General features: G+C 59.8%; 52 protein-coding genes (2 of these 52 cut by a window edge). 26 read left to right on the top strand and 26 right to left on the bottom strand.

The annotated features are described in order from the left end of the window. The 3 genes from alr to ACP0KA_RS26365 form a co-directional block, all read right to left on the bottom strand. Window positions 1-1,120, bottom strand: partial view of an alanine racemase gene (gene alr, locus ACP0KA_RS26375; RefSeq protein WP_424631914.1) — the 5' portion only. It extends 62 nt beyond the left edge of the window; 1,120 of the gene's 1,182 nt are visible here — the first part of the coding sequence; its start codon is at window positions 1,118-1,120; its stop codon lies off the left edge, out of view. Window positions 1,121-1,236: 116 nt separating this feature from the next. Beyond that, entirely contained in the window at window positions 1,237-2,733 is a 1,497-nt protein-coding gene (locus tag ACP0KA_RS26370) for a replicative DNA helicase (protein WP_424631913.1), read from the bottom strand. Window positions 2,734-2,916: 183 nt separating this feature from the next. Further along, window positions 2,917-4,167, bottom strand: coding sequence for a class I SAM-dependent methyltransferase (locus ACP0KA_RS26365; RefSeq protein ID WP_424631973.1), 1,251 nt, complete (start codon window positions 4,165-4,167; stop codon window positions 2,917-2,919). Between the two features lie 281 nt (window positions 4,168-4,448). Between ACP0KA_RS26365 and ACP0KA_RS26360 the strand changes: the two genes are divergently transcribed. After that, window positions 4,449-5,393, top strand: coding sequence for a hypothetical protein (locus ACP0KA_RS26360; protein WP_424631912.1), 945 nt, complete (start codon window positions 4,449-4,451; stop codon window positions 5,391-5,393). Between the two features lie 102 nt (window positions 5,394-5,495). Here ACP0KA_RS26360 and rplI read toward each other — a convergent pair whose 3' ends face one another. From rplI to rpsF, 4 genes are all read right to left on the bottom strand, one after another. Further along, entirely contained in the window at window positions 5,496-6,098 is a 603-nt protein-coding gene (gene rplI / locus ACP0KA_RS26355; protein ID WP_424631911.1) for a 50S ribosomal protein L9, read from the bottom strand. Between the two features lie 43 nt (window positions 6,099-6,141). Further along, window positions 6,142-7,101, bottom strand: coding sequence for a DUF2232 domain-containing protein (locus ACP0KA_RS26350; RefSeq protein WP_424631910.1), 960 nt, complete (start codon window positions 7,099-7,101; stop codon window positions 6,142-6,144). Window positions 7,102-7,249: 148 nt separating this feature from the next. Continuing rightward, entirely contained in the window at window positions 7,250-7,489 is a 240-nt protein-coding gene (gene rpsR / locus ACP0KA_RS26345; RefSeq protein WP_002711478.1) for a 30S ribosomal protein S18, read from the bottom strand. A 5-nt stretch (window positions 7,490-7,494) separates the two neighbouring features. Beyond that, a complete protein-coding gene (gene rpsF, locus ACP0KA_RS26340; protein WP_424631909.1) occupies window positions 7,495-7,944 on the bottom strand; it encodes a 30S ribosomal protein S6 in 450 nt (149 codons plus the stop codon). A 414-nt stretch (window positions 7,945-8,358) separates the two neighbouring features. On the opposite strand from rpsF, the gene fabD reads away from it, so the two are divergent. From fabD to gmk, 7 genes are all read left to right on the top strand, one after another. Further along, entirely contained in the window at window positions 8,359-9,315 is a 957-nt protein-coding gene (fabD, locus tag ACP0KA_RS26335; RefSeq protein WP_424631908.1) for an ACP S-malonyltransferase, read from the top strand. A gap of 177 nt (window positions 9,316-9,492) precedes the next feature. After that, window positions 9,493-10,230 carry a 3-oxoacyl-[acyl-carrier-protein] reductase gene (gene fabG, locus ACP0KA_RS26330; RefSeq protein WP_424631907.1) on the top strand — a complete coding sequence of 246 codons (738 nt, stop codon included), beginning with the start codon at window positions 9,493-9,495 and terminating at the stop codon, window positions 10,228-10,230. 406 nt (window positions 10,231-10,636) lie between these two features. Continuing rightward, the gene (locus tag ACP0KA_RS26325; protein ID WP_006610957.1) at window positions 10,637-10,876 is read left to right on the top strand and encodes an acyl carrier protein; all 240 of its coding nucleotides are present in this window, start codon (window positions 10,637-10,639) and stop codon (window positions 10,874-10,876) included. Window positions 10,877-10,973: 97 nt separating this feature from the next. Continuing rightward, window positions 10,974-12,239, top strand: a complete 1,266-nt coding sequence (gene fabF / locus ACP0KA_RS26320; RefSeq protein ID WP_424631906.1) for a beta-ketoacyl-ACP synthase II — start codon at window positions 10,974-10,976, stop codon at window positions 12,237-12,239. Window positions 12,240-12,582: 343 nt separating this feature from the next. Beyond that, on the top strand, window positions 12,583-13,881 hold the full coding sequence (gene mltG / locus ACP0KA_RS26315) for an endolytic transglycosylase MltG (RefSeq protein ID WP_424631905.1): 1,299 nt from the start codon (window positions 12,583-12,585) through the stop codon (window positions 13,879-13,881). Between the two features lie 185 nt (window positions 13,882-14,066). Further along, entirely contained in the window at window positions 14,067-14,954 is an 888-nt protein-coding gene (locus ACP0KA_RS26310) for a YicC/YloC family endoribonuclease (protein ID WP_424631904.1), read from the top strand. A 3-nt stretch (window positions 14,955-14,957) separates the two neighbouring features. Continuing rightward, window positions 14,958-15,614 carry a guanylate kinase gene (gene gmk / locus ACP0KA_RS26305; RefSeq protein WP_424631903.1) on the top strand — a complete coding sequence of 219 codons (657 nt, stop codon included), beginning with the start codon at window positions 14,958-14,960 and terminating at the stop codon, window positions 15,612-15,614. Between the two features lie 2 nt (window positions 15,615-15,616). On the opposite strand, the gene ACP0KA_RS26300 is transcribed toward gmk, so the two are convergent. From ACP0KA_RS26300 to lptG, 7 genes are all read right to left on the bottom strand, one after another. After that, window positions 15,617-16,606 carry a hypothetical protein gene (locus tag ACP0KA_RS26300; RefSeq protein WP_424631902.1) on the bottom strand — a complete coding sequence of 330 codons (990 nt, stop codon included), beginning with the start codon at window positions 16,604-16,606 and terminating at the stop codon, window positions 15,617-15,619. 189 nt (window positions 16,607-16,795) lie between these two features. Then, window positions 16,796-17,854 (bottom strand): alcohol dehydrogenase, encoded by a 1,059-nt coding sequence (locus ACP0KA_RS26295; RefSeq protein WP_424631901.1) that lies wholly within the window; start codon window positions 17,852-17,854, stop codon window positions 16,796-16,798. Window positions 17,855-17,867: 13 nt separating this feature from the next. After that, on the bottom strand, window positions 17,868-18,734 hold the full coding sequence (rsmA, locus tag ACP0KA_RS26290) for a 16S rRNA (adenine(1518)-N(6)/adenine(1519)-N(6))-dimethyltransferase RsmA (protein WP_424631900.1): 867 nt from the start codon (window positions 18,732-18,734) through the stop codon (window positions 17,868-17,870). After that, window positions 18,731-19,750, bottom strand: coding sequence for a 4-hydroxythreonine-4-phosphate dehydrogenase PdxA (pdxA, locus tag ACP0KA_RS26285; RefSeq protein WP_424631899.1), 1,020 nt, complete (start codon window positions 19,748-19,750; stop codon window positions 18,731-18,733). Before pdxA ends, rsmA begins: the two co-directional genes overlap by 4 nt. Before the next feature lie 24 nt (window positions 19,751-19,774). After that, complete coding sequence (locus ACP0KA_RS26280; RefSeq protein ID WP_424631898.1) at window positions 19,775-20,713, bottom strand: SurA N-terminal domain-containing protein; 939 nt, start codon at window positions 20,711-20,713, stop codon at window positions 19,775-19,777. 166 nt (window positions 20,714-20,879) lie between these two features. Further along, window positions 20,880-23,384 (bottom strand): LPS-assembly protein LptD, encoded by a 2,505-nt coding sequence (locus ACP0KA_RS26275; RefSeq protein WP_424631897.1) that lies wholly within the window; start codon window positions 23,382-23,384, stop codon window positions 20,880-20,882. A 1-nt stretch (window position 23,385) separates the two neighbouring features. Then, a complete protein-coding gene (gene lptG, locus ACP0KA_RS26270) occupies window positions 23,386-24,468 on the bottom strand; it encodes an LPS export ABC transporter permease LptG (RefSeq protein ID WP_424631896.1) in 1,083 nt (360 codons plus the stop codon). Between the two features lie 467 nt (window positions 24,469-24,935). Between lptG and ACP0KA_RS26265 the strand changes: the two genes are divergently transcribed. The 3 genes from ACP0KA_RS26265 to ACP0KA_RS26255 all read left to right on the top strand — a co-directional run bounded on the left by ACP0KA_RS26265 (window position 24,936) and on the right by ACP0KA_RS26255 (window position 27,961). Next, a complete protein-coding gene (locus ACP0KA_RS26265; protein WP_424631895.1) occupies window positions 24,936-26,441 on the top strand; it encodes a leucyl aminopeptidase in 1,506 nt (501 codons plus the stop codon). Between the two features lie 115 nt (window positions 26,442-26,556). After that, the gene (locus tag ACP0KA_RS26260) at window positions 26,557-27,009 is read left to right on the top strand and encodes a DNA polymerase III subunit chi (RefSeq protein WP_424631894.1); all 453 of its coding nucleotides are present in this window, start codon (window positions 26,557-26,559) and stop codon (window positions 27,007-27,009) included. Between the two features lie 418 nt (window positions 27,010-27,427). After that, entirely contained in the window at window positions 27,428-27,961 is a 534-nt protein-coding gene (locus tag ACP0KA_RS26255; protein ID WP_424631893.1) for a hypothetical protein, read from the top strand. A gap of 23 nt (window positions 27,962-27,984) precedes the next feature. On the opposite strand, the gene ACP0KA_RS26250 is transcribed toward ACP0KA_RS26255, so the two are convergent. The 3 genes from ACP0KA_RS26250 to ACP0KA_RS26240 form a co-directional block, all read right to left on the bottom strand. Then, window positions 27,985-29,847: an ABC-F family ATP-binding cassette domain-containing protein gene (locus tag ACP0KA_RS26250; RefSeq protein ID WP_424631892.1), complete on the bottom strand. Its 1,863-nt coding sequence runs from the start codon at window positions 29,845-29,847 to the stop codon at window positions 27,985-27,987. A 40-nt stretch (window positions 29,848-29,887) separates the two neighbouring features. Then, window positions 29,888-30,112, bottom strand: coding sequence for a hypothetical protein (locus ACP0KA_RS26245; protein WP_424631891.1), 225 nt, complete (start codon window positions 30,110-30,112; stop codon window positions 29,888-29,890). Window positions 30,113-30,314: 202 nt separating this feature from the next. After that, entirely contained in the window at window positions 30,315-30,557 is a 243-nt protein-coding gene (locus ACP0KA_RS26240; RefSeq protein WP_424631890.1) for a hypothetical protein, read from the bottom strand. A 598-nt stretch (window positions 30,558-31,155) separates the two neighbouring features. Between ACP0KA_RS26240 and ndk the strand changes: the two genes are divergently transcribed. Together ndk and ACP0KA_RS26230 are read left to right on the top strand one after the other, a co-directional pair. Beyond that, window positions 31,156-31,578 carry a nucleoside-diphosphate kinase gene (gene ndk / locus ACP0KA_RS26235; RefSeq protein WP_424631889.1) on the top strand — a complete coding sequence of 141 codons (423 nt, stop codon included), beginning with the start codon at window positions 31,156-31,158 and terminating at the stop codon, window positions 31,576-31,578. Between the two features lie 35 nt (window positions 31,579-31,613). Further along, window positions 31,614-32,459: a YjbE family putative metal transport protein gene (locus ACP0KA_RS26230; RefSeq protein WP_424631888.1), complete on the top strand. Its 846-nt coding sequence runs from the start codon at window positions 31,614-31,616 to the stop codon at window positions 32,457-32,459. Between the two features lie 40 nt (window positions 32,460-32,499). Here ACP0KA_RS26230 and ACP0KA_RS26225 read toward each other — a convergent pair whose 3' ends face one another. Continuing rightward, window positions 32,500-33,438, bottom strand: coding sequence for an autotransporter outer membrane beta-barrel domain-containing protein (locus ACP0KA_RS26225; protein ID WP_424631887.1), 939 nt, complete (start codon window positions 33,436-33,438; stop codon window positions 32,500-32,502). A 557-nt stretch (window positions 33,439-33,995) separates the two neighbouring features. On the opposite strand from ACP0KA_RS26225, the gene ACP0KA_RS26220 reads away from it, so the two are divergent. Next, window positions 33,996-34,199 carry a cold-shock protein gene (locus ACP0KA_RS26220; RefSeq protein WP_424631886.1) on the top strand — a complete coding sequence of 68 codons (204 nt, stop codon included), beginning with the start codon at window positions 33,996-33,998 and terminating at the stop codon, window positions 34,197-34,199. 235 nt (window positions 34,200-34,434) lie between these two features. Here ACP0KA_RS26220 and purN read toward each other — a convergent pair whose 3' ends face one another. Together purN and purM are read right to left on the bottom strand one after the other, a co-directional pair. Further along, complete coding sequence (purN, locus tag ACP0KA_RS26215) at window positions 34,435-35,091, bottom strand: phosphoribosylglycinamide formyltransferase (protein WP_424631885.1); 657 nt, start codon at window positions 35,089-35,091, stop codon at window positions 34,435-34,437. Between the two features lies 1 nt (window position 35,092). Then, a complete protein-coding gene (gene purM / locus ACP0KA_RS26210; protein ID WP_424631884.1) occupies window positions 35,093-36,166 on the bottom strand; it encodes a phosphoribosylformylglycinamidine cyclo-ligase in 1,074 nt (357 codons plus the stop codon). A 334-nt stretch (window positions 36,167-36,500) separates the two neighbouring features. On the opposite strand from purM, the gene ACP0KA_RS26205 reads away from it, so the two are divergent. From ACP0KA_RS26205 to alkB, 6 genes are all read left to right on the top strand, one after another. Then, window positions 36,501-37,046, top strand: a complete 546-nt coding sequence (locus ACP0KA_RS26205) for a CDP-alcohol phosphatidyltransferase family protein (RefSeq protein ID WP_424631883.1) — start codon at window positions 36,501-36,503, stop codon at window positions 37,044-37,046. Between the two features lie 53 nt (window positions 37,047-37,099). Continuing rightward, entirely contained in the window at window positions 37,100-37,783 is a 684-nt protein-coding gene (locus tag ACP0KA_RS26200) for a chromosomal replication initiator DnaA (protein ID WP_424631882.1), read from the top strand. 128 nt (window positions 37,784-37,911) lie between these two features. Continuing rightward, window positions 37,912-40,098 carry an RNA degradosome polyphosphate kinase gene (locus ACP0KA_RS26195; RefSeq protein ID WP_424631881.1) on the top strand — a complete coding sequence of 729 codons (2,187 nt, stop codon included), beginning with the start codon at window positions 37,912-37,914 and terminating at the stop codon, window positions 40,096-40,098. Window positions 40,099-40,129: 31 nt separating this feature from the next. Further along, window positions 40,130-41,662, top strand: a complete 1,533-nt coding sequence (gene ppx / locus ACP0KA_RS26190) for an exopolyphosphatase (RefSeq protein WP_424631880.1) — start codon at window positions 40,130-40,132, stop codon at window positions 41,660-41,662. 79 nt (window positions 41,663-41,741) lie between these two features. Next, complete coding sequence (locus ACP0KA_RS26185; protein ID WP_424631879.1) at window positions 41,742-42,488, top strand: 2OG-Fe(II) oxygenase; 747 nt, start codon at window positions 41,742-41,744, stop codon at window positions 42,486-42,488. Beyond that, window positions 42,488-43,141: a DNA oxidative demethylase AlkB gene (alkB, locus tag ACP0KA_RS26180; RefSeq protein WP_424631878.1), complete on the top strand. Its 654-nt coding sequence runs from the start codon at window positions 42,488-42,490 to the stop codon at window positions 43,139-43,141. The genes ACP0KA_RS26185 and alkB overlap by 1 nt, the downstream gene beginning before the upstream one ends. A gap of 9 nt (window positions 43,142-43,150) precedes the next feature. Here the strand turns inward: alkB and rnd are convergent, their stop codons facing one another. Next, complete coding sequence (rnd, locus tag ACP0KA_RS26175; protein ID WP_424631877.1) at window positions 43,151-44,299, bottom strand: ribonuclease D; 1,149 nt, start codon at window positions 44,297-44,299, stop codon at window positions 43,151-43,153. Window positions 44,300-44,645: 346 nt separating this feature from the next. Between rnd and ACP0KA_RS26170 the strand changes: the two genes are divergently transcribed. From ACP0KA_RS26170 to ACP0KA_RS26145, 6 genes are all read left to right on the top strand, one after another. After that, a complete protein-coding gene (locus tag ACP0KA_RS26170) occupies window positions 44,646-44,873 on the top strand; it encodes a hypothetical protein (RefSeq protein WP_424631876.1) in 228 nt (75 codons plus the stop codon). A gap of 90 nt (window positions 44,874-44,963) precedes the next feature. After that, a complete protein-coding gene (locus ACP0KA_RS26165) occupies window positions 44,964-45,809 on the top strand; it encodes a VOC family protein (protein WP_424631972.1) in 846 nt (281 codons plus the stop codon). A gap of 372 nt (window positions 45,810-46,181) precedes the next feature. Continuing rightward, entirely contained in the window at window positions 46,182-47,954 is a 1,773-nt protein-coding gene (gene aspS / locus ACP0KA_RS26160) for an aspartate--tRNA ligase (protein ID WP_424631875.1), read from the top strand. A 56-nt stretch (window positions 47,955-48,010) separates the two neighbouring features. Beyond that, the gene (locus ACP0KA_RS26155) at window positions 48,011-50,320 is read left to right on the top strand and encodes an NADP-dependent malic enzyme (protein ID WP_424631874.1); all 2,310 of its coding nucleotides are present in this window, start codon (window positions 48,011-48,013) and stop codon (window positions 50,318-50,320) included. A 49-nt stretch (window positions 50,321-50,369) separates the two neighbouring features. After that, window positions 50,370-50,840, top strand: a complete 471-nt coding sequence (locus ACP0KA_RS26150; protein WP_424631873.1) for a DoxX family protein — start codon at window positions 50,370-50,372, stop codon at window positions 50,838-50,840. Window positions 50,841-50,991: 151 nt separating this feature from the next. Beyond that, the gene (locus tag ACP0KA_RS26145; RefSeq protein ID WP_424631872.1) at window positions 50,992-53,085 is read left to right on the top strand and encodes a methyl-accepting chemotaxis protein; all 2,094 of its coding nucleotides are present in this window, start codon (window positions 50,992-50,994) and stop codon (window positions 53,083-53,085) included. Window positions 53,086-53,095: 10 nt separating this feature from the next. Here ACP0KA_RS26145 and ACP0KA_RS26140 read toward each other — a convergent pair whose 3' ends face one another. From ACP0KA_RS26140 to ACP0KA_RS26120, 5 genes are all read right to left on the bottom strand, one after another. Further along, window positions 53,096-53,641 (bottom strand): dihydrofolate reductase, encoded by a 546-nt coding sequence (locus tag ACP0KA_RS26140; RefSeq protein ID WP_424631871.1) that lies wholly within the window; start codon window positions 53,639-53,641, stop codon window positions 53,096-53,098. A 43-nt stretch (window positions 53,642-53,684) separates the two neighbouring features. Beyond that, window positions 53,685-54,644, bottom strand: a complete 960-nt coding sequence (locus ACP0KA_RS26135) for a polysaccharide deacetylase family protein (RefSeq protein WP_424631870.1) — start codon at window positions 54,642-54,644, stop codon at window positions 53,685-53,687. 144 nt (window positions 54,645-54,788) lie between these two features. Beyond that, the gene (locus ACP0KA_RS26130) at window positions 54,789-55,361 is read right to left on the bottom strand and encodes a glutathione peroxidase (RefSeq protein WP_424631869.1); all 573 of its coding nucleotides are present in this window, start codon (window positions 55,359-55,361) and stop codon (window positions 54,789-54,791) included. Window positions 55,362-55,431: 70 nt separating this feature from the next. Then, window positions 55,432-57,087, bottom strand: a complete 1,656-nt coding sequence (locus tag ACP0KA_RS26125; RefSeq protein ID WP_424631868.1) for a hypothetical protein — start codon at window positions 57,085-57,087, stop codon at window positions 55,432-55,434. Window positions 57,088-57,152: 65 nt separating this feature from the next. Continuing rightward, on the bottom strand, window positions 57,153-57,435 hold the 3' portion of the coding sequence (locus ACP0KA_RS26120) for a L,D-transpeptidase (protein WP_424631867.1). 1,244 nt of this gene lie beyond the right edge of the window; only the last 283 of its 1,527 coding nucleotides appear in the window; the start codon falls outside the window, past its right edge — the gene reads right to left on this strand; its stop codon occupies window positions 57,153-57,155.

Below are 57,435 nucleotides of genomic sequence, written 5' to 3'. Positions count from 1 at the left end.
AGCCGATGGTGCCGGCATGATGCGCGAGATGGTCGACAGTGATGCCGTCGCCAATCAGCGTGGCCATGTGACCACGCCGGACGGCATGAGGCGGAACGTCGGTAATATCGATCGCGAGCAGGTCCATGGAAATGCGACCGGCGATAGGACAACGCTTGCCGGCGACGACGGCTTCTGCTCCGCGCCGGTTATCGACGCTCCCCGCGGCACGGAAATAGCCGTCGGCGTAGCCGGCGGTCACGATGGCGAGCCGCGTCGGCCGCCGGGCTGTCCATGTCGCGCCATAGCCGACGGTTTGCCCGCGCTCGATTTGCCGGATCTGCGCAATCCTCGCCTTCAAATTCACGACAGGCAGCATCGGCGTGTCGGCTTCCGGCGTCGGATTGACGCCGTAAAGCGCCGCACCCGGACGCAGCACGTCGAAATGGAATTGTGATCCGAGAAAGATGCCGGATGAATTGGAGAGGGAGGCCGCCACGCCCGAGAAGCGCGACGCGATATCCCTGAATGCTGCGACCTGCCGCCCGTTCATGGGGTCGCCAAGAAGCTCGGCATTGGCCAGATGACTCATCACCAGTGTGATGCCGTGGTTACCTGCGTGAATGCGCGGCAACAGGGCCTCAGCTTCGGCAATTGAGAAACCGAGCCGATTCATTCCCGTATCGATGTGAATAGCGGCTGCGTTCTGCCGGCCGGTGATCTTTCGCAGAGATTCCCACTCGGCGAATTCCGTCGCATCGCCAATGACAGGGCGGCAGTCGATTTCTGCGAATGTCGGGCCGGAGTTCGGAAAGAAGCCATCCAGCACGTAGATGACGGCGGTGCGCGCGACGTCGCGAACGGCACGCGCCTCGTCGAGCGTTGCGACGAAGAAGGTTCTGCAACCCGCCTTCCAAAGCGCGCGAGTGACCGGCGTGATCCCGCAACCGTAAGCGTCAGCCTTGACCACAGCTGCACATTCCGCCGGGACGCCTTGGCTCTTGAGCCTGGTCCAGTTGGCGACGATGGCGTCGAGATCGATGGTGAGGATGCCCGTGGTCGTCGTCATCGTCACCGGATCAACTGCGAGCGTCGCGGCTGAATTGGCGGCTGTCTGTGGCGTGTCGGAAAGGCGGTCCATGGCTTTGAAATTTTGGCTCGAATTCCTGCGCGCAAAACAGCGCGCGCCGTCTCCGCTCATCAATTGAACCGCACAATACGCGGGCCCCTCGGGCGGTTCAATCTGTATTGGCTAGGCTAGCGCTGATGCGGCAACTGGGCATCCTGGGCCAAATCGCCGAAGCGCGTCACGCTTGCGTCGAACTGCAGGTCAATCGTGCCCGTCGGGCCGTGACGCTGCTTGCCGATGATGACTTCGGCCTTGCCGTGAACCAGTGACATGTCGAGCTGCCACTTCTCGTGCTCCGGCGTCCCCGGACGTGGTTCCTTGCTCTGCAGGTAATATTCTTCGCGGTACACGAACAGCACGACGTCGGCGTCCTGCTCGATCGATCCGGATTCGCGAAGGTCTGCAAGTTGGGGACGCTTGTCCTCGCGATTTTCAACCTGACGCGACAACTGGGACAGTGCGATAATTGGAACGGCCAATTCCTTCGCGAGCGCCTTGAGGCCGGTGGTGATTTCGGTGATTTCCTGCACGCGGTTGTCGGATCGTTTGCCCGAGCCGGACAGCAGCTGGATGTAGTCGATGATCAGAAGATCGAGACCCTTCTGCCGCTTCAGCCGTCGGGCGCGCGCGGTAAGCTGCGAAATCGACAGACCGCCCGTGTCGTCGACATAGAAGGGCAGGTTCTGCAGTTCGATCGAGTGTTCGCGGATCGTATCGAAATCGGCCTCGCTGATGCCGCCGCGGCGGATCATGCTCGATGAAATCCCGGTTCGCTCCGCCAAAATACGTGTGGCCAGCTGTTCTGCCGACATTTCGAGCGAGAAGAAGCCGATGATCCCGCCATTGACGGATTTCATCGTGCCGTCAGCCTGGATCTCGCCCTGCCAGTTCTTGGCGACGTTGTAGGCGATGTTGGTTGCCAGCGCGGTTTTACCCATAGCCGGACGGCCGGCGAGAACAATCAAGTCGGAAGACTGCAGTCCGCCCATCTTGGCGTCCATGTCGCGCAAACCGGACGCCAGCCCCGACAGATTGCCGTCGCGGCTATACGCGTTCGCAGCCATGTCGACGGCGACGGCGAGGGCCTGCGAGAATTTCTGGAACCCGCCATCATATCGGCCTGACTCCGCGAGATCATAGAGTTTGCGCTCGGCGTCTTCGATCTGTGCGCGTGGTGCGAAGTCAACTGGCGCATCGAAAGCGACATTGACCATGTCTTCGCCGATGCGGATCAGGTCGCGCCGCTGCGACAGGTCGTAAACCGTACGTCCGTAGTCTTGTGCGTTGATGATCGTCGTTGCTTCAGCCGCGAGCCGCGCAAGATACTGAGCCACCGTCATGCCGCCGATGTCGGTCTCGGCGGGAACGAACGTTTTCAGCGTGACGGGCGTGGCCACCTTGCCGGCGCGAATGAGGCTGGCTGCGGTTTCAAAGATCAACTGATGGATCGGCTCGAAGAAATGCTTCGGCTCGAGGAAGTCCGATACGCGATAAAACGCGTCATTGTTGACCAGCATCGCTCCGAGAAGGCCTTGCTCAGCCTCAATATTATGGGGAGCTGTCCGATAGGCCGGGGCGCCGGCATCGGGGGTGAGCTTCACAATGTTCGAATCAGGAGAAGCCATCGCGATGAAGTATACTTTCTTTCCGGCGGATGCTGGGCGGCGGCATCTATCTCGCACTGCAGCTTGGCCGGGAGAAAGCGCTCCCCGGTCTTATGCACGATTCACACAAGCAATAAAGCGGTCAAAATCTCTTTATCGCCGGGCTTGACGAAGCCCGCCGCGCGCAGCAGCCTTAATACGGAACTACTCTCCAGCCAGACGCAGGATCGGACCTTTCGAAGCCTCGACGGCCCTGAGGCGAGCTTCCTCGCGGATCATATAGTCGCGCGTGATGGGAACCACGCCCTGACGTTTGCTGAGTTGAATCTGCATCACCATAACGTTCTGTTTGCGGAACGACATTTCAGAACAGGCGAGATAGAATTCCCACATCCGCACAAAACGCTCGTCGTAAAGTTTGGCGGCTTCCTCGCGGCGGGCAAGGAAGCGCTCACGCCAGGCTTTAAGCGTTTCGGCATAGTGCAGCCGGAGAATTTCGATATCGTCAACCAGCAATCCCGCGCGCTCGACAGCAGGTAACACTTCCGAGACCGCCGGAATGTAGCCGCCGGGGAAAATGTATTTCGCGATCCACGGATTTGTGATGCCCGGTCCTTCGGAACGTCCGATGGAGTGAAGCACCATGACGCCGTCGTCTTTGAGGAGTTCGGCGCATCGCTTGAAGTAAGTGTCGTAATAGTCGACGCCGACATGTTCGAACATACCCACCGAAACGATACGGTCGAACTGTCCCGGGGTGTCGCGATAATCCTGCAGGCGGAATTTTGCCCGGTCGCTAAGCCCAAGTTCACTTGAGCGCGCATTTGCGACGCCCAATTGTTCTTCCGATAGGGTAACACCGGTGACATCCGCACCGGTCATGTCTGCCAGATAGAGGCCAAGTCCGCCCCAGCCGCAGCCGATATCAAGGATGCGGTGGTGGGGCTGGACCAAAAGCTTCGCTGCGAGATGCCGCTTCTTGGCAAGCTGTGCGTCATCGAGCGTTGCGTCCGGTGTCTCGAAATAGGCGCAGCTGTACTGCATGTCCGCATCGAGGAAGAGGCGATAGAGCCGCCCGTCCAGATCGTAATGCGATGCCACGTTCCGCTTTGAGCGTGAGGGTGGATTGAATTGCTGCCAGTGCCTGATCAGGTAGCGCAGCCACCATTGTGCTTTGGACCATCGCGGCAGCATGTCGGGCTGGTCCAGTACAATCGCCAGGACATCCGCGATCGAGCCCTGTTCGACGATGAAGTCGCCGTCCATGTAGATCTCGCCGAGCGCGAGTTCCGGATCGAGCAGCAGGTGCCGTTCGGCGGCTGCTGTCGTGAACCTCACGGCCACCGGCCGGCCAGTCCCGTCGCCACAGGTAAACTTGGTTCCTGTCGACGTTGTGAAGGTAACGGAGCCCCTTCGGATGAATTGGCCCAAGAAGAACTTCAGCAAATGATCCATCGAACGCATGTCCAATGATCCAAGCAGTCGCCCCCAGCACTCCTATGGTGGGTATTTTTTGGAACAGTTTCAATCGCAATTTCAGACCAAGTGGTCCGATGGAGGGCTGATCTGCGTTTTCACCATGGTCGGGAAACCGATTGGCAACACTCAAATCGAATATCGGGTGAACAAAAAATGGACTTACACTGGGCGCTTCCATTCGCGGCACAATCCGCTAAAGGTGACCACATGCGGGGTGGGCAGTTGAGTCCAACGCGATTTGTATCTGGAGATTTGGAATGTTGAGCCGAGCGCTCATTTTGGCGGCGGTGACTGTTGTGCTCGGTTATTTCGCGGCAATTCCTGCAGAGGCGCAAAACCTCGAAGCCGGAAAATCTCCCGGCCAGATTTTCTCCAGCACCTGTTCCTTGTGCCATAAAAGCCCGCGAGGGCTGTTGAAGTCCGTAGGGCCGGGGTCTCTGCCGGGTTTCTTGCGACAGCACTACACGACGAGCACGGACATGGCGTCCGCCATGAGTGCCTACGTATTGTCCAATGGGGCTGCCAACGCGCCTGTGGGCGGGGGGAATTTGACCCGGCAAGGCCAGGAAGCCAAAAGCGGACCGAGGCCCTCTGCAGAACCCGGCCCGGAGCGGGCGGTTCAGGAGCGGGAGCGTGCTGCCAAGGGACGCAAGCCGCATACGCGGGAGACGACCAGGCCGGCCGATGCGGAAGGTCCGCAGGAAGGGGCGGGCGCTCCACCTGATGGGGCAGCTGAGGCTCCTCCGCCAGAGCACCCCTCCGCGCGACACAAAGGCAAGCAAAAGGCCACCAAGGGCCGGCCGGCGAAGGATGAGCCGCCCAAGATCGATGCACGGCATGAGGCGCCCAAGGAAGAGCCTCCGAAGGCCGAGCCACCGAAGGCCGAGCCTGAAAAGAGCGAGAGCGCCAAAGGCGCGCCTTCAGCCACGGAAGCGCCAAAGCGGGAGGAGGCTGCACCTTCGGTTGAAGCAAAGCCTGATCCTGCACCGGCTGTGACGCCGGCTGCTCCAAAGGAGCCTGAGAAAGGCCCTGACGCTGCAACTGTGGCACCGCCGGCTGTGGCACCGCCAGCAGCAGCACCGCCACCAAAGCCGGTGGAAGACAATCCCAATCGGCCTCTGACCATTGACATGGGGTCGGTGCCAACACCGCCGCCGGCCGCCGTGCCCTCGGGCGATCCGACCCCTCCCGCGTCTAAGTGATGGGGCGGTTGGCGTAGCGTCTGAAGCGACATCTCAAAGGAAAAGGCCCGGTCTCGCATGAGACCGGGCCTTTCTTTCTGTGCAAGTGGCTCGCGCCTGATCTTATTTCTCGTCGGCCGGAGCTTCTTCCTGCTCGCCCTGATTGTCGGCAGCTTCCGGATCGAAGAACTCGCCGGCGGCGGCGATCGCCTCAGCGGCGGCATCGCGATCTTCCTGGCGGCTGTTGACGTCTTCGCCGCGGTTGATGCGCTCGGCTTCCGCTTCGCTGCGGGCCACGGTGACGGACACGTTCACCTCGACTTCCGGATGCACAGCGATGGTGATGGTGTGCTGGCCGATCGTCTTGATCGGTGCGTCGAGCAGAACCTGCTGACGGCTGATCGAGACGCCGTCGGCTTCGAACGCGGCCATGATGTCGCGCACCGACACCGAACCGTAGAGCTGACCGGTTTCCGATGCCTGACGCAGGACGACGACGTTGCGGCCATCGATCTTCTCGGCAACCTTGGTGGCTTCGCCCTTGGCCTGAATGTTCTTGGCCTCGAGGTCGGCCTTCATGCCGTCGTACTTCTCGCGATTTTCCTTGGTGGCGCGCAGCGCCTTGTTGCGCTTCAGCAGGTAGTTACGGGCAAACCCGTCCTTGACCTTTACCACTTCGCCCATCTGGCCAAGCTTGGCGACGCGCTCCAGCAAAATGACTTCCATTTCAGTTCTCCGTTGATGTGTTGGTTGAAGTTGATGTTGAACGTCAGGACGTCGGCGCGGGTGGCCCGTGCTTGGTCCAATAAGCTCGTCGGATTCCGAACACCGCGTCCGCAAGACCAAGGCTGATCATGGCGATCAGGGGCCAGCCGATGAACAGTGTTGCGGCATAAGCGGCGCCGAGCACGAATGCGCGGCCCGAAAACGTTTGAGTGAGGGTGTGAAGCACCGCAAAGCCGGTCATGGCGTAAGCCATCAGCAGTGCCGAGCTTGCGATCTGCGCGCCCATTGCGACCAGCCCGCCGACAAAACAGAGCATCACGACAACGATCAATGCCCCGATCGTCATGGTCGGCAGGGTGGTGGTGCGCAGGTCGGGCCATGGACGGCGCAGCCGGCCTGATGTCGATGTGACCTTGGCGGCGAGCCATAGATTGAGAGTCAAGGTGATCATGGCGATCAGGGTGGCCGCGGCGGGCGCAAGCACCACCAGCGCATCGACCATACGCCCGCTATCGCCTGCAGATTCACTGCGTGTGCCGAGAACGCGCATCAAACCGCGGCGGAGCGCACCGTTGATGGACGTCTCGTCGGTGCCCAGTGTGAGCAGCGCGCTGATCGTCGTGATCACCGCAAAAATGGCTATCCAGAGCAGAACTCGCCCAGTCGGATACCAGTCCAGTCCCGGGGCGAGCCCTGCGAGTTGAGGATCTTCAGAGACCGGGCGCGCCAGCAGGCTGAGATGGCCGAGCCACCAGGCCGGAAGCGCAACGGTGATGGCAAAGGCCGCCATGTAGGGAAAGCCGAACAGGGCGCCGAGGCCCAGCGCTGCTGTAATGCTTCCGATCAACGCAGTCGCGGACCCCCAACCCAAAGCTGCAACCATCAAGGGAAGGGGAGCGAGATAAAACAAGACAAGCGAAATCACCGCGCCCGAAATGATCGACGCGAACATCAATGCCGACGCGAGGCCGGCCGCCAATGCGATAAGAATGCCTGTCATCATCAGCTGTCCCGCTCCTTTCGAGCGGTTAGAGGTTCGCTGAACCCCAACCATCCACCTTGGGACGATCCCAAAGTGTTATGAGAATAAAACGTCTAACGTCTAGAATAGAGACAAACGCGCGGAAGCCGCGCGTTTGTCAAAAGCGTAATTAGCGGATCACGTAAGGCAGCAAACCGAGGAAGCGCGAGCGCTTGATGGCGCGGGCGAGTTCACGTTGCTTCTTTGCGGAAACGGCCGTGATACGGCTCGGCACGATCTTGCCGCGCTCGGACACGTAACGCATCAGCAGCTTCGAATCCTTGTAGTCGATCTTCGGCGCGTTCGGACCCGTGAACGGGCACGTCTTGCGGCGACGGAAGAACGGACGGCGTGCACCTGCTTCAGCCATGATTCTTACTCCTCAACCGCTGCTTCATCGTCACGCGGCCGGCGTGGGCCACGATCACCGCGATCACCACGGAAGCCACCGCCTTCGCGATCGCCGCGGAAGCCGCCGCCACCGCGCTCTTCGCGGTCACGTTCGGCCTTGCGCATCATGGCGGAAGGACCTTCTTCCAGCTCATCGACGCGGACGGTCAAATAACGGATAACGTCTTCGTTGATGCGTTCCTGACGCTCGATTTCGGCGACCACCGCTGCGGGGCCGTCGATGTTGAACATCATGAAATGCGCTTTGCGATTCTTGTTCATGCGGTAGGTGAGGGAGCGCACGCCCCAATTCTCGGTCTTGGTGACCTTGCCGCCCAAACCTTCGATCACACCGGTGAGCTGGGTGGCGAGTTCTTCGACTTGCTGTGCACTCGCGTCCTGACGCGCGAGAAATACATGCTCATACAGAGGCATGGCTGTCCTTTCCAAAGTTAGCGCGGTTCCTGGCGGCAAGCCCTTCGAGACCTTCGGAAAGGACTCGATCTGCTCAGAAGGCGGAAGCACGGGACGACGGGCCGACTGGCCCTGCCGCTTCGATCAAGCACATAAGGAATACCGATGTGGTTTGATTGAGATACGACCGTCCGTTCAGCTCCCGGCCGGGATCCACGGATGGCGCGGTTATAAGGATTTTGCCTGGCTTGGCAAGGAAAACAGCAGGTATTTTCGGCCGAAAGTCAGGATTTTGCCCATATAAGGCGTTCCCGGACGGTTCCAGATTGGTGTTCCGGGACCATTTGGGGCGCAACCAGTTGTGGCTCCGCCGCACCGCAGCTTGACACTGGTGGCCCGGGCGGTGTCTTACCACCCATCTTTTTGGGGACCTCCATGACAGCAGCATTTACCTTCCCGGGGCAGGGATCGCAAACCGTCGGTATGGGCAAGGCCTTGGCGGATGAATTTCCTGCCGCCCGTGCCGTTTTCGACGAGGTGGACGCAGCTCTGGGCCAGAAGCTGACGGCCATCATTTGGGAAGGCCCGGCGGAAACGCTGCAACTGACCGAGAACGCCCAGCCGGCTCTGATGGCGGTGTCAGTGGCAACGCTTCGCGTGCTGGAGACAGAGGCAGGTATCGACGTGGCGCGGGATGCTGCGTTCGTCGCGGGGCATTCGCTCGGAGAATATTCTGCGCTGGCGGCGGCAGGCAGTTTTTCCATCAGCGATACTGCCCGGCTGCTGCGCATGCGCGGCCTCGCCATGCAAAAGGCCGTCCCTGTCGGCGTCGGTGCCATGGCAGCATTGCTTGGTCTCGACTACGAGGCAGCCGTTGCGGTGGCCGAAGAGGCGGCGCAGGGACAAGTTTGCCAGGCAGCCAATGACAATGGCGGTGGGCAGGTGGTCGTGTCGGGTGACAAAGCTGCCGTTGAACGCGCGCTGGAGATCGCCAAGACCAAGGGCGCGAAGCGCGCCATGTTGCTGCCGGTCTCGGCTCCCTTCCATTGCCGCCTGATGCAGCCTGCTGCCGATGCGATGGCGGAGGCGTTGGCGGGCGTCACCATCAACAAGCCCAAAGCGCCGCTGGTGTCGAACGTGCTGGCGACTGCAATCACCGAGCCGGATGAAATCCGCAAGCGCCTGATCGAGCAGGTCACCGGCACCGTGCGTTGGCGCGAAAGCGTTGCGTATATGGCCGGACAAGGTGTCACGCGTTTTCTCGAAGTGGGCGCCGGCAAGGTGCTGTCGGGGCTGGTCAAGCGCATTGCGGACGGCGCTGTCGGCGTGTCGGTTGGCGGCCCGGGTGACATCGCTGCCGCGAAGGATGCAATTAACAGCGCTCGTGCGTGATCTCGTACCGCCGATTTGAAGTCCTGCATCGCTCTCGGCAAACGCGCGACAGGGACTTTAAAATCGAAAGCGGTACTAGAATTTCAGTTGTGCTAGGACCCTTTGCTTTCCGAAGTTCGACAAGTGGGTGCTGCGACGTGTTACGAACTTCGGAAAGCGGGTACCAGGGAGAACAGTATGTTTGATTTGACTGGCAAGTCGGCGCTTGTCACCGGAGCAACCGGAGGCATCGGTGGAGCGATTGCCCGCGCGCTGCATGGGCAGGGAGCGACAGTTTCTATCTCGGGGACGCGGCGCGAAGCGCTGGACAAACTCGCAGGTGAGTTGAAGGATCGGGTGCATGTTCTTCCGTGCAATCTCGCAAATGCCGAGGACGTCGAAGCGCTCGTCCCGGCGGCAGAGAAAGCGATGGGGCAGGTCGATATCCTCGTCGCCAATGCCGGCATCACGCGCGACAATCTTTTCGTGCAGTTGCGCGACGAAGACTGGGACGACGTGATCAACGTCAATTTGACAGCGACGTTCCGGCTGGCTCGGGCTGCGACCAAGTTGATGATGCGCAAGCGGTTCGGACGAATCATCGCCATCACGTCCATCGTCGGCGTCACCGGCAATGCCGGACAAGGGAACTATGCCGCGTCGAAAGCGGGCTTGATCGGCATGATGAAGTCGGTGGGCGCGGAATACGCGCGACGAAATGTGACAGCCAATTGTATTGCGCCCGGCTTTATCGCAACGCCCATGACTGACGCGCTCAATGAAAAGCAGCGGGAAGGTATCCTGGGCAAGGTGCCGGCGGGGCGGCTTGGCACACCCGACGATATTGCCGCGGCGGCGGTTTACCTCGCCTCCAACGAGGCGGCCTACGTCACCGGACAGACCATCCACGTCAATGGCGGGATGGCGATGATTTAAGGCTTTCGGGGCCTCTTTTCCGTGGCTCTGCAGACCTGTGGGTGCGTTCCGGAGGTCTGTGGTCAAGCCCTGGGAAGTATGGTACCGAGCGACGTTCACAGAGCATTTTCCGGCAGATATCCTGACGGTTTGCCGTTAGAAAATGCTCAGATATGTTGATAAGTGCGTATTCTGTTTCGCAGAGCGGGGTAACCACCTCTACGGAATGCGCATCGGGGGAATAACGCCATTGCAGGATCGTCAAAGCCTGTATATTGCCCTTGCAACGCCTGCCGCTGTTTCGGAGGCTGCCGCCCTTGCGGCGCGGCTGTCCGGGTATGCGGCGGGGCAACATGAATCTTATACGCACCGCGATGGCTCGTATCGTTTTGCGGTCGAGTTTAATGGAACAACACGAGGTTGAACGATGAGTGAGATTGGCGAGCGAGTTAAGAAGATCGTGGTCGAGCACCTTGGTGTCGAGCCCGAGAAAGTTGTCGACAACGCAAGCTTCATCGACGATCTCGGCGCAGACAGCCTCGATACGGTCGAACTCGTGATGGCGTTCGAAGAGGAATTCGGTTGCGAGATTCCGGACGATGCCGCGGAAACGATTCTCACCGTTGGCGACGCCACGAAGTTTCTCGAGAAGAACGCGAAAAGCTGATTTCAGCAGGCGACATGATTGCATGCGGCGGGTTGTAATCAAGCGACCCGCCGTCTTGCTGTTATAGTGTCGTCGACACGAAGGCGGAGTGCGAATGATGAGGCGGGTAGTCGTCACAGGCTTGGGCATGGTCTCGCCACTTGCCAATGGCGTAGAGCCGACCTGGAAGCGCATTCTGAACGGCGAGAGCGGCGCCAAGCGCATCGATGCGTTCGATGTATCGGATCTGACCTGTCAGATCGCGTGTATGGTGCCACGAGGCGATGGCACCAACGGCACTTTCAACGCTGACCAGTGGATGGAGCCAAAGGAGCAGCGCAAGGTCGATGACTTCATCGTCTTTGCGATGGCTGCGGCGACCCAGGCGCTCGACGACGCCAATTGGCATCCGGCCACCGAGGAAGATCGCTGTGCCACCGGCACCATGATCGGCTCCGGTATCGGCGGTATCGAGGGCATCGGCGAGGCGGCTGTCATTCTCAAGGAGCGTGGACCGCGCAAGCTGTCGCCCTTCTTCATCCCGGGACGCCTGATCAATTTGGCCTCGGGTTATGTTTCCATCAATCACGGGCTTAAAGGGCCCAACCATGCGGTCGTGACCGCGTGTTCGACCGGCGCGCATGCGATCGGCGACGCCAGCCGTCTGATCGCTTTTGGCGATGCCGATGTGATGGTTGCAGGCGGTGCGGAGTCCGCTGTCAACCGTCTCGCCATGGGCGGCTTCTGCGCACTGCGTGCCATGGCCACGAAGTACAACGATAACCCGACGATCGCATCGCGCCCTTACGACAAGGATCGCGATGGCTTCGTGATGGGCGAGGGCGCGGGTGTTCTGGTGCTCGAGGAATACGAGCACGCGAAACGCCGCGGCGCAAAGATGTATGCGGAGATCGTCGGTTATGGCCTGACCGGCGACGCCTACCACATCACGGCGCCCGCGGAAGACGGCGACGGTGCGTTCCGCTGCATGAGCATGGCGATGAAACGGGCCGGCATCACAGCGTCCGATCTCGACTATATCAACGCGCATGGTACTTCGACGCCGCTCGGCGACGAGATCGAACTTGGCGCGGCTCAGCGCCTCCTTGGCAATGCAGCGTCACAGGTTTCGATGTCCTCGACGAAGTCTTCGACAGGACATCTGCTTGGCGCGGCCGGTGCAATTGAGGCAATCTTCAGCATTCTCGCGATTCGCGATAATATCGCGCCGCCGACCATCAATCTGGACAATCCTTCGGTCGAAACGGCGATTGATCTGGTTCCGAACAAGGCCCGTCCGCGCGAAATCAACGTGGCGTTGTCGAACTCCTTCGGGTTTGGAGGCACTAACGCTTCACTGATTGTCAGGCGTATCGCAAACTAAGCGTTTTCAAGAGAAGTTAGGGTCCGATTCTAACATTCGCCCCGCTTTTAGGCAGGCACTCTGCGAATGTTAGAATCAAGGGACCACTAGCAACTATAAATTTCTAGTGGAGTGGATTTGACATTCGCTTGCAGAACTCGCTGCAAGGTCGGTAGCGAATGTCAAATCCACTCCACTAGGGCGAGGCTTACGAAGGAGACCTCCACTGGGAGTGGAGAGAAGGCTGCAAAACTGTGTCCACTGTTTTGCCGTATTCGGACATAATTTCTATCACGGGCGCGCGTATAACCCTGAAACTACAAGGCCGTAGGGCGAAAAAGCCTGCAGGATTTAGGTTGCTTCCATGAGCCAGAGACCGCCCATTTCGCCCCGGAGCCCGCGCGCAGCGCTTGAGCCCGAGCAGGTCCCGCAGCCGCCGAAGCATTCCAAGCGCGCCCGCAATCCGTTGGTCATCATCGGCAATGCAGTGTTTACGCTACTGGTGCTGCTGATGTTGGCCGCCGGCGCCATCTTCTTTTACGGCAAGAAGACCATCGAAGCGCAGGGACCGCTGACCGAGGACAAGGTCGTCAATATCCCGCAGGGTTTCAGGAAAACCGACATCGGCGATCTGCTGAAACGTGCCGGTGTGATCGACGCGGATCGTTGGACCTTTATTGGCGCCGTTTATGCGCTCAACGCAAACTCGGGTCTGAAATCCGGCGAATACCTGTTCCAGAAGAACGCCAGCCTGCGCGATGTCATCAATACCATTGTCGAAGGCAAGGTCGTGCAGCACGCTTTCACGATCCCCGAGGGTTTGACGTCCGAACAGATCGTCGCCCGGATTCAGGACACCGATATTTTTACGGGCTCTCTCAAGGAACAACCCCGCGAAGGAACCTTGTTGCCTGACACTTATAACTTCCCACGGGGAACATCGCGCGATCAGGTCATTCAGCGGATGCAGCAGGCGCAGAAACGGGTGCTCGCTGAGGTCTGGGGGCGGCGCAGTCCCGACATTCCGGTCCGCTCGCCTGAGCAGCTTGTCACTCTCGCATCAATCGTCGAGAAAGAGACCGGCAGAGCGGACGAGCGCAGCCGCGTCGCCGCCGTCTACACCAATCGCTTGCGTCAGCGCATGAAGTTGCAGTCGGATCCGACGATCATCTACGGTCTGGTCGGAGGCAAGGGGACCCTTGGCCGACCGATCAAGCGCAGCGAAATTACCCAGCCATCGCCCTACAACACCTATGTGATTGACGGCCTGCCGCCGGGGCCGATTGCCAATCCGGGACGCGCGTCCCTTGAGGCGACCGCCAATCCTGCACGCACCCGCGACCTGTTCTTCGTTGCTGACGGCACCGGTGGCCATACGTTTACGGAAACCTACGACCAGCACCAGAAGGGCGTTGCCAAGCTCCGCGCGATGGAACGCCAGCAACAGAACGACACGGTCGAACAGGATGATCCGCCGACTGCGGCTGCTGGGACGTCTGCTCCTGCTGCACCGCCTGCGGCGCCTTCACCTGCGCCTGCTGCACCCAAAGCGGCCAAGGGCAAGAGTGGTGCTGCTGTGACGAATTCGCATCGCAAGCGAACCCAACAGGCCCGCAACCCGGAAACGGCTCCGGCCGAAGAGGCCGAGCCTCAGGCCCAATGACGTAAGCCGCGGCTAGTGTCCCTGCATCTAGCGTCCGCCTCAGTGCGCAGCGCGCTTCGTGGCGGGCTTTAGGTTCGGAGGACGTCTGCCAGCCGTGACCATCAGGCTTGCGCCACCGCTGGATTTCGGGGACAAGCTCAACGCGCTCAGTTTTTGCCGAAGATACGTACAAAGGGAGATATTGCGTGGCGCTGTCGAGTATGACCGGCTTTGCGCGGAGTCATGGGACCAGCGGTCCCTATGATTTCGAGTGGGAATTGAAGTCGGTCAACGCCAAGGGCTTCGATTTCAGACTGCGTTTGCCGCCAGGGTGGGATGAGGTGGAAACCTTCGCACGCAAGCGCGCCGCAGAGCTTCTCGCGCGCGGCACGGTCTATGCCAATCTGACAGTCAAGCGGACCGGGGCGGCATCGGTCGTTCGCGTCAACGATGACGTTTTGAATTCGATCCTGAAAGTCGTCGGTGACATTTCGGCCAGAACCGACGCCGTCGCGCCGAGCGTCGACGGACTTCTTGCGATCAAAGGCGTGATCGAAGTCGTCGAACCCGAAAGCAATGAAGAGGAAATGCAGGCCGCGCGCGTGGCGGTGACCGCGGCGTTTGGGCAGGCGCTGGAAAGCCTCATCGATATGCGCAAGCGCGAAGGTGTAGCGCTCGGACAAATCCTGCTGCAACGCATGGAGGACATCGAGCGGCTCTCAAAGCGAGCGGAGGCCGCGCCGGGGCGCAAGCCCGAGGCCATCAAAGCACGGCTCGCCGAACAGATCGCGGCATTGCTCGAAACCTCGGATCGCTTTGACGAAGACAGGCTATCGCAGGAAGCAATCCTGATCGCGGCGAAAGCAGATATTCGCGAAGAGCTCGACCGTATCGCCTCGCATGTCTCCCAAACGCGCGAATTGCTGGGCAAGGGTGGTCCGGTCGGGCGGCGGCTTGATTTTCTGGCTCAGGAGTTCAACCGCGAGGTCAACACCACATGCTCGAAGTCCAACGATATCGAGCTGACGAATACCGGTCTTGAAATGAAGAACGTGGTCGAGCAGTTTCGCGAACAGGTCCAGAATCTGGAGTGAGGCATGGCGGCAGGGGGCAGCTTGCAGGGCGTAGAGCGGCGCGGATTGATGTTCGTCTTGTCCTCGCCTTCGGGGGCAGGCAAATCGACGTTGTCGCGCATGCTGATCGAACGAATGCCCGGCCTCAGCATGTCGGTATCGGCCACGACGCGTTCGATGCGTCCGGGGGAGATCGAGGGCGAGCACTATCATTTCATCGACAAAGCGATGTTCGATGGAATGGTGAAGAACGACGAGTTTCTTGAATATGCTCCGGTCTTCGACAATCACTATGGCACGCCGCGCAAGCCCGTCGAGGAGGCACTCGCATCGGGCCAGGATGTGCTTTTCGATATCGACTGGCAGGGCACGCAGCAGCTTCGTGAGAAAGCCCGTGACGATGTCGTCAGCGTTTTCATCTTGCCGCCGTCGGCTCCCGACCTCGAAAAGCGCCTGCACACGCGGGCTCAGGATTCCCACGATGTCATCCGTGGCCGGATGAGCCGTGCCAGCCACGAATTGAGCCATTGGGCGGAATACGATTACGTCGTGACCAATCGCGATGTGGATGTCGCCTACACGGAAGTTGCAACGATCCTACAAGCCGAGCGGCTCAAGCGCGAGCGCCAAACGGGGTTATCGACCTTCGTACGCGAGTTGCAGCGGCAGCTTGAAAAGTAGCGTCAGGCCGCTGCGCGCTTCGAGACGCGCTGCAGCAGTTGCTCGATCTCGCTGCCTGGATCGTTAGCTTCAGTTGGCTCTGTTGCGAACTGCGATCTGCGGGGCTGCAACAGAGATTCATACGCGTGCGAAGCGTCATTCTCCTGAGCGACGTTGTCCCAGATAGGACGTCGCGGACTTCTGTTCTTTGCCTGCCGGTAACCAGCATACTTGATGATCATGCGGCCGACGATGGCGACAATCGTCAGCACGCCTGCAAGCATGATGAGCAGCATCGAAGTGCTGTCCAACGAGATTCCGTGGAACTGACCTGCTGCGACAGGAGCAGTCAATTTATCCTTGGGCGAAGCGGCCTGTGGTGCGGCAGTTTGCTGGGAAGCGGTTTGAATCGGCGCGGTTGACTGGTTACCGGTGGTGCTCGGCATGTTCGCGTCAGGCCAACGAGATGTTATTGCCGAGTCCTTTGCAGGCGGAGTTGCCGCGACGCCAGTTCCCGTCGTCTCAGGCTGACCACTCGCGCTCTGATCACCGTTGCTCGCGATGCTGGCAGCCTGCGCTTCCGGTTGCGGCCAAATGGTTTCGCTAAGCGTTGCATCATCGGAAGCAGCCGCCGTCTTCGGCGCGCGGTTCGCCAACTCCGCACGTGCATTTGCGACTGAGGGTTGGATCGCAGCCTCAGGCGCGCGAGGTGGCGCACGATTCACTGATGGTGCCGCCGCTGCCGGTGGAGGCGCCGATGAGGCCGTCGCTTTATTCGCCTTCGCCGCCGCATCCGCGAGGTACCAGCATTTACGCTTGGTCCCTTTTTCGAGACGGTAATACCAATGTGCGCCTTTTGGGGTTTCACCCTTGGGGGCGGCAAGGCACTGGTCCGCAGAAGCCTCTGCCTTGTCCTCTGTCGCCGGTGCTGCGATAGCCGATACCGTAAGAGCCATGCCGGCAAGGGAACTGATAAGCACTGCCAATACGGGTGCCACGGCTCGATTTGACATTTGTCTCTCCGGTCTCACGCAACGCGAACGCCATTCGCGTTAAGTTCTCGGTGACAAGTTGGGTCGCAATGAGCCGCAAATTGGACAGCATGAGGCTAAATTCGGGGCGTGTGAGCTGCTCCTGAAAAGCGTGAAGGATCGGTTCCAACCATTGCTGGTTGAATGAATTGTGGCGCTGAGACTGCTTTGTCAGTTCGTCAGCATGATGCGGCCGACGACCTTTCCGGCGCGCAATTCTTCCATCCACTTTTGAACGTCGCCCATCGGCTCTTCCCGCATGGGCGTCGGCTTGATCTTGCCTGCTCGTGCCAGGGCCATCAGCTCATGAGCCTCGGCCAGGGTGCCGGTCATGAAGCCTTCGATCGTCATTCGCTTGTAGATCCACTGAACCATCGGAAGACTGAAGTTGCCTCCCATCAGGCCGGAGACGACGATCTTGCCGCCGCGCGCCAGGACGCTCATTGCGAAGTTCATCGACTTTTCATTGCCGGCAAAATCCACAACCTCGTCGAAACCGCCCTCGGTTTCCTTGATGATCCGCTTGGCGATGTCGGGCTCTGATGGATCGTAGGCAACAGAGGCGCCGTTCTTGAGCGCGGTCTCACGGGCTGTCGCGCTGAGATCCGCGATCGAAATCGGTTGCTTGAACATTGCGGATGCAAACGACAGCCCCATCATTCCGACGCCGCCAAGGCCGATCAACAGCAGATTGCGTTGACGAGGGCGGTCGACCAGTCGCTTCAGCGCGCCATAGGCTGTTGCCCCCGAACACATCAGCGTCGCTGCAACATTCACAGGCAATGGATCGTAAGCGAGCAGGTACTTCGGGTCAGGCACAAGGATGTGGCTCGCGAAGCCGCCATCCAGTGAAACGCCAAGATACCGGTTGCGGGTGCAAAGGTTCTCGTCGCCATTGACGCAGTCCTTGCATTGGCCACAGCCGATCCAGGGAAAGACGGCTGCTTTCATTCCCATCAGGTCCTTGGAGGCGTCTGGGCCGATCTCTTCAACCGTGCCGGCAATCTCGTGTCCGAGCGTAAATGGCAGCTTCATGCCGCGCGTGGTGTCGAGCCTTTTACCGCCACCCATGTCGGCATAGCCGTCCTGGATGTGTAAATCAGAGTGACACAAACCGCACCGTTCGACCCGCAGCAACACTTCGCGTCCCTGGGGGGCTGGCGTATCCACGATGGTTTCGCAGAGAGGTGCGTCGAACTTCACCAGTGATTGGCGGCGCATCAAAGCCATCGCGTTTTGTCCCTCATTCCGGTTTTGATTTCTCGGCCAACATATTCGCCAGTTCCCGCGCCATAGCAACAAACCCTGCAATGGGGATCGTTTCGGCACGACGTGTCGGGTCGATGCCTGCTGCCGCAGCGAGCGCTGCGGGATCGACCCCAAGCGATTTCAGGCTTTGGCGCAGCATTTTCCGTCGTTGGCCAAATGCGGCCGCGGCAACCCGCTCGAGCATCCGGCGGTCGCAGGGTTCGGGATGAGGGCGCGGAGTGAGGCGCACGACGGAGGACGTCACCTTGGGCGGAGGCACGAAGGCGCTCGGTGAAATATCAAACAGGATCTTGGTTTCCGCGCGCCAGTTCGACAAAACGCCGAGCCGGCCGTAGGCATCGTCGTCCTCTCGCGCGACGATGCGCTCTGCCACCTCACGCTGAAACATCAAGACCATCATGTCGTACCATGGCGGCCATGGCTCCGCACACAGCCAGTCGATGAGCAGCACGGTTGCGATGTTGTACGGCAAATTGGCGACAATCTTTGCCCGTTCGCCGCCGAGGAGAGGACGTGGATCGAATGTCATCGCGTCGGCTTCCACGATCTCAAGGCGGCCTGGATAGCGCTGGGCGATCTCTTCGAGGGCGGGAATGGCGCGCTCGTCGCGTTCAACAGCGATGACGCGCTTGGCACCAAGCGCGAGCAGGGCGCGCGTCAACCCGCCTGGGCCTGGCCCGATTTCAACGACGATGGAGCCTTCAAGAGGAGCGGCAGCCCGCGCTATTCGCGCTGTCAGGTTGAGATCGAGAAGGAAGTTCTGCCCCAGTGATTTTCGAGCGGAGAGCTCATGCCGCCGAATGACATCGCTGAGCGGCGGCAAGTCGTCGATGGCGCTCATGTCTGGCCGGTCGACTGCAATTGCGCAGGTGTCATCCGCGCCGCAAGACGAAGCGCTGCGATCAAGCTCGACGGGTTGGCGCGTCCCGTGCCGGCAATGTTGAAGGCGGTGCCGTGGTCCGGCGAGGTGCGTATGAACGGCAGACCAAGTGTGACGTTGACACCCTCGTCAAACGCGATGGTCTTGATCGGGATCAGCGCCTGATCGTGATACATGCAGATCGCGCAGTCGTAGGTCGTGCGTGCCGCAGCGTGAAACATGGTGTCCGCGGGCAACGGGCCTCGTGCATCGATTCCCTCGCGCTGAAGCGCAGTCACCGCCGGCGCGATGATGGATTGATCTTCAGCACCAAGCGAACCGTCTTCGCCGGCGTGAGGGTTGAGGCCGGAGATCGCGAGGCGTGGGTTCGGCAAGCCGAACTTCGTTTTCAGATCAGAGACAACAATCCGCGCCGTTTTGACGATGAGATCGGTGGTCAATTCTGCAATGGCATCGCGCAGCGATACGTGGATGGTCACCGGCACGACGGCCAGCATCGGCGACCACAGCATCATCACCGGCATCGGGCTCTTGCCGTCGATGCTCGCCAGCTCCGCGAGAAATTCCGTGTGGCCTGGATGCGAAAATCCGGCGCGGTACAGCACACTCTTGGCGATCGGATTGGTGACGACCGCACTGGCTCGCCCAGCCATCACGTCGGCGACCGCATGGCGAATAGAGGCAATGGCTGCAGGCGCGCTGCTGTCGTCGGGATGACCAGGCTGAGCGGTTGCCGCGACACCAGTCGGCACCACGGGGAAGGCGTCGAAAAAGACCGCCTGACTTTTCTCGGCGGTGGTTTCGACGAATTTGACATCCGCTCCAAGCGCCCGCGCCCGCGATGCCATGAAAGCGGCATCTCCGACCAAATAGAAGACGGGAAGATTAAGCTCCCGTCGCTCCAGCCACGCGGCGATGGCGATGTCGGGACCGATGCCTGCGGGATCGCCGATCGTCAGCGCGAGAGCTTTTTTCATGGCTTATATATTATTGGATAGATCCTAACGCATTTCAATCATGGCGCTCTTGCGGGCTTCCTGCAGATACGATTTGGACTTGGCTTCGTAACGCTGATTGTAGATTTTCTCGCGCGCTTCGCGCTTGGCCGGCGTATCCGCCGTTGTCGGCTTGCGGCTGCACAACGCCACCATCTCGATCCCTTGCTTGGTGACCTCCGGTGGCGTCAGTTTACCGACAGGCGTCTTATCGAGAAGTTCGCGCAATGGCGGGGGGAGGTCGGCGGACGTCTTGGTCAGCTGGTCGCGTATTGCCGCGTCCCGCATCGAACGGAAGAGTTCGTTGGCCTCTTCGCAGCTTTGGATCTTGTTGCGGAGCAATTCCGCTTCCTTACGGCGCTGCTCCACGACGGCCTGCGACGATCCGCGTGGCAGGATCAGGACAATCGGACGAACAAGATACTCGTAGCTTTCGGTCTGCGGGTTGCTGTCGTCGATCTTGTCGCCAACGGTTGCTCGAATGTCTTTTTCGTTGACGACGAGCGAGGATTGGAACCGTCCACGCACGAGATTGCCCCAGGTCATGTCTGCTTTAATGCGAGACTTGAGAGTTTCAGGCCGGATTCCATGACCTTCAAGGGTCTTCACCAACTGATCGCTGTTCATCCGCATTCTGGAGGCCATGTTTCCGAAGGCGGCGTCAATGTCAGTCGTCGACATGTCGAGACCGTACTTCTTTCCTTCTTTGACCTTGACCTTGTCGTTGATCAGCTCGTCCAGGGCTTCCTGGCGTGAGGGCGTCTTGCGGGTCGTAAGAGTCGTCAACTTGATCCGCTGTTCGATATCGAGGTTGGTGATCGGCTCGCCATTCACAATCGCCGCGACGGACTGTGCCATAACGGTGGAACCCTGGCTCGACGCGATCATGATCGCCGCCACCAGAAGTCCCAGTTTTGTAAAACGAAGCGGGAAGGTCAAAGTCATAGTCGGGCCCGTTATCGCTGTATCGGCTGAACACTCCACGCCCGGGTTTCCCGGCGAGGTCTGCTCATCCTATCAGTTCAAAGCACATTTTTGCGGCAAACACGTTTCCATTGATTGGAAATACTCCGCGCGATTTGATCGTCCGCAAGCATACCTTGCCGAAGGATCAGTATTGCGTCGTTGTCGACCCGATCCCGGTATTGAACGAACCCATGCCGATTGTCCGCAGGCCAATCTGCAACATGACGCGATGATCCGTGACGGGTGTCAGGTTGATCGTCGAAGTGTAGTTGTAGTCAGTTACGTAATTAACCGCCATGATGAAGCAATCATCCACGTAACCTGCGCCGATGATATATTGATTGATCGACTGATTGGTAATGTCGTAGCGCAATCCGCCGGACACAACCCAGTTTTCGGCGACTTTGAACGAGCCCGTGCCCAGAATGCCTTCGCGCCGGGTCAGGAAGCCGAGTTCCGGCTGCTTGTCGTAGTTGCCATAGAGCATGCTGAGCGAGAAGCGGTCGAAGTTGGCCCTACCTTCGAGCTCAAAGCGGCGTACCGCTCCCGTTGCTTGATCCAAGCGGGTGCGAGCCGTAATGCTGTAGATCTTGTTCGGCTGATAGGAGATACGGCCAACGTAATCTGACGCGGCTTTGTCAAGGCCGCTGTCGAGGCCGGTATTCGTCAGGCCACCGACCGTATAGGAGTTCAGGCCGAACAACTGATAGGACTGTCCGAACAGGACGTTGACGAAACCGCCGCGGTCGAACTGTGTCGTTGCTTGAACGCCGACGTTGGCCCGGCCGCCGCCCTCGACACGATCCCAGCCGGAGAACTTGTTCACGCTGAACAGATTGCTGTCGTCGAATGTCAGACTCTGTGCGTCTTCATTTGGAATGCGGCTGGCATTCGTTTCATTCGGGCGGATGATGAGTTGGGCGATCGGTTCGATCGTTGTTGTGCCCCATGGCTGCACATTGATGAATGGATAGCGGTACTCGAGCCCGACAGTGGGCATGATCCGAGCCGTCTGGAACGCGCCGGGGGGCAAATAGTTGGCGACACCGGGTTGGTTCAGAATATCAGCATCGATCAGGTCGCCGCGCAGCGATGCGAACGGCGTGAAAACCTGTCCGATGGAATCGGTGAAGGACCGCCGCCAATCGACTTCAGCTGACAGGCGGTTGTAATTGCCGGCAATACCGCGCAGCAGACAGTTGTTAGGTGCCCTGGCATTTGGGTCGGCTGAAGTTGGCGCGCAAAAGCCGGTAAGTGCCGCCGTGTTCGTGATCGGATCGAAAGACACCAAGTCGCGCGAGAGGCTCGTAAAGTTCGCTTTGTAACTCAGTTCGCCGCCCAACAGATTGCGGTTGAGTACGTTCGAATAGTCGAGGACCGGGTGAACCACCGGCAGCTGGCTTTGAATGTCAGCAGTCGAGTAGCCCAAGAAATGCATCACGCGGGCATCAAAGTAGCTGCGGTTACCGACGCCCGTCAGATAGATCTGGGACAGACCCGTGTCAGGCACCAGCAAGAACGAATTCAACGCGTTCTTGTAGGGGCCCAGATTGTAGTCGACGAAGAACGCCTTGTCGGTCACCGCGACCGCATCCCAGCCCCAGACCCACTTGTCGTTCAGCGCGAACTGACCCTTGGTGTCGATGCCCCCGCGGAATTCGCGGTTACCAGGGTTAGGTCCGAAAAGCCCAGGGTCTTCCTGCCGGATGCCGTAAGCACGAATCTCGTAAGCGCCGTTGATCAGGCGCTGGCGAAATTCGCCTTGCATCATCAGGCCTTGTTTCGAGGTGTAGCGCGGCGCGACAGTCAGATCGTAATCCGGGGCGAGCGCAAAATAGTAGGGGACTTCAACGCTGAAGCCATACGCCGAGTTCGACTGATAGCCGGGCATCAGGAAGCCGCTCTTGCGCTTGACCGTCGGGTCCGGCGTCGAGAAGTACGGCATGTAGGCGATCGGGTGACCGAAGAATTCGAGGCTGGCGTCCTCGAAATAGAGCATCTTCTCGGTCTGATTGTGGATGATCCGTGCACCCTTGACCTGCCAAAGCGGCGGCTTCTTCGGATTGTCCTTACAGGCTGCGCAGGCGGTGTAGGTGCCGCTTTGGAAGATCGTGATGTCCCCTTGGCTGCGATCGGCGCGAGCCGCCGCCATGCGAGTCTGATCGGGCGTATCCAGGCGCAGCGAGTCGACAAAGCCGTCGCGGTAATCGTCGCTCAGGTCGAGCAGGTTGGCATAGGTGATCTTGCCGTCCGCGTCGGTCAGGCGGACGTTACCTTCAGCATGAAGCCGCTTGGTTTTCTGGTCGTAGATGACCTTGTCCGCCTCCAGCGTCGACCCGTGGTAATAGATCTGCACGCTGCCAACGGCAGAGACCCGTGAGTTGTTGTAGTCGTAATTGACCTCGGTCGCCTGAACCAGCATCTGCCCGTCATTGGCCGTTTTGGGAGCGGCTCTCGGCGGGGCAGGCGGGCGAGGGTTGTATTGATAGGTTTGATAAAGCTGAGCGGCGGCCGGGGTCGGCGCCAGACCAGCTAATCCGCCCGCGAGAATCAGTCCCGAAAGAGCAGACGCGACAACCCGTTGGCGGCGCAAACGCATGCGCCGCCTGAACACAGGCGTCAGTCGTTGGAGGGCGGCGACAACGGCCACTCTACCCGTCCTCCTGGTGTAGCAAGGCCAAAAAGCCAGCGAGACCGCCCACAGCGACGGGCAGCCACGCAGCAGCGAGCGGATGCATCAACTCAGCCTTGCTCAGATCCTCAGTTACTTTCGACAGGACATAGAGCAGAAACCCTGCTGCAACGCCACTCAAAACCATCTTTTGCACGCCGCCGAAGCGGAAGAACCGAAGGCTCACCGCGGCAGCCAGCAACACCATTGAAGCCAGCAAAAACGGGCGTGCGAGCAACTTTTGGTACTGTAATCGATAGCCGGCGGTGGTTTGTCCCGAGTTTTCAGATGATTTGATGTAGTCAGGTAGTTGCCAAAAAGACACAGTCTCGGGTGTGGAAAAGCTATTCCGGACCTGGGCGGGAGTCAGCGTCGTGGCCAAAATGTACGTGGCTTGCTCCTCGACCGGGCTCTCCAATGTGTAGCGGCGGACTTGCTTAAACACCCAACGTCCCGGTTCGAGCGTCGCTTCGCGAGCTTCGATTCGTTCCTTGAAAATACCGGATGGATCATACCTGAATACCGTCAACCCCGTCAGCAGCACACCTTGTCCCTGACTCCGCGCGGCATTGATGATGCTTTGCCCCTCGCTGGTCGACTGATTCATCCAGAAGCTTGCACCCTCGGAGGACACACGGTCGGTGAAGATCCGGGTTTCCATCCCTTTCGCACGCTCCAGCAATTCTGCCGAGATGGGGTTGTAAACCACCGTGGCGAACACGCCGAGCGCGAGTGCGCTCAGAACTGCGGGCGTGATGAACTGCCAGGCGGAGATTCCCGCGGCCCGCGCAATGACGAGCTCCAGGCGCCGCGATAGGGCGAGGAAGGATGCCATTGCCCCGATCTGGATGCAGAACGGCATCAGCTTCTCGAGGGAAATCGGAACGCGGTAGAGCGACGTTTGAGCGACGAACAGTCCGGAAACATCGGCAAGACCGGCGGCGCGGCGCATCAGTTCGATGTAATCGACGGTGATCACCAGAACAAAAATGCTGGCGAACACGGCAAGTGTCGCGACAAGAAAGCGCGCGGCGAAATAGCGGGCAAGGATCGTTGTGATCATGGTCGCTATCGCTTCATGCCAACGGCCGCCGCCGGCAAAGCCGGGCGGGCAGTTGTGTCAACACAGACAACACGGACGTTGTCTGCAAAATCATGGTGTCGATCGACCCCATCAGGCAGCGATATCCCAAATCCCAAAACCGGAATTGGTGATCGCGCCCTGATTTCCAGAAAAATCCCCCACGGACACGAACAACATTTCCAAGCACATTCTTAGTTCATAGCATCCCTTTGATTAGTCAACAAAATGGCTGTGCCGAGGCTGGCTGTTGAGCGTGGTTAATAAATCATTTGACGTGGCTTTCCGGTCACGCGGCTCGAGAGCCGAATCTGTCCGCGAGGCCGGCATGGGCGCTCCGATAGCGCCGTGCTTTGCAGCGCGAGGGGGAAGGCGTCATAGTACGGCCATCCGTACCCGGATTCTGGGTGTTCTGCCGCGAAAGCCGCGATGATTTGGAGGATTTGCTTATGACCGACGCCGTGAAGATCGGCTTCGTGCCGTTTTCTGCTGCTGCACGCGGCGTTTTGGTGGTCTTTTGTGACGACGCGCTCAAGTTTGGCACCACATCGGCGAAGGTCCTTGGAACAACAGCCGGTGCGGCGGTGAAGCGCGCCGCAACTGCCAATCAATTCAAGGGCAAAAGCGGCGGTGTGTTGGACATCCTGGCACCGGAAGGACTGAAAGTCGGCCGTCTGATTGTCGTCGGCGTTGGCAAGCTGGCTTCTTTGAAGGACAACGATTTCATCAAGTTTGGCGGCAAGATCGCGGCCAAAATTCAGCCCGGCGCAGAGGCTGTCACCGTTGTGGCCGAAACGCCGTCCGGCGCAGTGAAGCCATCACAGGCGGCTGGAGTGGCCGCCGGTATTCGCCTCCGCGCCTATCGATTCGATCGCTACAAGACGAAGAAAAAGGATGGCGATAATGCCCCGCTGCGGGTGCAGTTCTCGATCGCGGTGGCGGACGTCGCTGCCGCGCGCAAAGCGTTTGCTCCAGATAGCGCGGTCGTTGACGGCGTGTTGATCGCCCGTGACCTCGTGAACGAGCCGCCAAACGTTCTTTTCCCGACCGAATTTGCCCGACGCGCGACCCAATTGCGCAAAGTCGGGGTCGGCGTTCAGGTTCTCGACGTGAAGGCGATGACCCAGCTGAAAATGGGCGCGCTGCTCGGGGTATCGCAGGGTTCCGCGCACGATGGCCGCACCGTTATTATGAGTTGGAACGGCGGCAAACGGGGCGAGCAGCCGATTGCTTTTATCGGCAAGGGGGTCTGCTTCGATACAGGCGGCATCTCCATCAAGCCTTCCGCCAGCATGGAAGACATGAAAGGCGATATGGGGGGAGCGGCGTGTGTCGTTGGGTTGATGCATGCGCTCGCGGCGCGTAAGGCAAAAGTGAACGTGATCGGCGCGATCGGGCTGGTCGAGAATATGCCGGATGGCAACGCGCAGCGGCCGGGCGACATTGTGACGTCCATGTCAGGCCAGACCATCGAAATCATCAACACGGATGCTGAGGGACGCCTCGTCCTAGCCGATGTGCTCTGGTACGTCGCCAAGAAGTTCAAGCCGAAATTCATGATCGACCTGGCGACGTTGACCGGCGCGATCATGGTTGCCTTGGGAATAGACCATGCCGGCATGTTCTCGAATGACGACAAACTGGCTGAACGTTTGTATGCAGCAGGGCAGGAGACGGGTGAGCGCGTGTGGCGCATGCCTCTCGGGCCCGAATATGACAAGCTGATCGATTCCCAGTTCGCCGATATGAAGAACACCGGCAGCCGCAACGGCGGATCGATTACAGCCGCACAATTCCTGCAACGCTTCGTCGACGATACGCCGTGGGCCCACCTCGATATCGCGGGAACGGCGATGGGCGTGCCGGCATCTGACCTGAACCGGAGTTGGGGATCTGGCTTCGGTGTTCGTTTGCTGGACCGGCTGGTGGCAGATAATTACGAAGCGAAGCGCTAAAGCTTTTCGAGCGAACTGGCGACCGGTTGGCGGAGTTTTGCACTCCACCCCGGCCACGGTGCATGCTGAGACGAACTTTGAATTCGGGACACCAGGACGGTAACGGATCGGCGTGATGACGGAAGTCTTGTTCTATCATCTCCAGGACACCACGCTTGAGAAGGTGCTTCCTCCGCTGCTGGAGAAGTCCCTTGAGCGTGGCTGGCGGGTTGCGGTGCAAACCGGCTCAGAGGAACGCGTCGAAGCGCTTGATGCGCATCTGTGGACCTATCGCGATGATTCCTTCCTGCCGCACGGCACGTGGAGAGATGGGGATGCGGCGGATCAGCCGGTCGTGCTGGTCATGAATGAAGCAAACCCAAATCAAGCCAATGTTCGGTTCGTTGTTGATACCGCCGGCCTGCCTGAAGATTCCGCGACCTATGACCGGGTGGTCCTGGTCTTTAACGGCGAGGATGACGAGGCCTTGACCGTAGCGCGTGCGGCCTGGACCGACAGCAAGTCGCGGGGATTCGAACGCACCTACTGGCAGACAGATGAACGCGGCAGATGGCAGCGGCGCGATTGATCCCGCTCATCTCCAGCCGGGGCGATCTGCCGGCGTTAATGATGATATGTTTTTCGTTGATCAATCCTACGGTTAGCCACCTTGGTGCCGCAAAGGGATGGTGCTAAGGCCTTCTTGAAGATTTTTTAGGATGATGTTCCGCCTCCCATCGAGGAACGTGCGGAAATGATTGTTGAGGACTTTTCCTTAGGGGTGTTTCCCGACATTGAAGTGCTAAAACTGCATCTAGTGTGGCAGGTCTGACGTTCCGTTCAGTTTTGCTGCGCACTCTTTGAAGGAACGTCAGAGCCAAAGGCCACAGTAGAGTTTTGTATTTGCTGGTGTCCCTTTGGTTTTGACATTCGTAAAGTGCCTGCTGCGAGGTGATACGAATGTCAGAACCGGAACACCAGGCGCTGGAGTTGATGTGAGAACGAACTTGAACGCTTGGCGTAAAAGCATTCATGCGAAGCAAATCCTGATTTTGCTTGCGGTGGCCCCGGTGGTTGCTGGTTGCGGAAGCATATCCGACTTCTCGTTGAAGGATCAGGAGTGGTTCGCGCGTCCTGGCCGCATGTTCAAGAACAGTTCGACGATTGAAACGCCGCCGTTGAGCGTCGCAAAAGCAGTCACGCCGAATGATCTCATCAGCTCAGATGGGGCATGTCCTGGAATGCCCGCGCCGAGCGCGCCCGCTGACGCGAATGCGTCGACTGAAGCGCAGGTTCCCGCCACGGCACCCGTTGCGATTGGACATACTGAATGTGACGTCGCGCGCGCGATTGGCGTCGCACCGGACAATGTGAATGTGTCAGCCAACGAGCGCGGAGATCGTCTCGTAAACATGACGTGGATGCACGGCCCGCGGCCGGGAGCTTACACCTTCACGTCGGGGCGCTTGTCGAGCATCGAACGCGTTGACGTGCCTGCACCTGCAAAGCCGGCGCGGCCAGCCAAGAAGAAGCACTCCTGAACGAAATTGTATGTCGCCGCGTGTCAGCTCGCGGCTTCGTCGGACGCCGCACTCGCCTCCAGCCAGGCATCTTCGGCACGCTGTAAGGCCTCGGTAGCGCTGGCGCGGGCTTTGCTCAGTTGAGCGGCCTGTTTTGGATCGCGCTTGAACAGATCAGGTAACGCGAGAGCCACATCAATCTTGCTGATGATCTCGCTGATCCGCTCCATTTCGGCTTCCGCGGCTGTGATGCGCTGCTTCAACGGAACCCGCTTTTCCTTTGTGCGCTGCGGCTTCTCACGGTCATTGCCGTTGCGGTCTCGCATCGGCGTTTTCATCCCGCGAGCGGTCAGGACCGAGCGACGATAGTCGTCAAGATCGCCATCGTAAGGGGTGACTGCGCGATCGGCGACCACCCACAATTGATCCGCACAGGCCTCGATCAGGTAGCGATCATGCGAGACCATGATGATGGCGCCCGGATATTCGTTGATCGCCTCCGCGAGCGCTGCACGGCTGTCGATATCGAGATGGTTGGTCGGCTCGTCGAGAATGATCATGTTGGGGGCGTAGAACGTGGCGAGCCCGAGCAGCAGCCGCGCCTTTTCACCACCGGACAATGATTTGACGGTCGTATCGCCGGCTTTTCCGGAAAAGCCGATGGCGCCGACGCGGGCGCGCACTTTGGTTTCCGGTGCGTCGGGCATCAACCTGCGAAGGTGATCGTAGGGCGAGCCTTCCAGATCCAGTTCGTCGGTCTGGTGCTGTGCGAAATATCCGATCGACAATTTATCGGCTCGCACGATCTTGCCGGAGAACGGCGGCAGTTTTCCCGCAAGAAGTTTGACCAATGTGGATTTGCCGTTGCCGTTGGAACCGAGCAACGCGATACGGTCGTCATTGTCAATTCGCAGCGTCACGCGGTTGAGGACGGCGCGGTCGGGATCATACCCCACCGAGACGTTATCGACGGCGATGATCGGAGGAGACAGCGTTTTTTCGGGCGTCGGAAACGTGATCTCGCGCACGTCTTGCGTCACGAGCGCCGTGACCGGTTTCATCTTCTCGAGCATTTTGACGCGTGACTGCGCCTGGCGTGCTTTCGATGCCTTGGCCTTGAAGCGATCGACGAAATCCTGAAGCCGCTTGCGCTCTTCCTGCTGTCGCTTGGCGTGCTTGGCATCGAGCATTTCGCGCGTGGCGCGCTGCTCCTCGAAGGACGAATATGTTCCTTTGTAGAGGGTCAGCTTGCCGCGATCGAGATGCAGGATCTGATCGACTGACGTATCGAGAAGATCGCGGTCATGGCTAATGACGATGACGGTGCGCGGATAGTTCGCGAGATGGTCCTCGAGCCAAAGCGTGCCTTCGAGATCGAGATAGTTTGTCGGTTCGTCGAGAAGCAGCAGATCCGGAGCGGCGAACAGGGTTGCCGCCAGTGCCACACGCATTCGCCAGCCACCGGAGAATTCCTGGCAGGCTCGGGCCTGATCGGCCGTGGAAAAGCCCAGGCCGCTGAGGATTGCCGCGGCACGCGCAGGGGCCGAGTGGGCGTCGATATCGACGAGACGCGTCTGGATTTCGGCGATCCGCTCCGGATCGGTGGCGCTGTCTGCCTCCTGCAGAAGTGCATCACGCTCCACATCTGCCTTGAGAACGACGTTGATGAGGCTTTCGGGGCAGTCCGGCGCTTCCTGCGCAAGGCTGCCGACCCGCCAACGCGGAGGAAGCGAAATTGAGCCGGTTTCGGTCGCCAATTCGCCGCGGATGGCATGAAACAGGGTCGATTTGCCGACGCCGTTGCGGCCGACGAACCCGACACGGGCTCCCGGAACGATCTGCACTGTGCTGTTTTCGATCAGCAGGCGTCCTGCGATCCGGATGGAAATGTCATTGAGGGAGAGCATAGGCGGGCTTTTACGAAACGGTCCGCCGAACGCAACAGCTTTATCGTGACGGCTTCAATAGGGTGAATTCATCCATCGCCGGGACGATCGACGGCGTTTTTACGTGATCCAGCTCCGGAAGGCGGTCGATCAGCGCTTGCAAGCGCTGCGGCGTATCGTGAGTTTCCTTGTTCAATGCTTCGCGAAGGCGCTCGCCGATCCCCCTGCAGACGGCATCGGCGTGGATATGGTCGATCTGAACATCAGGAACGTTGCGATGTGACATGACCCATTCCCATTCGTTTCAACGTTGACTCAAGTTACACCTGACAAAGCCTTGTTCAGCCTGTTGGTTCGGCGCTTTTCCCGGGCATGGTGAGCAATCGGTAAAAATTTAACTTTGGGGAACCTGGAACCTGATCCGCAAAAAAGCCCGGTCGCGAGGCGGCCGGGCTGACGTTGGGGAAGCGTAGGGCGGAGCAGTTGTATCAATAGCAAACGTTCACAACCCGGTAGCGCAGGCCGTAGCGTGTCTCGACGAGACGCTTCACATAGCAGCCGGTGTAGCCGCCGCTGACGATGAAGCGGGGGCCGCCAAAGGCGTGACCGTGAAAGCCATGGTGATGAAAGCCATGGTTATGCCAGCCCCCCTTGGCCGACGCCGCGGTCGGAAGAAGCGCGGTGGCCGAGAGGGCAACAGCAGCTGCGAAGCCGATGGCAAATTTACGCATAATGGTCTCCTTCGGTATGGCGCGCCGATCGCGCCGGTGAGAGGCAACAGCCTCGATGCAAATGGGTCGCTGCGTCTTGCGACCCGGTTCACCGGCGCTAGAGCCCCGATTCCGAAGTTCGCATCATTCCGCTGCTCGTTCGTCTGCGAACTTCGGAATCGAAGGGCTCTAGCAAGTTATTGTTCTAGTGGTCCGATTCTAACATTCGCATCCCGTTTCGGCGGGCCCCTCCTGCGAATGTTAGAATCAAAGGACCACTAGCAAATATAAGTTTTGAGTGGAGTTTTGGATTTGACATTCGCTTGACGAACTCGCAGCCGGGTGGGGCAGCGAATGTCAAATCCACTCCACTCGTGTGGCTTTGGTTCTGAAGTCCGCATTCCCGGACTCGCCGCACGAATGATGCGGACTTCAGAACCGCTACACTGGATGCCAACTTGTCGCAGGGGAAGCCGCTGGCATGACGGGGGCCTTTATGCTTTGTGACGGTTGGTTCGATCTGCCATGTCGGGCAGGGTGGTAGCTGCTTGCTGTTCGTCAAACCCGCCGTTATAAGCGCGGCCACCTTCCCAAAAACTGCAGTTCCAAGGACAAGATCATGGCGATTGAGCGCACTTTTTCGATCATCAAACCCGACGCGACCGCGCGCAATCTGACAGGCGCTGTGAACGCCATCATCGAGAAGGCGGGGCTTCGCATCGTTGCCCAAAAGCGCATTCTGATGACCCGCGCACAGGCTGAAACGTTTTATGCCGTGCACAAGGCCCGCCCGTTTTTCGGCGAACTGGTCGATTTCATGATTTCGGGCCCGGTCGTGGTCCAAGTTCTTGAAGGCGAGAATGCAATTCTGAAGTATCGTGATGTGATGGGTGCGACGGATCCGTCCAAGGCTGCCGAGGGCACGATCCGCAAGGCGCACGCGAAGTCGATTGGTGAAAACTCGGTGCACGGTTCGGATGCACCGGAAACCGCTGTCGTCGAAATCGCCCAATTTTTCTCGGGCAACGAGATCGCCGGCTAATTCAACTGTTCTAACGGGGGCGGGGGGCCTTTGATGTGAACTGGGTGACGCAGATATTCGATCCCGCCGCGATTGGCGGATTGTTCACGCAATTTCAGAACGAAATTCAGCATCCCCAGTTCTGGGTCGCTCTGACGAAGATCATCTGGATCAACGTCCTCCTGTCCGGCGACAACGCGCTGGTCATCGCGCTGGCGTGTCGCGGGCTTCAGCCCAAGCAACGTGTTTGGGGCATGGTGCTCGGTGCGGGCGTCGCGGTTCTGCTCCGCGTGATCTTCACCGGCATCGTGGCGACACTGATGTCGCTCCCGTACCTCAAGCTGATCGGCGGATTGGCGCTGTTGCTGATCGCAGCCAAGCTGCTTGTGCCGGAAAAAGAAGACGAAGACGGCGTGCAGGCTGCAGCCCATCTGTGGGCGGCGGTTCGCATTGTCGCGATCGCCGACATCATCATGAGCCTCGACAACGTCATCGCGGTTGCCGCGGCGGCCAATGGCAGCCTCGTGCTGATGATGCTGGGTCTGGCGATCAGTATCCCAATGATCGTGGCGGGTGCTGCTCTGATCATGGCTCTGCTCGACCGTGTTCCGGCGCTGATCTGGTTTGGCGCGGCGTTGCTCGGCTGGATCGCCGGCGAGGTCATCGCGACCGATCCGGCGGTGGCGCCCTGGCTGCATCGCCTGCTGGATGGCCACATCGCCCTTGATGTCGATACAAGTTCGACACTGCTCGGCTTTGCGAAGCATCTGCACTTCGCTGGCGAAATCGGTGAAATGGTCGTTGCGCTGCTGGGCGTGGTGATTGTGCTGACGGTGGGCTCGATCTGGCGCCGCCGCAAACTCAACGAACTGCACGAAGCCGAGGTTCCGGCTGCGGCCTGATCCGAAATCTAATCTGCCGGCCGCCACTGCGGCCGGCGGATTACCACTTCAGTTCAACGCCAAGCGTGCCTTGGTGAGATGTAAACCCATCACGGAATTTGCCGTCGTAGTTGGCGTAGAGCCGTGCGGTGTTGCTCAGGATATATGATACGGCTGCCCCGGCATCTGCACCGTACATGCTTTCCCGAATACCCTGGACATTGATGGTAGGGGCACCGGGCACGGACAGGCCGACCTGCACAGCACCGATGTTCTGCGAGAAGTTGTCGACGAATTTGCCATAAGCCGACACGTCGACCGCCTGCTGATCGAAAATCCAGTAGTGACCGACCTCGGCCCCGACCAGCACGCGAGCACGCTCGCCGGTAGCCTCGCTTGCCGTTGTCGGAAAGGCGCCCCCGGTTTCCTGATAGCTGTCGGTGACAGCCGAGACATATTCCAGCGCCACTTTGGGCACGATCCGGCTTTGACCGAATGAGTAGGTGTAGTTCAGCTCACCCAACACGCCATCGACTTTGCCACCATAATTGGCGGCAGCGGTGCCGATGATTGTTGCCCGGCTGGAGTCGACTTGTGCAAACCCGTGGACAGCAGCGATCGCCACCGTCCACGGTCCATTGTTGTAAGCCGCGTTGATGCCGAGCTGCGTCATGTCGAGGGTCGCGCTCTGGAATGCGAGCGGCACGTCGATGTTGGTGCGGCTCTGGTCGACCGAAAAGCCGACAGTCAGCCCCGGTGCGATCGTCGCCCCGATGCCGCCGACGCCGCCGAATGTCTTGCGGCGATCGCCGACGAAGGCGCCCTGAGCATCGGTTCGTGATGTCAGGCCATAGCTCTCGCCCCATACCCGATAGAGTGGATCCGCAATACTTTGGGAGGCGCCACCGCCTCCGGAATTGTCGCGCATCGCGAAGTCATAGGTCGCCTGGCGATTGAGGCGCTGCAAGAAGCTGCTGCTCAGATCAATCTGGGCTGCCATTGCCGAAAACTGGATGTTGTTGTCGGCGGGGAGCGGGATTGGCAATCCTACTGGGTTAAATGGCGGTACCTGGGCGCGGGCGCCTGACGCCCCGAGGAGAACGGCGATTGACGTCGCTGTCGCCACCGCAAGGGGCGACCTCGGCAGGCCTAACCAAGCTTGCCACGTAAAATTTTTCATAAAAACCGACTTCAAAAAAAGAGCCGCGCCCTGCGCGATTAGCCCTGAATCGCGGAGTTGGTCAACATTTGGCCATAGCGCCCGTCGGCAATGGGATACGATGTAGCGGTCGAGCCACACTGACAGGTGGTTTTGACGCACCGCACTCCAGTTTTAAGGGAGCGAGGTGCGCCTAGTTCGCCCAGGAACCCGTTCATCCGGCTTGCTAAGGTGAAATTTTCATGTTGGGATTACGACAGCAATCGGATTTGGGCCGTTCGGCTGTGCGCTTGGTAGTCAATAAACCCTGCAAGACTTTGAGAAGCCCGCTAGCGGCGTGGCACGCGAAGAGCGTGACCGCGCTTTTTTGTACCGGATGAGGGACGAAGGAGACAGACGTGGCAAAAGGCACCGTCAAATGGTTCAACCCAACCAAGGGCTATGGGTTCATCAAGCCGCAAGTCGGAGACAAGGACGTGTTCGTGCACATTTCAGCAGTCGAACGTGCTGGACTGAGCACTCTCAATGAGAACCAGACGGTCGAATACGATCTGGTTGAAAATCGCGGCAAGGCATCAGCCGAGAATCTCAAGATATCCTGAGGCTTCTCAGGTCAGCTTCCATCTTCAGTGGACGTTGTGCTGCCCCCGGCTGACCAGCCGGGGTTTTCTTTTTTCAACGGATTTGAGTTGCACGCAAATTTTCCGGCTCTTCCGAAATGCTTGAAGTGTTCGCGTTGACGGCAAGCCGAACACGAGCACGTTTGCGGCGCGTGTAAACACCTTTAACGATATCCGCAGCGCATTGACCAGTGAGACGGAGCGCTGCTCGGCTCGTCTAAATGATTTCCGGCGAAATCAACGCGTCATCGGGGCTGCCGCAGGCGTCCGTCTTGCAGACGGGGCCGTCGATGCGGATCTTGCCACCCGCGACGAGGCGCAATGCATCCGGATAAATCCGATGCTCGACGCCGAGCACGCGTGCGGCAAGCGTATCCGGCGTGTCGTCACCGCGCACGGCGACGGCTCCCTGCATGATGATCGGGCCGGAATCCACTTCGGGCACGACGAAGTGCACGGTGGCTCCGTGAATCTTGACGCCGTCGGTGAGCGCACGTTCATGGGTGTGCAGCCCGCGATAGGACGGAAGCAAGGCGGGATGGATGTTGATCATCTTTCCCTCCCACTGTTTGACGAACCACGGCGTCAGCAAACGCAGGAAACCTGCCAGACAAACCAGCTCAACGTCGTGCGCGACGAGAATGTCATGCATCGCGCGCTCAAACGCTTCGCGATCCTTGCCGAACGGCTTGCTCTCGATGGTCGCGGTTTTGATGCCGCTTTGCTGGGCTTTCGCCAGTCCCCCGGCATCTGCGATATTCGAGAGAACGAGGACGATTTCCGCGGGATAGTCCGCAGCCTTCGCGGCTTCGATCAGCGCGGTCATGTTTGACCCACGCCCGGAAATCAGGATCGCAACACGGCGCTTTGCCATCTCACTCCGCCAGGTCGAGGTGACCATCATAGATCACCCGTTCGTCGCCGGAGGTTTCAACAACAGCACCAAGCAAAACGGCGCGCTCGCCGGCTTGTGTGAGCACATCAATGACTTCGCCCACGGCGTCATCCTTGACGATAGCAACCATGCCGATCCCGCAGTTAAAGGTGCGCAGCAGCTCGAGTTCGGCGATGTTGCCTTCAGCCGCGAGCCATTTGAACACGGGCAGCACCGGCACGGCATTCAGATCGATGCGGACGCCGAGATGTTTTGGCAGCACGCGTGGAATATTGTCCGTGAAGCCGCCGCCGGTGATGTGGGCCAGGCCCTTCACCGCCCCCGTTTCGCGGATCGCGCGAAGGCAGGATTTCACATAGAGCTTGGTGGGGGCCAGCAAGGCGCCGCCCAATGTCATGACCGGTGCAAATGGAGCGGGCGCGTCGAACGCGACGCCGGACATCTCCACAACCTTCCGGACCAGCGAAAAGCCGTTGGAATGAACCCCGGAGGAGGCGAGGCCAATGACTGCGTCCCCGGCAGCGATATTCTTGTGAGGCAACAGGGTGCCACGCTCAGCGGCGCCAACTGCGAAGCCGGCGAGGTCATAGTCGCCGTCCTTGTAAAGCCCGGGCATCTCGGCGGTTTCACCGCCGATCAAGGCGCAGCCGGACTCGCGGCAGCCCTCGGCGACCCCGGCAACAATGGCCGCGGTGGCTTCGGGGTCAAGCTTGCCGCAGGCAAAATAGTCGAGAAAAAACAATGGTTCGGCACCTTGAACCACGAGGTCGTTCACCGACATAGCCACAAGGTCGATGCCGATGCCGCCGTGCACGCCGGTCTCAATGGCGATCTTGACCTTGGTGCCGACGCCGTCGGTCGCGGCGACCAGAACCGGATCTTTGAATCCGGCGGCCTTGAGGTCGAACAGCCCGCCAAAGCCGCCGATTTCGGCGTCCGCACCCGGCCGCGCCGTGGCCCGCACCATCGGCTTGATCAGGTCGACCAGCCGGTTGCCGGCGTCGATGTCCACGCCCGCGGATGAATAGGTGAGGCTGGTTTTCTTGTCGCTCATGCTAGTACCCGCTTTCCGAAGTTCGTAACACGCCGCAGCAGCCCCTTTGCGAACTTCGGAAAGCAAAGGGTACTAGCAACCCTATGATTCCAGTACCGCATTCGATTTGAAGTCCCTGGATGAGATCGCTGCAACTGATGCAGGGACTTCAAATCGGCGGTACTGAGTTTCCAAGGTTTAGCCGGTGGTTACGTCGGATTTCGCGTTCGCGCAATGGCCCGGGTCCAGGGTGTGTATAGCTTGGGTAGATGATGCGGCAGATCGCGCACCACCGGCCAAATCCTATGCAAGCCTCCGATGGCTCGGTACAAGATAGCCAGCCGGGGAACCTCTCGTGAATCTGCCAAATATCATCACCTTAGGCCGCATCCTTCTGGTGCCGATCATCATCTGGGCGATCGCCTCGAACCAGATGACGATCGCCTTCGTGATCTTCGTGACTGCTGGTGTCAGTGACGCCATCGACGGGTTTCTGGCCAAGCGCTTCAATATGACGACCGAGATCGGGGCATTGCTTGATCCGGTAGCCGACAAGGCGCTGCTGGTTTCGATCTATGTTGCGCTCGGCATCTGGGGGGCGATGCCACGCTGGCTCGTCATCCTGGTGGTCTCGCGCGACTTCATGATTGTGGGCGCGGTGATCGTGTCGTGGCTGCTGGACAACCCCGTTCCGATGAAACCACTGATGGTGTCCAAGCTTAATACGGTGGCTCAGGTCGCATTTGCGGCGTTGGTGCTCGCTTCGCTCGGCTTCGGCTTCAGTGCGTCGCCGTACGATACGATCTTAATGGGTTTCGTAACGATCTTGACGCTACTTTCGGTGTCCTTCTATCTCGTGGAGTGGGCACGGCATATGAGCACCACGGGGCCGTTGCCCTGAATCTCATACGTCGCGATGTGTTGAAGCCGGGTTGTCCGGCAAGGAGTGATTACGTGGCTGCCCGCGTCCAACCCCGTCAGCTTGCACTTGCGCTGCCGCACGCGGAAAGCCTTTCGCGCGACAATTTTCTTGAGGGGCCGGCAAACGCACAGGCGCTGGCTCTTGTTGACGCGTGGCCGGACTGGCCCAATCGCGTGATGATGATCGTCGGTCCCGAAGGCAGCGGCAAAAGTCACCTCGCTGCGATCTGGGCTGCCGAAGCGGGCGCGCGGTCCGTCGCGGCACACACGTTGACGTCGGTGAATGTACCTGGAGAGCTCGCGACCGGTGCTCTGGTGGTCGAGGATCTCGATCCCGCCAACGTCGATGACCGCGCGCTATTCCATTTGCTGAATCTGGCCCGCGAAGACGAAGCTTATATTCTGATGACTGGACGTACGCCGCCGTCGGCGATCCGGGTGGAACTGCGCGACTTACAGTCGCGGCTGCGCGCGGTGCCGGTGGTGACATTGGCGCCACCGGATGACCATCTGTTCAAGGCGCTGATCGTGAAGTTCTGCGCCGACCGCCAGATGGTCGTGGATGAGTCGCTTGTCAGCTATCTCGCAACCCGCATCGAACGGTCCTTCGCTGCAGCACGGCAGGCGGTTGAGTTGCTCGATGACGAGGCCCTGCGGCAAGGGCGGCCCGTCACGCGGGCGCTCGCGGCTGAGGTGTTGAAAGAAACCGCGGCCTGATCGCGCAGGCCCTTGGTTCGTCATGGGTATTGGCTCATCATGTCATCGAACGGTCATGACGCTGGCACATTGTTCGCCGCGAACGGGCCGGATGGCACGGCCTGACGATGTGAAATGGATTTCGCCTGATGGACACCGCACAAGTCGTTGTTAAGAAAGCTGAAAACGAGGAAGTGGCCCGCGGTCCGGGGATCGCCGAAAGTCCCGAACGTTTCATCAATCGCGAACTGTCCTGGCTGCATTTCAATCGCCGGGTCCTGGAAGAGTCGGTCAATACCAATCACCCCATGCTGGAGCGGGTGCGGTTTCTGTCCATTTCAGCGAACAACCTTGATGAATTCTTTATGGTCCGTGTCGCGGGCCTGAAGGCGCAGATCCGCGAAGGCATCTCCGAACGCAGCCCCGATGGCGCGACCCCCGGCGAGCAGTTGGCGAGCATCTACGAAACAGTCTCCAAGCTCGCCAATGACCAGCAGGCGATCTGGCGTGATTTGCGCGCCAATCTCGTCGATGTCGGCATCGTGCTCGTTGACGGCAAGGATGTCACCAAGGCTGAAACACAGTGGATCGAAGAGCACTTCCTCCACAACATCTTTCCATTGCTGACGCCGCTCGCGATCGATCCAGCCCATCCATTCCCGTTTATTCCGAACCTTGGATTCACCATCGCGCTTCACCTTGCACGTCTCTCTGACGGTAAGACGATGAACGCGTTGATCCGCATGCCAGGCAAGATCGATCGCTTCATTCGTCTTCCTGCCGGCAAGGACAGCGCGGTGCGGCTGATCACGCTCGAGCAGGCCACGAGCTTGTTCATCGGACGCCTGTTTCCCGGCTATACCGTCAAAGGGCAGGGCGCATTCCGGATCATCCGCGACTCCGAACTTGAAATCGAGGAAGAGGCCGAAGATCTCGTGCGTCTCTTCGAGACCGCTCTGAAGCGCCGTCGCCGCGGATCGGTGATCCGTCTCGAGATTGAAGCGGGAATGCCGCAGGAGTTGTGTGCCTTCGTTCAGCGCGCGTTGTCGGCCGCGGACGACGAGGTGCTAATGGTGGATGGCGTGCTCGCAATGAATGAGCTGTCGCAATTGACCAGGCTCGATCGTCCCGATCTCGAGTTCACGCCTTACGTACCACGTCATCCTGAGCGCGTCCGCGATCACGGCGGCGATATCTTCGCGGCGATCCGGCAGAAGGATCTTGTTGTTCATCATCCCTACGAGTCGTTCGATGTCGTGGTGCAGTTTCTGCAACAGGCGGCGCGCGACCCGGACGTGGTTGCCATCAAGCAGACGCTCTACCGAACGTCGCGGGACAGTCCGATCGTGCGTGCCTTGGCCGAAGCGGCCGAAGCCGGCAAGTCGGTGACGGCGCTGGTTGAACTCAAGGCGCGCTTCGATGAAGAGGCGAATATCCGTTGGGCGCGCGACCTCGAGCGCGCAGGCGTGCAGGTTGTGTACGGCTTCCTTGAGTTGAAGACGCATGCCAAGCTCTCACTGGTGGTGCGGCGTGAAGGCGCTGCTCTCACAACTTACGTGCATGCGGGTACCGGCAACTATCATCCGGTGACCGCGCGCATTTACACCGATTTGTCGTATTTCACGTCGGATCCGGTTATCGCGCGGGATGCGGGGCGCGTGTTCAACTACATCACCGGCTATGCGGAACCGAGCGATATCGAAAAGATGGCGGTGTCGCCGTTGACGTTGCGCAAGCGAATCCTCGAACACATCGAGGGCGAGATCAATCACGCCCACAACGGCAAGCCCGCCGCGATCTGGATGAAGATGAACTCGCTGGTTGATCCGGATATCATCGATGCGCTGTATGAAGCGTCACAAGCGGGCGTCTCCATCGATCTTGTTATCCGCGGTATCTGCTGTCTGCGGCCCGGTGTTCCTGGATTGTCGGAGAACATTCGCGTCAAATCGATCATCGGACGGTTCCTGGAACACGGCCGAATCTATTGCTTCGGCATGGGTCATGGGCTGCCGAGTCCGAAGGCAGCTGTGTATATCTCGTCGGCGGACATGATGCCGCGTAACCTCGACAGGCGTGTCGAAGTATTGTGTCCATTGCAAAATCCCACGGTGCATCAGCAGGTTCTCGAACAAATCATGGTCGCGAATCTGAAAGACAACGAGCAGAGCTGGCTATTGTTGCCGGATGGTTCGTCAACGCGTATGAAGACCGCGAAGGGTGAGGAGCCTTTCAACGTGCACAATTATTTCATGACGAATCCGAGTCTGTCAGGCCGTGGAAAGTCGCTTAAAGAATCTTCGCCGCGTCGTCTTACGCGCCGTTCGGAGCGTTAGTGCTCCGACGCCTGCGGCTGAGCCGGCGGCAGTGACAGTCACGCCGCCGGTACGTGAACGCCAACAGCGTGTTCGCAAACCTTCCAAGAGCATCGCCGTCATCGACATTGGCTCCAATTCCGTTCGACTTGTCGTTTATGAAGACAAGTCACGTAGCTCTGCGCCTCTGTTCAACGAGAAGACCTTGTGCGGGTTGGGCCGCGAGGTTCAGTCCACCGGCTTGCTCGCCGCTGATGCGGTAGAAAAGGCGCTCGCAGCGCTGAAGCGCTTCAAGGCACTTTGCAAAGTGATGAAGGTTGGCGAAGTTTACGCCATTGCCACTGCTGCCTGTCGTGACGCGACCAACGGCCCGGATTTCATTGCCAAGGCCGAGCGCATCTGCGGTGCTTCAATAGAAATTCTATCCGGCGCGCGTGAAGCGAAATTGTCCGCGCTTGGCGTTTCGTCCGGTGTCTACAAGCCCGACGGCATCGTCGGAGATCTGGGCGGCGGCTCGCTCGAACTGATCGATATTCGCGGACATCGCATTCGTCAGGGGCTCACGCTTCCGCTCGGTGGCCTTGCGCTCCAGGATGCGTCGCAGAAGTCGCTGAAGAAAGCCGAGAAGATCGTCTCGGACGCGATTACCGGCTTGCCCCAGCTTAAAGCAGGTGCCGGACGAAACTTTTATGCGGTCGGCGGCACGTGGCGTGCGCTCGCGCGCATCCACATTATTCAGAGCGGCTATCCACTGCACGTGATGCACGGTTATAGCATTCCAGCCGCCGATGCGCTGGATTTCGTGAAGCGGCTTCGCCGTCTCGCGGCTACCGATACGCTTGCGGATATCGAGACGGTGGCGGATGCCCGTCGACCGCTGCTGACGTATGCGGCCCTGGTGCTCGAATATGTCATCCGCGTTGCGAAGCCGAAGACCATCGTGTTCTCCACCTACGGCGTGCGCGAAGGGTTGCTCTACGAGATGTTGTCGGAGAAGGAGCGCCACAAGGATGGCTTGCTCGCCGCGGCTCAAACGCTGAACACATTGCGGGCCCGGTCGCCGCGCCATGCGGACGACCTGATGGCATGGACGGATCGGATCATCCGCGTTGCGGGCGTTCGGGAGAACGACGACGAGCGCCGGTTGCGTCACGCAGCCTGCCTGCTCTCCGATCTCGCATGGCGGTCGCACCCCGATCATCGCGGCGAGCAATCGCTCAACACCATTACGAATGGGAATTTCGGCGCCATCACCCATCAGGGCAGGGCGTTCCTCGCGCTGGCGATCTACTATCGTTACGCTGGACTGAACGAGGAAAACGAGGCCCCGGAGGACGTCCGCGCGTTGGTGACGCCGGCGATGGTCGACCGGGCGCGTTTGATCGGCGCCGCTATCCGGGTCGCGGTTCTGATCTCCGCGGCTCAGCGCGGCGTGCTGCCACATACGCATTTCCGCAATCAGGCGCGAAAGCTTTTACTCGTGCTCGACAAGAGTGTGGCGGAACTCGCGTCGGATCGGTTGAGCAACCGTTTCAAGCAATTGGCGCGGCTGATGGGGCGCAGCGGCGTGGTCGTGAGGCCGTAGGCTTTTTGCCCCCGGAAATCGGGTGGATCAGGACCTCATCGGGCGTTAGCCAGACTCTTTCTGACTCTGGAGCCTGCACATGACCGCAGCACTCAAACAGCCTTTCACCGTCAGCGCGGGTGACATTGCGCCCCGCGTTGACGCGGTCGAATGGCCCGCGATCGCGAAGCATCTCGATGACAACGGCTGGGCTGTGCTCAGCAATCTGCTGTCGCCCGACGAATGCGGCTCGATTGCCAGCCTCTACATCGCGGACGATGCCTTCCGCAGTCACATCATCATGGCGCGGCATGGCTTCGGACGCGGCGAGTACAAGTACTTTTCCTATCCGCTGCCGGATATCATCGCGAGCCTGCGCACTGCGCTGTATCCACGATTGGCCCCCATTGCCAACCGCTGGAACGAGTCGATGGGAATCGATGTGCGCTATCCTTCCATGCATGCCGACTTCATCAAGCGCTGCCACAAGGCAGGGCAGACGCGACCGACCCCGCTGCTGCTGCAGTACGTCGCCGGTGATTACAACTGCCTTCACCAGGATCTCTATGGCGAGCACGTGTTTCCGTTGCAGGTGGCGATTTTGTTGTCCGAACCCGAACGGGATTTCGCCGGCGGCGAGTTCGTGCTGACGGAACAGCGGCCACGCATGCAATCGCGTGCGGCAGTAGTGCCTTTGCGCCAAGGTGATGCCGTGGTGTTCGCTGTGCACAACAGGCCCGTGCAGCGGACGCGGGGGTCGTATCGTGTCAACCTTCGACATGGCGTGAGCCAGATACGATCTGGCCAGCGCCACACAGTGGGCATCATCTTTCACGACGCCAAATAATGCGCGATCTGTTCGACGACATAGACATCGATGACATCGGACACGATGTGACACTCGCGCCGGGGGCGATGCTGCTGGGCGGCTTCGCACGGTCGCGAGAGAGTGCGTTGATCACGGAGGTGCACGCGATTGCTGAACGCGCGCCGTTCCGCCATCTGATCACGCCGGGTGGTCACCGGATGTCGGTTGCCATGACCAATTGCGGAAATGTCGGCTGGGTCAGCGATCATCGGGGCTATCGCTATGATGCCATCGATCCGGACAGTGGCAGGCCATGGCCGACGATGCCGGATGTGTTCGTGGCGTTGGCGCGAGACGCTTCGGCAAAGACCGGATTCATGGATTTTCGCCCGGATGCTTGCCTGATCAATCGGTACGAGCCGGGTGCGAAGCTGTCGCTGCATCAGGACAAGGATGAGCTCGATCTGGATGCACCCATCGTCTCCGTTTCACTTGGATTGCCCGCGACATTTCAGTTCGGCGGATTCAAGCGAAGCGATCGGCCCGAGCGTCATCGGTTGAGGCACGGGGATGTGGTGGTGTGGGGCGGCCCGTCGCGGCTTGCGTTTCACGGCGTGCTGCCGTTGGCGGACGGCGAGCACCCGTTGCTCGGGCGCCAGCGCATCAATCTCACATTCCGGAAGACGCGCTGACGCTAAACCTTAAGCGCGATCGACGCGCACCACGCGCCCCTTGTCGATGGCAAGCGCCAGGTGGCCTTTCTTGAGCGCCAGCGCCGCTTCACCGAACAATTCCCGGCGCCAGCCGTGTAAGGCGCCAACATCGGCATTGTCATCGGCTGCAATTTGCTCGAGATCGTCCACGGTCGCGATCACCTTACTGGCCACGGCATGCCGCTCGGAGGTCATGCGCAGCAGCACCTTAAGGAGCTCCACGGTCGCAGAGCCGTTGGCGTTGCCACGCGGCTTGTCGAGCTTGGGCAAGGTCGTGAGATCGCGCGCCAGTCCGCGTTTCACGGCGGCAATGATGTCCTGTCCCCATTTCGACTTGTCGAAACCCTTCGGCAGGGACCGGAGATTGGCGAGGCGTTCGAGGGTGGTGGGCGCGTGGGTTGCGATATCGCCGATGGCGTCATCTTTCAGGACCCGGCTGCGAGGGACATCGCGGGTCTGGGCTTCCTGCTCGCGCCACGCCGCGACTTCCATCAAAACCGCGAGTTCTTTCGGCTTGCGGACGCGGGTTTTCAGGCGCTCCCAGGCACGCTCAGGATGGACGTCGTACGTCTTCGGCGAGGTCAGGATGTCCATCTCCTCGCTCACCCATTCGCTGCGGCCGCGTTTTTTCAGGTCTGCATCGAGTGCCGCGAAGACATCGCGCAAGTGAGTCACATCGGCGACAGCGTACAGGATCTGCTCCTGGGTCAGCGGGCGCTGCGACCAGTCGGTGAAGCGATGTGTCTTGTCGGGGCGGTGGCCTGTGACCCGCTCCACAAGCTGGTCATAGGCGATCGAATCTCCATATCCCAACACCATGGCGGCAACCTGCGTGTCGAACACAGGATGCGGGACAATGTTCGCGCGATGCCAGATGATTTCGATGTCCTGCCGTGCCGCGTGGAAGACCTTGAGTACCTTCTCATTGCCCATCAGTTCGAAGAATGGGGTCAGGTCGATGCCTTCGGCCAAGGCATCGATCACGACAGCTTCCTCCGCGCTCGCCATCTGCACGACGCAAAGCAGCGGATAATAGGTCGTCTCGCGCAAAAACTCGGTGTCGACGGTGATGACGGGGTGCTGGGCGAGGCGGTGGCAGACGGCGGTGAGTTCGCCTGTTGTTGAGATAATTTCCATGCGGGGCTTATTACCGCTTTGAGCGAAATTATCCATGCGAAAATCGGCAAGTGTCCCGAATCCGAAGTTCGCCTCATACTGCAGCCACCTCCTAGCGAACTTCGGATTCGAAAGGACACTAGCAAATCTATGATTCTAGTGTGGTTTAGGTTCAGAAGTTCGCTAGAAGGACTCGCAGAGAAAATGAAGCGAACTTCTGAACCACCACACTAGCGGACAGGCCGTCAGGACATGGCCCGGGCGGCCACGGGCCGTCGTGAACTTGTTCCACGGCGTGCGCGACCAAATCGGCAGTTGTCGCAATGCACACGTCGAGGAGACTGTAGTGGTCCGGAGCGTTTTTTCGATGGCCGGCGCAGCCGGCTTATTAGCCGCGATTTTGGCACCGGCTAAGGCTGGAGCGAACACCCTGAATATCCACGTTCGCCCTCATCTTCAGGTCAACACAACGCTTCATGTCGATGTTAAGCCGCGTCTCTATCGCGATGTCGCTTTTACGGAATCCTGCGTCAATTACCCAAAGCGCAATGACCATAGCGCGACGGTCCGCAAGCGGTGCCGGCTGGACGACTGACGACCGCACCGCAGCCATGCAGTCCGTCAGAAGGGCTGCGTCAAGGCGGTTGTCATGATTAGCTGCAAGGCCATTGGGGACCTTGCACGCATGATTACCGGACTTGACCACGTCGTATTGCTTGTTCGTGACATCGACGCTGGCGTTGATGCCTATCAAACGCTGCTTGGCTGCGCACCGTCATGGCGAACACAGAGCCACGGCGCGGCAACCGCGTTGTTCACTCTGGCGAACATGTCGTTGGAATTGATGGCGCCGTCCGGCGAGGGCGCCGCCGGAGAACGGGTTCAGGCCGCACTTGATAAGCAGGGTGAGGGGCTGGCCAGCCTCGCTTTCGCAGTTGCCGATGTCACGAAGGCGCATCGCCGCCTGACGCGCCTTAGCCTCGCGCCCGACGCTATCACCGAGGGACAGAGCCAGGATTCAACAACCGGGGCTTCGATGTCATGGCAGCGCATGCGGGCATCCGACGACTTGACCCATGGGGTCCGGATGTTCTTTCTCCAGCGTTCCGAACCGTTGGGCCGGCCGGCTGATCCGGCTTCCGATGCGGTTGAAGCCCTCGACAGCCTGGTTCTCAGCACCCCAAGCCCTGACCGCGCGGCTGCGCTGTATGGAGCCCGGCTCGGCCTCGACATGGCCCTCGACCGGACTGTTCCCAACCTGGATACGCGGTTTCTGTTCTTTCGCTGCGGCGACGACCTCATCGTTGAAATTATCCATCGTTTGAAAGACGGCGTCGGCCAGGGCCCCGACAAGATCTGGGGCCTGTCCTGGCGGACCATGGACATTGCCGCCGCGCGGGAGCGGTTGCGAAGGGCAGGATTGGAGGTTTCCGAGATCCGGGATGGCCGCAAGCCTGGTAGCCGGGTTGCCACCGTTAAGACGGGAACCTTTGGTGTCCCGACGCTGCTGATCCAGCAGGGCGTGAGGTGACAGCTTCGGCCTGACAATTGATCAAAAAGGCTGCTCGGGGCTTGAGTTCCGGATCCGAAGTTCGCCTCGTCATGAAGCGCGCTCCGCAGCGAGCGTCGAATCTGAAAGAACCTCAGCAAATCTATGATTCTAGGGAGATTTATGTTCCGACCTTCGCTTGAAGGGTGCGCGGCTCGCTCGAAGGGGCGCGCAGCGAAAGTGAAGCGAACTTCCGAACACCACACGGGTTGTTTTCCTTAAACTTTCCGCACGGTTGCAGCGCATCATCGGCCACATTCGGTTGCCGCGTTCCGCCCGCTCGGGTAAACCCTGCGCGCGCCCCCGTGAGCGCATATTCCCGATTCTGCCCTCTGAGCCTTTTCCAGGATTTTCATGCATCGCTATCGTTCCCACACTTGCGGCGCTCTCCGCGAAGCCAACATCGGCCAGGAGGCTCGGCTGTCAGGCTGGTGTCACCGCATCCGCGACCATGGTGGCGTTCTGTTTATCGATCTGCGCGACCACTATGGCCTGACGCAATGTGTGATCGATCCGGATTCTTCGGCGTTCAAATTGGCCGAAACCCTGCGCTCGGAGTGGGTGGTGCGTTTCGACGGCAAGGTGCGTCGGCGTCCCGAAGGCACCGACAATCCCGAATTGCCGACCGGCACGGTTGAGCTCTTCATCAATGAGATCGAGGTGCTTGGCGAAGCCGGCGAATTGCCGATGCCGGTGTTCGGTGACCAGGAATATCCTGAAGAGATAAGGCTTAAGTATCGTTTCCTCGACCTTCGTCGCGAGCGGCTTCACCAGAACATCATGACGCGCGGCGCGATCGTCGACTCCATGCGCAAGCGCATGAAGGAATCCGGCTTCTTTGAATTCCAGACGCCGATCTTGACGGCGTCATCGCCGGAGGGCGCGCGGGACTTCCTCGTGCCGAGCCGTATTCATCCAGGCAAGTTCTATGCGCTGCCGCAGGCGCCGCAGCAGTACAAGCAACTGTTGATGATGTCGGGCTTCGATCGTTACTTCCAGATTGCGCCGTGCTTCCGCGATGAGGACCCTCGTGCCGATCGCTTGCCCGGCGAGTTTTACCAACTCGATCTCGAGATGAGCTTCGTCACGCAAGAGGATGTTTTTGCTGCGATGGAGCCCGTCATCACCGGTGTGTTCGAGGACTTCGCCAAGGGCAAGCCGGTGACCAAGAACTGGCCGCGCATTCCGTTCGCGGAGGCGCTGCGCAAATACGGCACCGACAAGCCGGACCTACGCAATCCGCTGGTGATGCAGGACGTCTCCGAGCACTTCCGCGGCTCGGGCTTCAAGGTGTTCGCCCGCATGCTCGAAGACCCGATCAATCAGGTCTGGGCAATCCCAGGTCCCGGCGGTGGTTCGCGCGCGTTTTGCGATCGCATGAATTCATGGGCACAGGGCGAGGGCCAGCCCGGCCTCGGCTACATCATGTGGCGCGAAGGCGGTGAGGGTGCTGGTCCGCTGGCCAACAATATTGGCCCAGAGCGAACGGCGGCGATCCGCGAGCAGTTGGGCCTCAAGGAAGGTGACGCTGCGTTTTTCGTAGCGGGCGATCCGTCGAAGTTCTGGAAGTTCGCCGGTCTCGCGCGAACCAAGGTCGGCGAAGAGCTGAACCTGATCGACAAGGATCGGTTCGAACTCGCGTGGATCGTTGATTTCCCGATGTACGAATACAACGAGGATGAGAAGAAGGTCGACTTCTCGCACAATCCGTTCTCGATGCCGCAGGGCGGTCTGGAAGCGCTCCAGACCCAGGACCCGCTGACCATCAAGGCGTTTCAGTACGACATCGCCTGCAACGGTTATGAGATCGCCTCAGGCGGTATCCGCAACCATCGTCCACAGGCGATGGTGAAGGCGTTCGAGATCGCAGGTTATGGCGAGGAGACCGTCATCGAGCGTTTCGGCGGCATGTATCGGGCCTTCCAATACGGTGCGCCGCCGCATGGCGGTATGGCCGCGGGTGTGGACCGCATTGTCATGTTGCTCTGCGGCACGAACAACCTGCGCGAAATTTCGCTGTTCCCAATGAATCAGCGCGCGGAAGATTTGCTGATGGGGGCTCCTTCGGAAGTGGCACTTAAGCAACTGCGGGAGCTTCACATCAGGCTCAATCTGCCGCAAAACTGATTTGTAAGAACAATCATCGATATCAATTTCGAGTAGACGTGCTGAGGACTTAAGGTATGGCGTCAACGTTGTCTGAAGAACTGCGCCTCGCGGCGTTGGCCTATCACCGCAACCCTCGTCCTGGAAAACTCGAAATCCAAGCGATCAAGCCGCTTGCCAACCAGCGCGACCTCGCGCTGGCGTATTCTCCGGGTGTCGCCGCAGCATGCGAGGCCATCGCCGCCGATCCGCAGGAAGCGGCATCACTGACGGCGCGCGCCAATCTGGTGGCAGTGGTCAGCAACGGCACCGCGGTCCTCGGCCTCGGCAACATCGGTCCACTGGCCTCCAAGCCGGTGATGGAAGGCAAGGCGGTTCTCTTCAAGAAATTCGCCGGCATCGACGTCTTCGACATCGAGATCGCCGCCGATACCATAGCGCGGGTGGTCGACACCGTTGCTGCGCTGGAGCCGACCTTCGGGGGCATCAACCTCGAAGACATCAAGGGGCCGGAGTGCTTCGAGATCGAAGAGCAGTTGAAGGCACGGATGAAGATCCCGGTCTTCCACGACGATCAGCACGGCACCGCAATCATTGTCTGCGCTGCGATCCGTAACGCATTGATCCTCAACGGGAAGAACATCGAGGACGTCAAGATCGTGGCGTCCGGCGCGGGCGCTGCCGCCATCGCCTGCCTCAATCTGCTGGTCTCGCTCGGTGCGAAACGCGAGAACATCTGGGTCTGTGACATCGACGGGCTTGTCTATGAAGGGCGCAACACGCTCATGGACAAGTGGAAGGCGGTCTACGCACAGAAGACCGACAAGCGGACCCTCGGGGACGTGATCGGCGGCGCGGATATCTTCCTTGGTGTTTCGGCGGCCGGCGTGCTGAAGCCGGAGATGGTCGCGCAGATGGCGGACAAGCCGTTGGTGATGGCCCTTGCCAACCCGACGCCCGAGATTATGCCCGATGAGGCGCGCAAGGTGCGTCCGGACGCGATGATCTGCACGGGCCGTTCGGACTTCCCCAATCAGGTGAACAACGTCCTCTGCTTCCCCTTCATTTTCCGGGGGGCACTTGATGTCGGCGCCACCGCGATCAATGAGGACATGAAACGTGCCGCCGTCGACGCGCTGGCGCAGCTGGCGCGTGATCCGCCGTCGGATGTCGTGGTTCGCTATGACAGTGGCGAGACCCAGGGCTTCGGTCCAGGTTCGCTCATTCCGAGCCCATTCGACCCGCGCCTGATCCTGCGCGTCGCCCCTGCCGTCGCAAAGGCGGCCATGGAGTCCGGCGTCGCCACCCGGCCGATCGTCGATTTCGACGCCTATACCGAGCAGCTCGACCGCTTCGCATTCCGCTCCGGCCTGGTGATGAAGCCGGTGTTCGCCAAGGCCAAGACCCAGCCTGTCCGCGTCATCTACGCCGAAGGCGAGGATGAGCGCGTGCTCCGCGCCGTCCAGGTCGTGCTTGAGGAAAATGTGGCGCGGCCCATTCTGGTCGGCCGTCCGTCGGTCGTGGCGTCGCGGATTCAACGCTTCGGTCTGTCGATCAAGCCCGGACAGGATTTCGATCTGATCAATCCCGAAGACGATCCGCGCTACCGTTCCTATGTACAGAGCTACATTGATGTGGCGGGCCGCAGCGGCATCACCCCCGATGCCGCGCGGACCTTGGTTCGTACCAATGCGACGGTGATCGCGGCACTCGCCGTGGTCCGCGGCGAGGCAGACGCCATGCTCTGCGGCGTCGATGGGCGCTACATGAGCCATCTTCGCCGTATTCGCGAGATCATTGGGGTATCTCCCGGCCTGGAAGACTTCTCAGCGCTGTCTTTGGTGATCACCAGCAAGGGCGCGTATTTCATCGCTGACACGCAGATCCGTCCCAACCCGACCGCCGAGGAATTGGCGGAGATGGCAGCCCTGGCTGCCGTCCACGTCCAGCGCTTCGGGGTGACGCCGAAGGTGGCATTCCTCTCGCACTCGGATTTCGGCAGCTACGATACGGAATCCGCCCGCAAGATGCGCCGCGCGACCGAGTTGCTCGCGAAGGACCACCCGGAAATCGAGGCTGACGGCGAAATGCAGGGTGATACGGCGCTGACCGAATTGTCGCGTCAGTTGGTGCTTCCGCATTCGCGCCTGGAGGGCTCGGCCAACATCCTGATCATGCCGAACCTCGATGCGGCCAACATCGGCTACCAGATGATCAAGGTTCTGGCTGGTGCGTTGCCGGTGGGGCCGATCCTGATCGGTCCAGCACGGCCCGCGCATATCCTGACGCCGTCGGTCACCGCACGTGGCATTCTGAACATGACCGCCGTTGCCGCCGTCGAAGCACAGGAACGAGCAGGGCGACAGCAGCCGACGCTATTCGGGTGAGCATAAGTCCTGTATATCAGGACTGTACTCATCCCAACGAGGTCGGCCGATGTCTGCTCTTGTCTCCCTCGGGCGTGTTTTGTTTGTCGTCTTGTTCGTATTTTCCGGCGCTTCTAAGCTTTTCGATATCGCGTCCACCACCCAGGCCATCACTGACAAGGTGGCCATTCCTGCCATGCTTGCGCCTTATGCAACGCAGCTTGAGGGACTGGCCGGGATGCCGACCGCGCAAATCCTTGCCATCCTTGCGGGAGTGGTCGAGGTCGTTAGCGGATTGATGATCGCCCTCAACTTTGGGGCGCGGTTCTTCGCCATCCTGCTGGTGTTGTTCGTCGCGGTGACGACGTTCTACTTCCACAACTTCTGGGACATGACGGGTGCTGATCGCATCAACAACATGATTCATGCCTTGAAGAATCTGTCCCTGATCGGAGGGCTGCTCATCATTGCCGGCTATCCGCGAAATGCAGCGATGATGGAAAAGAGCAGCTATTCCAGCGTCTCTGACACCCAGTATTGAGCCTGCCATTCGCTTGTACGCAGCGTTTTGTTCGGGCCGCGTACAACGCATCAAGTGAGAGGGAACCGCTACGCATCGCGCGCGGTTCTAATTTCTTATAAATTTACCAATCACGTTTAATTCATGCAGTCGGGCCAATCTGGGGGACGACATGCTTGATCGCGTGAGCGCTACGGCGCTTTTGAAATCTGTCATTGCTGCGATGGCAGCCTGCGTCATCATCCTGCTTGCAACGTCGGCATGGCAGTCGTGGAGCACCCTGGATGCAACCAGCCGCATCGCCACGATCGCGGATGCATCGGGACAGGCGTTCAAGGCGATGCACAATCTGCGGACCGACAGGTCGTCGACAGTTCGCACCTTGAACGCCGAGGGGACGATCATCCCCGAGATGGACAAGTACATCCGGAGCATTCAGGACAGAGAGATGCCGGCGTTGAGCGCCGCGATCAATATTCTCGGGTCGATGGAATTCCCGGAAAAAGGGACATTGCTGCCGGAGTTGTCTCGTTTGACCAACTCCCTGACTTCGATGCAGAAGGAATTCTGGGACGCCGCCAACAAGCCGAAGGCATCGCGCCGCGCAGGTCTCGCGAAGGAATATTCGGAGACGACAACGGCTCTCATCAGCGTGCTGGACAAGATTTCGAACCAGCTGGCTGCGCTGGTCAATCACGCCAATCCCGTTGTCGACCAGTTGTTGTCGATCAAGCAGATGGCCTGGATTCTCCGCAACACCGCCGGCGACGCTTCGCTGCTTGTGTCGAACGGTCTCGGGGCCGGTAAGGTCTCCGGCGATGCCCAGTTGCACTACACCAAGTTCGTCGGCGGGATGGATGCCGCTTGGTCCGCTCTCGAAAGCTCAGCGGCTGGAATGAAATTGCCCGCGGCACTCGAAAGTGCGATCGCTGCCGCCAAGACGGCCTATTTCGACCCGCAATACATGTCGCTGCGCGACCGGCTGATGTTTGCTTTGTCGACCGGTGAAAAGCCCGAACTCACTGCTGCGCAATGGTCGCCCTTGACCGTTGGTCGGATGGCGAGTGCGGTGGTCGTCGCAGAGCAGGCGTTGGACGCCGCAAAGCATTATGGCAAGGAACTTCATCAAGACGCTCTTCGCGCGCTGATCATCCAACTGATCCTGCTGTCCGGCGCCGTCGCCATGGGTGTGCTGAGCATCATTGCGGTGAGCCGTCGTGTCATCAAGCCGCTGCAGTCCATCCAGGATGCGATGCTCAAAGTCGCCAGTGGCGATCTCTCGGTCGACGTTCCGTTCGCTCAGCGCCGCGATGAAATCGGCGCGCTGGCCGGAGCGCTGGAGACCTTCAAGCAGAACGCTGTTGAAAAAGAGCGGATCGAGGCGGATCAACGCACGCGCAATGCACGGGGCGCGTCGCGCCAGCAGGCCATCGAGGCGCATATCGGGATGTTCGAACAGCAGATCGGCGAAGTGCTCGATGCCTTCAGCGAGGCTTCGGACCAGATGCGACAGACCTCGCAAGGCATGTCCGCCATCTCGATGCAGACGAACACCCAGGTGCGCCAGGCGGCGAAAGCATCAGGCGACGCCTCCGCCAACGTGCAAAGCGTGGCGGTCGCTGCTGAAGAGCTCAGCGCGTCCATCAATGACATCAGCCGTCAGGTGTCCCATGCCGCGAATATTGCCGGGCGTGCGGTCGATCAGGCTCGCCAGACCGACGCGACGGTTCAGGGGTTGTCGGAGACGGCAAGCCGCATCGGAGATGTGATCAGCCTGATCAATGATATTGCTGGTCAAACCAATCTGCTGGCGCTCAACGCCACCATCGAGGCCGCACGCGCGGGTGAAGCAGGCAAGGGGTTTGCCGTCGTCGCGTCCGAGGTGAAGTCGCTCGCCAGCCAGACTGCCAAGGCGACTGAGGAAATTTCCCAGCAGATCGCTGCGGTTCAGAAGGTCACCCAGGAGGCGATGGAGGCGATCAAGGGCATCGGCGGGACCATTTCCGAAGTCAGCGAGGTCGCGACCGCCATCGCGGCTGCGGTTGAGGAGCAGGGCGCCGCGACCCAGGAGATCACCCGCAACACCCAGCAGGCTGCGCAGGGGACCATGGATGTCTCCAACAACATCGCGGGGGTCACAGAAGGGGCCGACGCCACGGGTGCATCTGCTGAGAATGTCAACGCCGCAGCCGCGGCACTTGGCGAGCAGGCTCAACAACTGCGTGGCCGCGTGACCGAGTTCCTGGGGAACATCCGGGCAGCGTGATCGCTGCCGTTTAATCCCGGCTCCAGGCCGTCACGTCGACCTTGCCGATCGCATCGAGCAGGCGTGTCTCCGTCGGCTTGAGGCCGTGTGATTCCAGGATCGCTTCCGCCGATCGTTCTGGAATGCCGGGAAAGGCCCCGATCCCATCGGGGATCGTTACGCTATGGGCTTGCGACAGCCAGAATGTCTCGTAGCGATCCATGAACATGTCGAACACCACCGGGCCGCCGATGATTGCAGCGGTACCCGACGTGACGCCGGCCTGACGGCAAGCATCCTCGAAGGTCGCGCGCGCCGGATTCCACAACGTGGCTTTGGGATTGTCCGGATCAGGGGCCAGCGCACTGACTGATCGCGTGAGGACAATGCGCGTCCTTTGTGGCGATCTCTCCTGATCTTCGAACGAGTTCTTGCCGTGAACGATGAGATCGGCCCGGTCGAGCGCACTTTCGAAGAATGTCTGATCCGCATCGAACTTCAACGACGACGGCATGACCCGGTTCGCATCCGCCAGCATGCCGTTGGCGGATACGATGACATAACCTTCAATTCGCATGAGATATTGTTGTTTCGTCCTTGAGAATATTGGTTGTTTGCCGTCATTCGGAAATCGTCTGCACCACGCTGTTGAGCGGGCGGGTGCTGACCGTCGGCAATTTGACGTTCTTGGTCACTTCCTCATCGTACTGCGCAATGGTCTGGACAGGGGCCTTGGCTTTGACCTGCACAACCTTGTAGCCGCCAGCCTTGAGCCGTTTCATCAGTTCCGGCAGCGCTTCCGCAGTGTGCTTCTGGAAATCGTGCATCAGCACAATTCCTTTGCCATGCTTATCGAGCTTCGTCATCACCGTATCGACGATTTTTTCCGCCTTGCTGGCCTTGAAGTCGAACGAGTCGAGATCGCACGACCAGATGGCGATGTTGCGTTCGCCGAGATAGGTCACCATTGCGGGGGGATGCTGGAGAGCTGGGAAGCGAAAGAACGGTGAGGGCGCGCTGCCAAGGGCCCACTTGACCGCGCTGAAGCCCTTTTCAATTTCTTCCTTTTGTTGAGCTTCGGTCAGCTTCTTGTTGTTCAGATTGGCATGGGACCATGTGTGCGAGCCGACGGTGTGGCCCTGCTCGACGACCTGCTTGAGGATTTCAGGATAGTAGGTCGCGTGCTTTCCAATGGGAAAGAAGATCGCCTTGGTGCATTCGTCGGCCAGGGTTTTCAGCACGGACGGTGTATTGACCGGCCACGGACCATCATCGAACGTCAGCACCACTTCCTTGTCGCGGAGAAAGTCCAGTTGCTTGAAATGCTCGAAGCCGAAGCCGGGACCGCCGGTGGTATCGATCGCGACGACCCGCGAGACGCCAAGGGCATTCGGATTGGCGCAATTGGCTTTGGCCGGCGTCGGAGCAGGTGGCTGAGTTGGAGTGGCAGCCGGAGCAGGCGCTGCTGCCTTTTGCGGCGCGGCTTGCGCCGAACGTGGAATAAGCGACTGCGACCATGCGCTATCGAATGCACACACAGTTGCGATCGTTGCGACAATGACACTAGCCTTGATGCGCATGGCATCCCCCTCGACGTTGGTCAGTCATTGGGCAGGCGGCGGGTGCCGCTACCCTCCGAGTCTCAAGCCTAGTCTCACATCGTTCAGTCCGCCAACGCCTTTTGGCGGCTGAACACAGGTTCGACGTGGGGATTTGCGCGATGATCAGGCCGTTAGCGAACGGGCGATCGCGGTAGCGACGCGTGTGTCCGTTGGTTCGATCCGCGATGAGAAGGCATCGGCGATGTGCCCGTCGCGGCCGACGAGATATTTGTGGAAGTTCCAGCTTGGCAGGTCCGCCGGCCGTTCCGCTGCTGCCCATTTGTAGAAGGGGTGGGCATTGGGTCCTTTCACACTGGTCTTGGCCGTGATCGGGAAGGTGACGTGATAGGTCTGCTCGGCGGTTTCAGCGATCTCGCTGGTCCCACCCGGCTCCTGGCCGCCGAAATCATTGGATGGAACGCCAATAATGGTCAGTCCCCGATCCCGGAACTGGGTCCAAAGTTGCTGGAGCCCTGCATATTGCGGCGTGTAGCCGCAAAGCGAGGCGGTATTGACGACCAGTATCGGTTTACCCGCGTAGTCGACGAGGCGGATATCGCCGCCCTTCAGCCCCTGAAACGAAAACCCGTATGCGGTGATGCGGCTCATGGCAGGTTGTGCATGGACCGAACTGGCGACGCCGGAGCCCGTGGCGGCCCATACCATGGTTGCAATCATCTGCCTGCGATTGATCATGGTCTGCTCCTGCCAGTGGCTGCAGGACGTAGATTAGCCGACAGCTTGCCGCCTTGTCTTCAACAGCGTGTTACGGGCGCTTCGGCGGCAGATCGCACCATGGCATCGGCAATTCGGGCTCGTAGAACTGATTCCAGTCGCAGATGTATTCGGGTCCACTGCGCTTCATCACGTGCTTGATCGGCTCGGCCTGGCTGACTGCCACATGCGCGACGATGAGCGCGGCGCCGATGGGATAAGCCCATTTGGCAAAGCGCAGATGACTCAGACGATCGAGCAGGACTGTTCCCGCGATAATGATCAGCGGATCGGTGAACAAGAAATATTCGGCTTTCAGCCCGCGGCGTATGCCTAAGGCATCAATCCCGATCGCGGCCAGCAATAAAAGCGATGCCTGCAGCGCGACCTGACGCTCGCCTTTGAGCCACGCGTAGACAATGCCGGGAGCGATCAGCCACGTCAGAAAAACTGTCGGGCGAGGCGATGAGAACAACACGAATGAGTAGCGTTTCAGGACTGCAACCATACCATTGAACAACAGACTGATCGTCGCAAATGCCTTGCCGCCGTCGACCGCCGTTGTGACCGGCGCATCGGCAAACACCAGCATCTTTTCAATGGGGTTGATGACCGCGACGACATTCTGGGCATCATACTGCAGATAGAGCGCGAGCAGGCCGAGCGAGGCGCCCGCGATCACCGCGAACAGTCCTGCGACCGTCTCCGAGAGACTGACCCGCCACCAGGCCGCGTAGACGATCATGCCAAGGCCAATCCAGACCATCAGGGCAATCTGGTAGATTCCGAACATTCCGCCGATGATCGGATGGAGTTGCGCGACTGCAATTGCTGCCGGATCCAGGCCCGCAAGGATGAGCGGATAGGCGAAATAGAAGAGCACGCCGGCTATCACGGCTGCAGCTATCGCCGCCAGCCAGGCGCGCGCAGAATTATCCCAGAATGTCGTGCTCGCGCTGGTGGGCGTCCCGAACGGCAGCAGCAGCGCAGGAAGAGCGGCAATCAGCAGGATCGCCTGCACTTTGTTCTCCATCCCGAGCACGCACAGGGCAGCCGCGGCGGCTATTGCAAGCGGCCGCCATGAGGTTGCCTTCCGGCCAACGATGATCAGGATCATGAATGCGAACGTGAACAGGCAGCCGGCGATCAATTCGCTGCGCAATATCCTCATGTGAACGGCAATGCCGCCTGAAAATGCGAAGGCAAATGTGGAGAACAGCGCAACCCGCCAGTCGCGCACCAGGTGTTTGGCAAGAGCCGCGTAAGCCAGGACGAAGACGCTCGTCGTCAGCCAGGCAACGACGCGCCCCGCGCGAATCGCGCTGGTCATCGCGGCATCGAAGGCTGGAAGATTCAACGCAGATGGAATCGATGAAAGTTTCCACGCATCAAGCAAGCCCAAGGCATGCATGAACTGGAACCAGACTTTCACGGAGAGGATGGTGAAATAGGATGGATGATCAAAGAAAGCTTGAGGCTTGCCGTCGTTCAACACCAGCGCGTTGTAGACGATCATGAAATCCATGTCGGCATTGCGCCAATAGATGACGAAATAGCCGGCCAGGAAGAATGACGCTGTGAGGCAGGCGAGAATGACCGCAATGCCGCCGGTCCATCCAAACGGCGTCAGCCGCTTGAATGCATCCGGGCGTGTTTCTTGGGCCGAGGCGGCCACCACCGGTGTGGGAACTTCTGTGGAGATGCTCATGCTGGTGGGGTTCTAGCCCAACGATCCGTGACAAGCCAACCGTCCCGGGCATCCCCTGGGGGACTCTATCGCAGCGGAACAATGAAATCGGTGCCGCGGCCGGTTTCCTGGCCAAGCCCTTGGTCCGAGACGATCAGAGACCCGCCGGGGGCCAGCGCAGCTGCGATGCGCTCCATGGCTTCCGGTGGAATGGTCAACCGATCAAGTGCTTCGCTTGGCGAGGAGGCCGGGAGCGGGGCTCTTTCTTCAGTCACCGTGGCGTTCTTTTTTCTGTGCGGGTGTTCGTCATCGGAACGCCGGGCTGCCCGCGTCGGGGCCGGAAGCGACACAACCGTCCAGCGGAACGCG

It is taken from the genome of Bradyrhizobium sp. SYSU BS000235 (genome assembly GCF_049747295.1).
In the GTDB taxonomy this organism is placed as follows: domain Bacteria; phylum Pseudomonadota; class Alphaproteobacteria; order Rhizobiales; family Xanthobacteraceae; genus Afipia.
This window is presented reverse-complemented; position numbering and strand designations above follow the sequence as displayed.

Bases quoted from the DNA above. Each gene is read 5' to 3' on its own strand.
- pdxA (WP_424631899.1), bottom strand. From the start codon at position 19,750: ATGAAAAAAGCTCTCGCGCTGACGATCGGCGATCCCGCAGGCATCGGT.
- ACP0KA_RS26370 (WP_424631913.1), bottom strand. From the start codon at position 2,733: ATGGCTTCTCCTGATTCGAACATTGTGAAGCTCACCCCCGATGCCGGC.
- aspS (WP_424631875.1), top strand. From the start codon at position 46,182: ATGCATCGCTATCGTTCCCACACTTGCGGCGCTCTCCGCGAAGCCAAC.
- rplI (WP_424631911.1), bottom strand. From the start codon at position 6,098: ATGGAAGTCATTTTGCTGGAGCGCGTCGCCAAGCTTGGCCAGATGGGC.
- ACP0KA_RS26300 (WP_424631902.1), bottom strand. From the start codon at position 16,606: ATGTCAAATCGAGCCGTGGCACCCGTATTGGCAGTGCTTATCAGTTCC.
- ACP0KA_RS26130 (WP_424631869.1), bottom strand. From the start codon at position 55,361: ATGATCAATCGCAGGCAGATGATTGCAACCATGGTATGGGCCGCCACG.
- fabD (WP_424631908.1), top strand. From the start codon at position 8,359: ATGACAGCAGCATTTACCTTCCCGGGGCAGGGATCGCAAACCGTCGGT.
- ACP0KA_RS26225 (WP_424631887.1), bottom strand. From the start codon at position 33,438: ATGGCAGCCCAGATTGATCTGAGCAGCAGCTTCTTGCAGCGCCTCAAT.
- alkB (WP_424631878.1), top strand. From the start codon at position 42,488: ATGCGCGATCTGTTCGACGACATAGACATCGATGACATCGGACACGAT.
- lptG (WP_424631896.1), bottom strand. From the start codon at position 24,468: ATGATCACAACGATCCTTGCCCGCTATTTCGCCGCGCGCTTTCTTGTC.
- fabF (WP_424631906.1), top strand. From the start codon at position 10,974: ATGAGGCGGGTAGTCGTCACAGGCTTGGGCATGGTCTCGCCACTTGCC.
- rnd (WP_424631877.1), bottom strand. From the start codon at position 44,299: ATGGAAATTATCTCAACAACAGGCGAACTCACCGCCGTCTGCCACCGC.
- purN (WP_424631885.1), bottom strand. From the start codon at position 35,091: ATGGCAAAGCGCCGTGTTGCGATCCTGATTTCCGGGCGTGGGTCAAAC.
- ACP0KA_RS26170 (WP_424631876.1), top strand. From the start codon at position 44,646: ATGGCCGGCGCAGCCGGCTTATTAGCCGCGATTTTGGCACCGGCTAAG.
- ACP0KA_RS26195 (WP_424631881.1), top strand. From the start codon at position 37,912: ATGGACACCGCACAAGTCGTTGTTAAGAAAGCTGAAAACGAGGAAGTG.
- ACP0KA_RS26360 (WP_424631912.1), top strand. From the start codon at position 4,449: ATGTTGAGCCGAGCGCTCATTTTGGCGGCGGTGACTGTTGTGCTCGGT.
- ACP0KA_RS26240 (WP_424631890.1), bottom strand. From the start codon at position 30,557: ATGCGTAAATTTGCCATCGGCTTCGCAGCTGCTGTTGCCCTCTCGGCC.
- ACP0KA_RS26250 (WP_424631892.1), bottom strand. From the start codon at position 29,847: ATGCTCTCCCTCAATGACATTTCCATCCGGATCGCAGGACGCCTGCTG.
- ACP0KA_RS26155 (WP_424631874.1), top strand. From the start codon at position 48,011: ATGGCGTCAACGTTGTCTGAAGAACTGCGCCTCGCGGCGTTGGCCTAT.
- ACP0KA_RS26140 (WP_424631871.1), bottom strand. From the start codon at position 53,641: ATGCGAATTGAAGGTTATGTCATCGTATCCGCCAACGGCATGCTGGCG.
- fabG (WP_424631907.1), top strand. From the start codon at position 9,493: ATGTTTGATTTGACTGGCAAGTCGGCGCTTGTCACCGGAGCAACCGGA.
- ACP0KA_RS26365 (WP_424631973.1), bottom strand. From the start codon at position 4,167: ATGGATCATTTGCTGAAGTTCTTCTTGGGCCAATTCATCCGAAGGGGC.
- ACP0KA_RS26245 (WP_424631891.1), bottom strand. From the start codon at position 30,112: ATGTCACATCGCAACGTTCCTGATGTTCAGATCGACCATATCCACGCC.
- ACP0KA_RS26260 (WP_424631894.1), top strand. From the start codon at position 26,557: ATGACGGAAGTCTTGTTCTATCATCTCCAGGACACCACGCTTGAGAAG.
- mltG (WP_424631905.1), top strand. From the start codon at position 12,583: ATGAGCCAGAGACCGCCCATTTCGCCCCGGAGCCCGCGCGCAGCGCTT.
- rsmA (WP_424631900.1), bottom strand. From the start codon at position 18,734: ATGAGCGCCATCGACGACTTGCCGCCGCTCAGCGATGTCATTCGGCGG.
- ACP0KA_RS26325 (WP_006610957.1), top strand. From the start codon at position 10,637: ATGAGTGAGATTGGCGAGCGAGTTAAGAAGATCGTGGTCGAGCACCTT.
- rpsF (WP_424631909.1), bottom strand. From the start codon at position 7,944: ATGCCTCTGTATGAGCATGTATTTCTCGCGCGTCAGGACGCGAGTGCA.
- ACP0KA_RS26185 (WP_424631879.1), top strand. From the start codon at position 41,742: ATGACCGCAGCACTCAAACAGCCTTTCACCGTCAGCGCGGGTGACATT.
- rpsR (WP_002711478.1), bottom strand. From the start codon at position 7,489: ATGGCTGAAGCAGGTGCACGCCGTCCGTTCTTCCGTCGCCGCAAGACG.
- ACP0KA_RS26265 (WP_424631895.1), top strand. From the start codon at position 24,936: ATGACCGACGCCGTGAAGATCGGCTTCGTGCCGTTTTCTGCTGCTGCA.
- gmk (WP_424631903.1), top strand. From the start codon at position 14,958: ATGGCGGCAGGGGGCAGCTTGCAGGGCGTAGAGCGGCGCGGATTGATG.
- ACP0KA_RS26135 (WP_424631870.1), bottom strand. From the start codon at position 54,644: ATGCGCATCAAGGCTAGTGTCATTGTCGCAACGATCGCAACTGTGTGT.
- ACP0KA_RS26280 (WP_424631898.1), bottom strand. From the start codon at position 20,713: ATGACTTTGACCTTCCCGCTTCGTTTTACAAAACTGGGACTTCTGGTG.
- ACP0KA_RS26125 (WP_424631868.1), bottom strand. From the start codon at position 57,087: ATGAGCATCTCCACAGAAGTTCCCACACCGGTGGTGGCCGCCTCGGCC.
- ACP0KA_RS26145 (WP_424631872.1), top strand. From the start codon at position 50,992: ATGCTTGATCGCGTGAGCGCTACGGCGCTTTTGAAATCTGTCATTGCT.
- purM (WP_424631884.1), bottom strand. From the start codon at position 36,166: ATGAGCGACAAGAAAACCAGCCTCACCTATTCATCCGCGGGCGTGGAC.
- ndk (WP_424631889.1), top strand. From the start codon at position 31,156: ATGGCGATTGAGCGCACTTTTTCGATCATCAAACCCGACGCGACCGCG.
- ACP0KA_RS26350 (WP_424631910.1), bottom strand. From the start codon at position 7,101: ATGATGACAGGCATTCTTATCGCATTGGCGGCCGGCCTCGCGTCGGCA.
- ACP0KA_RS26295 (WP_424631901.1), bottom strand. From the start codon at position 17,854: ATGGCTTTGATGCGCCGCCAATCACTGGTGAAGTTCGACGCACCTCTC.
- ACP0KA_RS26165 (WP_424631972.1), top strand. From the start codon at position 44,964: ATGATTACCGGACTTGACCACGTCGTATTGCTTGTTCGTGACATCGAC.
- ACP0KA_RS26150 (WP_424631873.1), top strand. From the start codon at position 50,370: ATGTCTGCTCTTGTCTCCCTCGGGCGTGTTTTGTTTGTCGTCTTGTTC.